Annotated in this window: 54 protein-coding genes (2 of these 54 only partly in view); 25 read left to right on the top strand and 29 right to left on the bottom strand. The window is 60.4% G+C overall.

The genetic code is table 11. From position 1 onward, the window contains the following. Both ACIOTL_RS12040 and dapA read right to left on the bottom strand, forming a co-directional pair. On the bottom strand, positions 1-778 hold the beginning of the coding sequence (locus ACIOTL_RS12040; RefSeq protein WP_105658187.1) for a ribonuclease J. 929 nt of this gene lie to the left of the window's left edge; only the first 778 of its 1707 coding nucleotides appear in the window; it begins with the start codon at positions 776-778; the stop codon falls past the left edge of the window. Between the two features lie 19 nt (positions 779-797). Further along, positions 798-1709: a 4-hydroxy-tetrahydrodipicolinate synthase gene (gene dapA / locus ACIOTL_RS12035; RefSeq protein WP_400342829.1), complete on the bottom strand. Its 912-nt coding sequence runs from the start codon at positions 1707-1709 to the stop codon at positions 798-800. Positions 1710-1776: 67 nt separating this feature from the next. Between dapA and ACIOTL_RS12030 the strand changes: the two genes are divergently transcribed. After that, entirely contained in the window at positions 1777-2949 is a 1173-nt protein-coding gene (locus ACIOTL_RS12030; RefSeq protein WP_400342828.1) for a heparan-alpha-glucosaminide N-acetyltransferase domain-containing protein, read from the top strand. Positions 2950-3005: 56 nt separating this feature from the next. Here ACIOTL_RS12030 and ACIOTL_RS12025 read toward each other — a convergent pair whose 3' ends face one another. Both ACIOTL_RS12025 and dapB read right to left on the bottom strand, forming a co-directional pair. Next, the gene (locus ACIOTL_RS12025) at positions 3006-3458 is read right to left on the bottom strand and encodes a tetratricopeptide repeat protein (protein WP_400342827.1); all 453 of its coding nucleotides are present in this window, start codon (positions 3456-3458) and stop codon (positions 3006-3008) included. Then, positions 3455-4213 (bottom strand): 4-hydroxy-tetrahydrodipicolinate reductase, encoded by a 759-nt coding sequence (gene dapB / locus ACIOTL_RS12020; RefSeq protein ID WP_400342826.1) that lies wholly within the window; start codon positions 4211-4213, stop codon positions 3455-3457. Before dapB ends, ACIOTL_RS12025 begins: the two co-directional genes overlap by 4 nt. A 195-nt stretch (positions 4214-4408) precedes the next feature. Between dapB and ACIOTL_RS12015 the strand changes: the two genes are divergently transcribed. Both ACIOTL_RS12015 and ACIOTL_RS12010 read left to right on the top strand, forming a co-directional pair. Continuing rightward, positions 4409-4819, top strand: a complete 411-nt coding sequence (locus ACIOTL_RS12015) for a hypothetical protein (protein WP_400342824.1) — start codon at positions 4409-4411, stop codon at positions 4817-4819. 115 nt (positions 4820-4934) lie between these two features. Beyond that, positions 4935-5645: an alpha/beta fold hydrolase gene (locus ACIOTL_RS12010; RefSeq protein ID WP_166650647.1), complete on the top strand. Its 711-nt coding sequence runs from the start codon at positions 4935-4937 to the stop codon at positions 5643-5645. Positions 5646-5715: 70 nt separating this feature from the next. Here ACIOTL_RS12010 and ACIOTL_RS12005 read toward each other — a convergent pair whose 3' ends face one another. Both ACIOTL_RS12005 and ACIOTL_RS12000 read right to left on the bottom strand, forming a co-directional pair. Beyond that, complete coding sequence (locus ACIOTL_RS12005; RefSeq protein WP_286134282.1) at positions 5716-7086, bottom strand: pitrilysin family protein; 1371 nt, start codon at positions 7084-7086, stop codon at positions 5716-5718. A gap of 493 nt (positions 7087-7579) precedes the next feature. After that, a complete protein-coding gene (locus ACIOTL_RS12000; protein WP_105658194.1) occupies positions 7580-8071 on the bottom strand; it encodes an S-ribosylhomocysteine lyase in 492 nt (163 codons plus the stop codon). Positions 8072-8192: 121 nt separating this feature from the next. Here ACIOTL_RS12000 and ACIOTL_RS11995 point away from each other — a divergent pair, with 121 nt between their 5' ends. Continuing rightward, positions 8193-8753 carry a purine-nucleoside phosphorylase gene (locus ACIOTL_RS11995; protein WP_400342822.1) on the top strand — a complete coding sequence of 187 codons (561 nt, stop codon included), beginning with the start codon at positions 8193-8195 and terminating at the stop codon, positions 8751-8753. 286 nt (positions 8754-9039) lie between these two features. Here the strand turns inward: ACIOTL_RS11995 and ACIOTL_RS11990 are convergent, their stop codons facing one another. Beyond that, positions 9040-11271, bottom strand: a complete 2232-nt coding sequence (locus tag ACIOTL_RS11990; RefSeq protein ID WP_332731277.1) for a polyribonucleotide nucleotidyltransferase — start codon at positions 11269-11271, stop codon at positions 9040-9042. A gap of 558 nt (positions 11272-11829) precedes the next feature. Here ACIOTL_RS11990 and ACIOTL_RS11985 point away from each other — a divergent pair. Next, positions 11830-12873 carry an NAD(P)-dependent alcohol dehydrogenase gene (locus ACIOTL_RS11985; protein ID WP_332486506.1) on the top strand — a complete coding sequence of 348 codons (1044 nt, stop codon included), beginning with the start codon at positions 11830-11832 and terminating at the stop codon, positions 12871-12873. 95 nt (positions 12874-12968) lie between these two features. Here the strand turns inward: ACIOTL_RS11985 and ACIOTL_RS11980 are convergent, their stop codons facing one another. Further along, a complete protein-coding gene (locus tag ACIOTL_RS11980) occupies positions 12969-13571 on the bottom strand; it encodes a hypothetical protein (protein ID WP_133832980.1) in 603 nt (200 codons plus the stop codon). Positions 13572-14044: 473 nt separating this feature from the next. Between ACIOTL_RS11980 and ACIOTL_RS11975 the strand changes: the two genes are divergently transcribed. Continuing rightward, entirely contained in the window at positions 14045-14356 is a 312-nt protein-coding gene (locus ACIOTL_RS11975) for a DUF1883 domain-containing protein (protein WP_166650648.1), read from the top strand. 22 nt (positions 14357-14378) lie between these two features. Here the strand turns inward: ACIOTL_RS11975 and ACIOTL_RS11970 are convergent, their stop codons facing one another. Continuing rightward, entirely contained in the window at positions 14379-15353 is a 975-nt protein-coding gene (locus ACIOTL_RS11970) for an ADP-ribosylglycohydrolase family protein (protein ID WP_388023932.1), read from the bottom strand. 825 nt (positions 15354-16178) lie between these two features. Then, entirely contained in the window at positions 16179-17498 is a 1320-nt protein-coding gene (locus ACIOTL_RS11965; RefSeq protein ID WP_400342820.1) for a YjiH family protein, read from the bottom strand. A gap of 417 nt (positions 17499-17915) precedes the next feature. Here ACIOTL_RS11965 and ACIOTL_RS11960 point away from each other — a divergent pair, with 417 nt between their 5' ends. The 3 genes from ACIOTL_RS11960 to ACIOTL_RS11950 are packed head-to-tail and all read left to right on the top strand — an operon-like array spanning position 17916 to position 22530. Continuing rightward, positions 17916-18941, top strand: a complete 1026-nt coding sequence (locus tag ACIOTL_RS11960) for a 3-oxoacyl-ACP synthase III (protein WP_013348415.1) — start codon at positions 17916-17918, stop codon at positions 18939-18941. After that, positions 18938-21526 carry an alpha/beta fold hydrolase gene (locus tag ACIOTL_RS11955; RefSeq protein WP_400342819.1) on the top strand — a complete coding sequence of 863 codons (2589 nt, stop codon included), beginning with the start codon at positions 18938-18940 and terminating at the stop codon, positions 21524-21526. Before ACIOTL_RS11960 ends, ACIOTL_RS11955 begins: the two co-directional genes overlap by 4 nt. Next, complete coding sequence (locus ACIOTL_RS11950) at positions 21523-22530, top strand: NAD-dependent epimerase/dehydratase family protein (protein WP_400342817.1); 1008 nt, start codon at positions 21523-21525, stop codon at positions 22528-22530. The genes ACIOTL_RS11955 and ACIOTL_RS11950 overlap by 4 nt, the downstream gene beginning before the upstream one ends. A 32-nt stretch (positions 22531-22562) precedes the next feature. Here the strand turns inward: ACIOTL_RS11950 and ACIOTL_RS11945 are convergent, their stop codons facing one another. Next, the gene (locus tag ACIOTL_RS11945; RefSeq protein WP_400342815.1) at positions 22563-23657 is read right to left on the bottom strand and encodes a hypothetical protein; all 1095 of its coding nucleotides are present in this window, start codon (positions 23655-23657) and stop codon (positions 22563-22565) included. A gap of 256 nt (positions 23658-23913) precedes the next feature. On the opposite strand from ACIOTL_RS11945, the gene ACIOTL_RS11940 reads away from it, so the two are divergent. Both ACIOTL_RS11940 and ACIOTL_RS11935 read left to right on the top strand, forming a co-directional pair. Continuing rightward, entirely contained in the window at positions 23914-24774 is an 861-nt protein-coding gene (locus ACIOTL_RS11940) for a prephenate dehydratase (RefSeq protein WP_400342814.1), read from the top strand. A 516-nt stretch (positions 24775-25290) separates the two neighbouring features. After that, complete coding sequence (locus ACIOTL_RS11935; protein ID WP_400342812.1) at positions 25291-26685, top strand: NAD(P)-binding domain-containing protein; 1395 nt, start codon at positions 25291-25293, stop codon at positions 26683-26685. Between the two features lie 84 nt (positions 26686-26769). On the opposite strand, the gene ACIOTL_RS11930 is transcribed toward ACIOTL_RS11935, so the two are convergent. Next, entirely contained in the window at positions 26770-27444 is a 675-nt protein-coding gene (locus ACIOTL_RS11930; RefSeq protein ID WP_400342810.1) for a response regulator, read from the bottom strand. Between the two features lie 10 nt (positions 27445-27454). Then, the gene (locus ACIOTL_RS11925) at positions 27455-29065 is read right to left on the bottom strand and encodes an ATP-binding protein (protein ID WP_400342808.1); all 1611 of its coding nucleotides are present in this window, start codon (positions 29063-29065) and stop codon (positions 27455-27457) included. Between the two features lie 229 nt (positions 29066-29294). Between ACIOTL_RS11925 and ACIOTL_RS11920 the strand changes: the two genes are divergently transcribed. Genes ACIOTL_RS11920 through ACIOTL_RS11905 form a run of 4 tightly spaced genes read left to right on the top strand, consistent with a single transcriptional unit; the run spans position 29295 to position 32814 of the window. Beyond that, complete coding sequence (locus ACIOTL_RS11920; protein WP_400342806.1) at positions 29295-30308, top strand: Bug family tripartite tricarboxylate transporter substrate binding protein; 1014 nt, start codon at positions 29295-29297, stop codon at positions 30306-30308. Further along, positions 30305-30808, top strand: coding sequence for a tripartite tricarboxylate transporter TctB family protein (locus ACIOTL_RS11915; RefSeq protein ID WP_332594928.1), 504 nt, complete (start codon positions 30305-30307; stop codon positions 30806-30808). The genes ACIOTL_RS11920 and ACIOTL_RS11915 overlap by 4 nt, the downstream gene beginning before the upstream one ends. Before the next feature lie 21 nt (positions 30809-30829). Further along, entirely contained in the window at positions 30830-32416 is a 1587-nt protein-coding gene (locus ACIOTL_RS11910) for a tripartite tricarboxylate transporter permease (RefSeq protein WP_286134293.1), read from the top strand. Continuing rightward, a complete protein-coding gene (locus tag ACIOTL_RS11905) occupies positions 32413-32814 on the top strand; it encodes a universal stress protein (protein ID WP_105658224.1) in 402 nt (133 codons plus the stop codon). The genes ACIOTL_RS11910 and ACIOTL_RS11905 overlap by 4 nt, the downstream gene beginning before the upstream one ends. Positions 32815-32883: 69 nt before the next feature. Here the strand turns inward: ACIOTL_RS11905 and ACIOTL_RS11900 are convergent, their stop codons facing one another. Further along, positions 32884-33282: a DUF4282 domain-containing protein gene (locus ACIOTL_RS11900; protein ID WP_105661845.1), complete on the bottom strand. Its 399-nt coding sequence runs from the start codon at positions 33280-33282 to the stop codon at positions 32884-32886. A gap of 179 nt (positions 33283-33461) precedes the next feature. Here ACIOTL_RS11900 and ACIOTL_RS11895 point away from each other — a divergent pair, with 179 nt between their 5' ends. Beyond that, complete coding sequence (locus ACIOTL_RS11895; protein WP_400342804.1) at positions 33462-34478, top strand: S66 peptidase family protein; 1017 nt, start codon at positions 33462-33464, stop codon at positions 34476-34478. 89 nt (positions 34479-34567) lie between these two features. Here the strand turns inward: ACIOTL_RS11895 and ACIOTL_RS11890 are convergent, their stop codons facing one another. The 3 genes from ACIOTL_RS11890 to ACIOTL_RS11880 all read right to left on the bottom strand — a co-directional run bounded on the left by ACIOTL_RS11890 (position 34568) and on the right by ACIOTL_RS11880 (position 37254). After that, positions 34568-35665 (bottom strand): alanine--glyoxylate aminotransferase family protein, encoded by a 1098-nt coding sequence (locus tag ACIOTL_RS11890; RefSeq protein ID WP_332730822.1) that lies wholly within the window; start codon positions 35663-35665, stop codon positions 34568-34570. 109 nt (positions 35666-35774) lie between these two features. Then, the gene (locus ACIOTL_RS11885; protein ID WP_400342802.1) at positions 35775-36482 is read right to left on the bottom strand and encodes a phosphonatase-like hydrolase; all 708 of its coding nucleotides are present in this window, start codon (positions 36480-36482) and stop codon (positions 35775-35777) included. Between the two features lie 13 nt (positions 36483-36495). Continuing rightward, on the bottom strand, positions 36496-37254 hold the full coding sequence (locus ACIOTL_RS11880; RefSeq protein ID WP_400342904.1) for a GntR family transcriptional regulator: 759 nt from the start codon (positions 37252-37254) through the stop codon (positions 36496-36498). Positions 37255-37422: 168 nt separating this feature from the next. Between ACIOTL_RS11880 and ACIOTL_RS11875 the strand changes: the two genes are divergently transcribed. Genes ACIOTL_RS11875 through phnE form a run of 4 tightly spaced genes read left to right on the top strand, consistent with a single transcriptional unit; the run spans position 37423 to position 41223 of the window. Further along, entirely contained in the window at positions 37423-38622 is a 1200-nt protein-coding gene (locus ACIOTL_RS11875) for a TIGR03364 family FAD-dependent oxidoreductase (RefSeq protein WP_400342800.1), read from the top strand. A 29-nt stretch (positions 38623-38651) separates the two neighbouring features. Next, positions 38652-39572, top strand: coding sequence for a phosphate/phosphite/phosphonate ABC transporter substrate-binding protein (locus ACIOTL_RS11870; RefSeq protein ID WP_400342798.1), 921 nt, complete (start codon positions 38652-38654; stop codon positions 39570-39572). Between the two features lie 2 nt (positions 39573-39574). Further along, entirely contained in the window at positions 39575-40351 is a 777-nt protein-coding gene (locus ACIOTL_RS11865; protein ID WP_388023941.1) for a phosphonate ABC transporter ATP-binding protein, read from the top strand. Continuing rightward, positions 40348-41223 (top strand): phosphonate ABC transporter, permease protein PhnE, encoded by an 876-nt coding sequence (gene phnE / locus ACIOTL_RS11860; protein WP_400342796.1) that lies wholly within the window; start codon positions 40348-40350, stop codon positions 41221-41223. The genes ACIOTL_RS11865 and phnE overlap by 4 nt, the downstream gene beginning before the upstream one ends. A gap of 206 nt (positions 41224-41429) precedes the next feature. On the opposite strand, the gene ACIOTL_RS11855 is transcribed toward phnE, so the two are convergent. After that, positions 41430-42650, bottom strand: coding sequence for an MFS transporter (locus ACIOTL_RS11855; protein ID WP_388023944.1), 1221 nt, complete (start codon positions 42648-42650; stop codon positions 41430-41432). A gap of 96 nt (positions 42651-42746) precedes the next feature. Then, positions 42747-44417, bottom strand: a complete 1671-nt coding sequence (locus ACIOTL_RS11850) for an amidohydrolase (protein ID WP_388023945.1) — start codon at positions 44415-44417, stop codon at positions 42747-42749. 304 nt (positions 44418-44721) lie between these two features. Between ACIOTL_RS11850 and ACIOTL_RS11845 the strand changes: the two genes are divergently transcribed. Then, a complete protein-coding gene (locus ACIOTL_RS11845; RefSeq protein ID WP_388023946.1) occupies positions 44722-45453 on the top strand; it encodes a type 1 glutamine amidotransferase domain-containing protein in 732 nt (243 codons plus the stop codon). A gap of 190 nt (positions 45454-45643) precedes the next feature. Here the strand turns inward: ACIOTL_RS11845 and ACIOTL_RS11840 are convergent, their stop codons facing one another. The 7 genes from ACIOTL_RS11840 to truB all read right to left on the bottom strand — a co-directional run bounded on the left by ACIOTL_RS11840 (position 45644) and on the right by truB (position 50552). Then, entirely contained in the window at positions 45644-46138 is a 495-nt protein-coding gene (locus ACIOTL_RS11840) for a hypothetical protein (protein ID WP_388023947.1), read from the bottom strand. Positions 46139-46584: 446 nt separating this feature from the next. Beyond that, positions 46585-46854 (bottom strand): 30S ribosomal protein S15, encoded by a 270-nt coding sequence (gene rpsO, locus ACIOTL_RS11835; RefSeq protein WP_013348393.1) that lies wholly within the window; start codon positions 46852-46854, stop codon positions 46585-46587. Positions 46855-46961: 107 nt separating this feature from the next. Further along, positions 46962-47747 (bottom strand): class I SAM-dependent methyltransferase, encoded by a 786-nt coding sequence (locus tag ACIOTL_RS11830; RefSeq protein ID WP_400342790.1) that lies wholly within the window; start codon positions 47745-47747, stop codon positions 46962-46964. A gap of 5 nt (positions 47748-47752) precedes the next feature. Then, on the bottom strand, positions 47753-48706 hold the full coding sequence (locus ACIOTL_RS11825; protein WP_105657289.1) for a bifunctional riboflavin kinase/FAD synthetase: 954 nt from the start codon (positions 48704-48706) through the stop codon (positions 47753-47755). Positions 48707-48770: 64 nt separating this feature from the next. Then, positions 48771-49238 carry a hypothetical protein gene (locus ACIOTL_RS11820; RefSeq protein WP_400342789.1) on the bottom strand — a complete coding sequence of 156 codons (468 nt, stop codon included), beginning with the start codon at positions 49236-49238 and terminating at the stop codon, positions 48771-48773. 10 nt (positions 49239-49248) lie between these two features. Then, positions 49249-49611: a hypothetical protein gene (locus tag ACIOTL_RS11815; RefSeq protein ID WP_105657288.1), complete on the bottom strand. Its 363-nt coding sequence runs from the start codon at positions 49609-49611 to the stop codon at positions 49249-49251. A gap of 17 nt (positions 49612-49628) precedes the next feature. After that, positions 49629-50552: a tRNA pseudouridine(55) synthase TruB gene (truB, locus tag ACIOTL_RS11810; protein WP_105661834.1), complete on the bottom strand. Its 924-nt coding sequence runs from the start codon at positions 50550-50552 to the stop codon at positions 49629-49631. A 280-nt stretch (positions 50553-50832) separates the two neighbouring features. Between truB and ACIOTL_RS11805 the strand changes: the two genes are divergently transcribed. The 4 genes from ACIOTL_RS11805 to ACIOTL_RS11790 all read left to right on the top strand — a co-directional run bounded on the left by ACIOTL_RS11805 (position 50833) and on the right by ACIOTL_RS11790 (position 54773). Next, on the top strand, positions 50833-51495 hold the full coding sequence (locus ACIOTL_RS11805; protein ID WP_105657286.1) for a fasciclin domain-containing protein: 663 nt from the start codon (positions 50833-50835) through the stop codon (positions 51493-51495). Between the two features lie 171 nt (positions 51496-51666). Beyond that, positions 51667-52248 (top strand): ECF RNA polymerase sigma factor SigK, encoded by a 582-nt coding sequence (sigK, locus tag ACIOTL_RS11800; protein WP_286134161.1) that lies wholly within the window; start codon positions 51667-51669, stop codon positions 52246-52248. After that, the gene (locus tag ACIOTL_RS11795) at positions 52248-53090 is read left to right on the top strand and encodes an anti-sigma factor domain-containing protein (protein WP_400342786.1); all 843 of its coding nucleotides are present in this window, start codon (positions 52248-52250) and stop codon (positions 53088-53090) included. The genes sigK and ACIOTL_RS11795 overlap by 1 nt, the downstream gene beginning before the upstream one ends. A gap of 198 nt (positions 53091-53288) precedes the next feature. Next, the gene (locus tag ACIOTL_RS11790; protein ID WP_400342902.1) at positions 53289-54773 is read left to right on the top strand and encodes a molybdopterin-dependent oxidoreductase; all 1485 of its coding nucleotides are present in this window, start codon (positions 53289-53291) and stop codon (positions 54771-54773) included. Positions 54774-54862: 89 nt separating this feature from the next. On the opposite strand, the gene ACIOTL_RS11785 is transcribed toward ACIOTL_RS11790, so the two are convergent. The 3 genes from ACIOTL_RS11785 to infB all read right to left on the bottom strand — a co-directional run. Then, positions 54863-55309 (bottom strand): YdeI/OmpD-associated family protein, encoded by a 447-nt coding sequence (locus ACIOTL_RS11785; protein ID WP_400342785.1) that lies wholly within the window; start codon positions 55307-55309, stop codon positions 54863-54865. A gap of 188 nt (positions 55310-55497) precedes the next feature. Further along, positions 55498-55932, bottom strand: coding sequence for a 30S ribosome-binding factor RbfA (gene rbfA / locus ACIOTL_RS11780; protein WP_105657282.1), 435 nt, complete (start codon positions 55930-55932; stop codon positions 55498-55500). Positions 55933-56033: 101 nt separating this feature from the next. Beyond that, positions 56034-57671 carry the 3' portion of a translation initiation factor IF-2 gene (infB, locus tag ACIOTL_RS11775; RefSeq protein ID WP_400342784.1) on the bottom strand. It continues 1329 nt past the right edge of the window, so the window shows 1638 of its 2967 coding nt (coding positions 1330-2967); the start codon falls outside the window, past its right edge; its stop codon occupies positions 56034-56036.

Raw genomic sequence — 57671 nt, 5'->3', positions numbered from 1 at the left:
CGTCCAGAACCTGCTGCACGCGGTGGACGTGCGAGGAGAACGAAGCGACGATGATGCGGCGTCGGGCGCGCGCGAACTTTGCCTCGAGTACCGGGCCGATTTCGCGTTCGGCAACGGTGAAGCCCGGAACTTCGGCGTTGGTGGAGTCCGGCAGGAACAAGTCCACGCCTTCCTCGCCCAGGCGCGCGAAGTGGCGCAGGTCGGTGATGCGGCCGTCAAGTGGCAGCTGGTCCATCTTGAAGTCGCCGGTGTGCAGCACGGTACCGGCTTCGGTGCGCAGGAATACAGCCAAGGCATCCGGGATCGAGTGGTTCACAGCTACGAACTCGCATTCGAAGTTGCCAACCTGCGCGATCTCGCCCTCCACCACGATATTGGTGTTGGCCTTGATGCGGTGTTCTGCCAGCTTTGCTTCGACGAAGGCCAGGGTCAGCTTCGACCCGTACAAAGGGATGTCTTCGCGCAGGCGCAACAGGTACGGAACAGCACCGATGTGGTCCTCGTGGCCGTGGGTCAGCACGAGGCCCACCACGTCGTCCAAGCGGTCCTTGATGTAGGAGAAGTCTGGCAGGATCAGATCCACGCCAGGCTGGTGCTCCTCGGGGAAGAGCACGCCGCAGTCGATGATCAACAGTTTCCCGTTGAGTTCGAAAACGGTCATGTTTCGGCCGACCTCGCCCAAGCCGCCGAGGGGAACAATTCGCATTGTTCCCTTCTTCAGCTTCGCCGGAGTCTGCATACGCGCAGCGTCAGCCTTGCCTACTGAACTCTCAGTCATATGTGGTTAGTCCCTTTCGTTACAGATCCCATCCACCTTCACGTAGGTCCGCGCGGATGGCATCGAGCTCTGCGTCCGACGGTGCCAACAGCGGCAGTCGGACGACGGTGTTCGGCAGGACACCCTGCCAGTGAAGTCCATATTTTGCGGCCACGGCGCCCTGAATGTGGCCCATGATGCCGCGCTGGATCGCGTCCAGCTCAAAGTGTGTGGTGCGTGCAGTCGCCAGATCTCCTGCATGCATTGCATTAACAAGCGTACGGTACTTAGCGGCCGCAACGTGAGCGGTGACCGAAACCACGCCGACAGCACCTGCTGCCATCAGCGGCAAAGTCAGCCCATCGTCGCCGGAGTACACGTGCAGATCGGTTGTGGCCAGCACGGTGGTGGTGGACTGGTAATCCGCCTTGGCATCCTTCAGCGCAATGACCTGAGGAATCCTGGACAGTTCAATGATGGTCTCGGGCGCCAGCGCGATGCCGGTGCGTCCCGGGATGTCGTAGAGCATGATGGGCAGTTCAACGGCTTCGGCGATGGCCTTGACGTGGGCGATGACGCCAGCCTGGCTTGGCTTGTTGTAGTAGGGGGTGGTCAACAGCACACCGTCTACGCCCGCTTCCTTGGCAGCCAGCGAGAGCTTGATGGAGTGGCGGGTGTCGTTGGTAGTGGAACCGGCCAGCACTGCGGCACGGTCCCCCACCGCCTCGGCGACGGTACGGAACATCTCGATGTTCTCTTCATCGGTCAGGGTCGAGGTCTCGCCGGTGGTGCCGGTGACGACCAGTCCGTCGCAGCCATCATCAACCAGCTTCGTTGCCAGTTTGGCAGCCATCGCGTAATCGACTTCACCCGCTTCATCGAAGGGCGTGACCATAGCGGTCAGCACGGTACCGAACGGGTATGCCTGATTATCAATTGCACTTGTAGCCATGGCATTAAATCTACACTCGCGCATGTTGCAATGGCATCCCCCGCGCAATTCGTGGTGCGATGATTCCATGAACGATTTGGGTAGTTCCCAGCGGTTGCTGGGGGTGGACGCGGCACGGCTTGCCGCCATCCTCGGGATGTTCGCCGCGCACGTTTTCGCGCTCTATGGAACCAGTGGCGCACCCGCCTACTCCCCAACATTTACCGGGACTTTCGCCTCCGGCCGAGCATCTGTCCTGTTCATGGTGCTGGCGGGTTTATCCCTGGTCCTGCTCTCGAAATCCTTGGCTCGAAAGGGCTTTTCCCACCCTAAGGTTTACTCAGTCCTTGTGCTGAGAGCATTAATTATTGCCGTGCTCGGAATGGCCATTGGGTCAGTAAATGAAGCCATCGCGGTCATTCTTGTCCACTATGGGCTACTGTTTCTATTGCTTCCACTGGCGCTGAAGCTGTCGAGAATAACCATTTGGGTAGTCTCGGCCCTTTGGCTGCTGCTTATGCCGGTTCTTTGGCGACCGCTGGCCAGCAACTGGATTGCGGACTCGCTGGGCCATAATCCGAGCTTCGGCGACATTCTCACCCCGCAACTGCTCCTCAAGGATCTAACGGTCACCGGATACTACCCATTGATGGTCTGGTTCGGTTTCGGCCTTCTCGGAATAGCCATCGCAAGATGCAACCTGCACAGCACGAGAACTGCGAGCCTGCTTGCATTGGGCGGTTCGATTATCGCGGCGGCAACCCAATGGGTGGGCCATTCGGTGAGCATGCAAAATGCCGAGCTCATAGCCCGTGAACTGGGCCTGGAGTTATCCCTCGTTCCCACAATGATCACCACCGGGCGTTTGCCGGGCGCCAATCTGGATCCGTTCCTGGACAATCCAGCCTATCTCTGGCTGCCGACCGGTCACAGCAATTCTTCGCTCTCTACGCTGCACAACGCCGCCTGCGCTGTCGCTATCATCGGCCTGTTCCAGCTGATCATTGGTCGGCTGGGTGCGCTCGGCCGGATTCTGGCCGGCGCCGGCCGGGCCCCGCTGACCCTGTATGCAGGGCACATCATCTTGCTGCCGGCGCTGAAAGACCATCTGGACCCAATGGCCATTTGGTGGGTTCTCTGTGCAACGACGGCCATCTTCGGAATTTGGCTTGGCTTCAGCAAGGCCTCTGGCCCTTTGGAATATGGCGTCCGTGTGTTTAGCGGAGCTGACAGCACCCCCGAGACGAAGAGCAAATTCTAGAGCGATGGCCCGGACTCTCGTGAGTCCGGGCCATCATCATGATGCTGTTTTTGCAATTACTGGCTGACCTTCTGGTCTGCTCGCCAGAATTCGATCGCCGTACGCATGGATTTGCGGGCCCGCGGCTTGTCACCGCAGGCTTCATACGCCAGTGCCAGACGGTACCAGGATTTCCATGATTCCGGGTTCTCTTCCACATCCTGCTGATGGACGGGGAAATCAGCGTCGGCGGCCGAACGGAGGAAACGTCCCGACGGCATGCGGGGAAGATCCTCTGGCAGCTCACCTGAGGCGGCCAGGGACTTGCCCATTTTCTCGGTGCGCAGACCGAAGAGCACCTCGCGAATGAGGATCCAGACGCACAGTGCAGGAATAACCAGGATTGCAATGCCCATGACCTGCGCGACCAGTTCCCCGGTTTTCAGCAGACGGATCGCCTGGGTGAAGGTCATTCCAATGTACAGCGCGAACAGCAGCAGAATGCCGCCTACCCAAAGTTTCGTTTTCACTGGCCCAGCTCCAGGAAGCCATCAAGGCCATAGGTCAGGCCCGGGCGAGAGCCGACAGTACGCAGGCCCAGGAGGACGCCTGGCATGAACGAGGCACGGTCGAAGGAATCATGGCGCAAGGTGAACTGCTCCCCCGGGCCGCCAAAGAGCACTTCCTGGTGGGCTACGAGGCCGCGCAGGCGTACCGAATGAACGTTGATTCCATCGACGACTGCGCCACGGGCGCCATCGAGCTGGGTCTCGGTAGCGTCCGGGCTCGCGGGGACTCCAGCGGCTTCACGCGACTTCGCGATCAGTTCAGCGGTACGCACCGCGGTGCCGCTAGGCGCGTCCACCTTATTCGGGTGGTGCAGCTCAATGATCTCTACGGATTCGAAGTACTTGGCGGCCGTAGCCGCGAAAGCGCTGGCGAGCACCGAGCCCAGGGCGAAGTTGGGCGCAATCAGCACACCTGCCTGCGGATGCTTGCCCAGCAGCTCTTCCAACTTCGCTCGGCGATCGTCATCCCAGCCAGTGGTGCCAACAACTGCATGAAGCCCGTTCTCGACGGCAAAACGCACATTGGCCTCGGTGGATGCCGGCACAGAAAGGTCAACGATGTGCGTTGCTCCGGCTTCAAGGATCTGCGACAAATCGTCGCCTCTTCCCAAGCTTGCTACCAATTCCATGTCTGCAGCCTCAGTTACGGCCTTGACCGCTTCCGAGCCCATTCGTCCGGCCGCGCCGAGCACGGCCACCTTGATCTGTGCACTCATGGGCTTAAGCCTATCGCCCTGCAGGCACCTGCCTTGCCAACGATTACGTGATCCCACGCGAGTTTTGCAGCGAATACCCTGAGGCGAGTTCCCAGATATTTGCTTCTGCTTGCTCCCTACGGTCAGCCCAACTTGTTTTGCCTAGCAAATAGGGGAAAAATATGTGTCAGGAGTCTCCAAGTAGTAAGCAGAGCCATGGGTCAGAAAATTAAGCGCTTTGGTTTCGGCATCGGCGCAACGCTTGTCGCGGCCTTTGCAATCACTTCCTGCGGTTCAGGCGATGAACCGATTACCCTCTCCGATGACGAGCGAACAACTATTATTGATGTCGTCCAAGAACAGGGAACGGTCATCGATTCGCCGACTTGCCAGGTTGAGGTTTTCCGTATCGAGGACTCCACTACCTACGGCTGGGCTACTTGCGCACCCGATAGCCAGGACTCGGCGGACACCGCTGCCCAGGCAGATGCCTTCCCATTCCGCATTGACGGGCAGGAACTGCGCCGTCCAGATGACGGTTCCAAGTACGAGGAAGGCGTGAAGGAGCTCTTCCCCGAAGACCTTCGTTCCGCTATTACCCAGCATTCGACCGGGGCGGGCGGTTAATTCCTATTTGCCTGTCTCGCCATTTCAGGTGAGCGTGCCGATTTTCCCTACCGATAGTGTGTGCGCACTTTTCGCACGATGAAAGGCTGGCGTGCGCCACGATTATTTTGGGCAATTGCCCGAATCCCTCAGGACCAGGCTTTCGGTTCGTGTCGCGGGCCATGGCCCCGACGTGGTGCTGATTCATGGTCTCGGAGCATCCAGCCGCTATTTCACTCCGCTGGCCAACATCTTGGCTAAGAAGTATCGAGTGATCGTTCCCGAGCTTCCAGGCCACGGCAAGAATCTGGATGATGGCCGCCCGGTGACCGTACCGCGTTTCGCGCACGAAGTAGCATTGGCGTTGCGCGAGCTGAAGGTTGAGAACGCTATAGTCCTCGGGCATTCCATGGGCGCGCAGGTTTCCATTGAGCTAGCTCGCGCGTGGCCGGATCTGGTCAAGCACCTGGTCATTGCAGCTCCTGCGGTCAACGACCGTGAAGCGACGCTGTTCAGGCAGGCCCGTCGGCTCTTTGAAGATTTCCCGCACGAGTTGAACTCGGTGAAGGCAATATTGCTCGTCGATTACCTGCGCTGCGGCATCCCATGGTGGGCCAAAAGCTGCGCCCAGATGCTGGACTACTCCACCGTTGAATTGCTTCGTACGGTCCAGTGCCCGATTGATGTCGTGTGCGGCACCCGGGATCCGCTGTCTCCACCGGAGTTCGGTCTTCGCCTGGTCGCAAGAACACCGCAAGCCAAGCTCACCGTCATGCATCAGGGTGCGCATGGGTTCAATTTCTCTCATGCGCCCGAGCTTGCCGCGCTAGTAGATGCCGCGGCATGACCAAGAGAAAACGGTTATGCCCCTGGAATCGAAATCCTCGGATTCGATTCCAGGGGCACGGCACCCAGCTCTAGAGGCCCAAGTCGGCTTCACTTTCGAACGGTCCCACCACGGTGATCACTCGATCCTTGGAGGCCAGTTCCTGGGCCAGATCCTGAACCTCCTGGGCCGTGACGGCATTGACGCGAGACAGTGCTTCATCGATGTCCTGGAATTCTCCGGTAATCATTTCTGCCCGGCCCAAACGGGACATGCGGCTTCCTGGATCCTCCAGAGCCAGCACCGTTCCACCAGATAGCTGGCCCTTGGCCTGCGCCAATTCAGTTTCGGTGATGCCGTCCTTGGCCAACCGATCAAGCTCGGCCCCCAGCAGCCCGATAACCTGAGCGGCCTTAGCCGGGGCGCAGCCCGCGTACATGCCAAAGTAGCCGGCATCGGTGTAGGCGGCGGAGAAGGAGTAGGTCGAGTACACCAGCCCACGCTTCTCGCGAATTTCCTGGAATAACCTTGAGCTCATGCCGCCGCCGAGAACAGCGTTCAGCACTGCGAGAACCTGACGGCGGTCATCATGGCCGGTGATGCCGGAGCATCCCATGATGATGTTGGCTTGCTCGCCCGGACGGTTGATTACTTCCAGCCCGGCCTTCGAAGTGATCTGTGCTGGTTCACCCATGCGGCGTGGTTCTGGCACAGCCATCGGGTCCAGTTCCCAGCCTGCTTCGGTCAGCGCCTTGAGAAGCAGCTCGCACAGCTTGTCGTGCTCCAGGGATCCGGCGGCAGTAACAATCAGCTCGCTTGGGCGGTAGTGCGCACGATAGTGCTCCATGACTGCCTCGCGGGAGATCTCCATGATCTCTTCAGGAGTTCCTCCAATGGGACGTCCCAATGGGTGATCGCCCAAGACATTGGCAACGAACCGCTCGTGGGCGACATCCATCGCGTCATCTGCATCCATGGCCAGCTCTTCGATGATCACCCCACGTTCCTGTTCCAATTCCTGCGGGTCGATAACTGCAGAGGTAACCATGTCGGCGATGACCTCAAGGGCCATTGGCAGCTCCGTGTCCAGGACGCGGGCGTAATAGCAGGTCGATTCCTTGGCGGTGGCTGCGTTTGATTCGCCGCCCACGGCATCGAAGGACTGGGCGATTTCCAAGGCAGTGCGCTTGGCAGTGCCCTTGAACAGCAGGTGCTCCAGGAAGTGCGTGGAGCCGAAGTGCCCTGATTCCTCGTCGCGGGAACCGACCGGTACCCAGAAGCCCACTGTGGTGGACCGCTGTCCGGGCATCGCTTCTGTCAGGACTCGTACGCCACCGGGCAGGATGCTGCGCCGGACTTCAGAGCCGCCTTCGCCTCGGTGGACCAACGTCGGGTCCGCCGGGTCAATCGGAGAAAACTGCGCGGTCTCCACCGAATGCAACGGCAATGGAATCATGGCCACGAATATACGTCCTTAAGTCGTCGAGAATAGCCATTTCAAGCTAAGTACACTGTCTTTCATTCTCCCATAGAACCGCGGTTTGAAAGCAATAGCCCAGTGGTGACGGAGCCATCACATTCTAGGAAAATACGCGCTCGGACCGGGCCTGCGCAAATACGCTCCAGCTAGGTCAGCGGACTACGTTGTGTCAAGATATCCGCGCTGCTCTGCGTCAGCGCGCACTGGGGTTTGCAGCTCCGGGTCGCTAGATGCGCCGGCAAGATAAACAGTGCTCGCCGCATCGGAATTCACGCATCCACTGATAGCTAGTGTCCTGGCGCCTAGTGCTGCGGCCATGAAGCAAACTTTGCGCATAGCGTCCATTCTGCCGACAGGACGCTGCGAGTCTGCGTTTCGAGGGCCAGCGCTTCCACGTGACAAAGGGACGGCTAAGCAAGAAAATCCCGCACGTTCCAAATGGAACACGCGGGATTTTCAGATCTCAAGCTATAGCCTAGGCAAGCTTGGAACGATCGAATGCATCAAGGCTGATGCCCTGCTCCAGGACGACCTTGGCCCACTCGCGAGCCGAGTGCAGGGAATGGTCGCGGTAGTTGCCACAGCTGACGGCTTCGGTTCCGGGTACGTCTTCCCAAGTAACCTTCTGCGCGATATCTTCCAGCGAACTCTTGATGGCGGCGGCGACTACCTCTGGGGTTGGCTCGCCCCACAAGATCATGTGGAAGCCGGTACGGCAGCCAAATGGCGAGAAATCGATCAGGCCATCGATGCGGGTACGCAGCAGACCAGCCATGGTGTGCTCGATGGTGTGCAAACCTGCCGTGGGAATCTCACCGTGGTTTGGCTGTACTAATCGGATGTCATAGTTGGAGATGGCGTCTCCCTTGGGACCGTGCTCAACCCCGATCTTGCGCACATACGGCGCCTTGACCTTGGTGTGGTCCAGTGCAAAGCTTTCAACTTCAGCAAGTTCAATATCACTCATAGGCAAAGTCTATCTGCTCACCGTCTGGCGAATCGAGAGCATATCGCGGGAGGTAACCGATAGACTTCTTAGGACGTTCGGGGCAGCAATCCCCGAACTGATTTCTTTAGAGGGGAAGTTCATGTCGGACCAGAAGTCCTTGCTCGTCTTTGCGCATGCAGACGAAGCCGTAGCCTTTGCAGATGTCGAGCACCTGATTTCCGGTGTTGGCAAGGTCAATGCGTCGGTAGCCTTGGCTGGCGCGCTTGCTGAAGGCAACATCGAAAACGTCGTCGTGCTTGGCACCGCTGGCGTTGTTGGCCATGCCGGTGAAGACCGTCCGAGCTTGGACACCATTTACCAGATCACCAAACTGATCCAGCATGATTTCCCGCTGCCCTCGGCAGATGTGGACCCTACCGGTCCAATCCTGCTTCCTGATTTCCAGGTCACCATGGCTACCGGCGATGTGTTCGTCTCGAATGACGAGCAGCGTATCCACATCAACTCCTTGGGCGCCTCGTTGGTCGATATGGAGGGCTACGCCTACGCAAGCATTTGCCAGCGCTTCAACGTGCCGCTGCAGATCTTCAAGATCCCTTCCGATTACGCGGATGATTCGGCGTCGATCGACGAATGGGATGACATCGCCAAGCAGAAGAGCGTCCAGCTGCGCGAGTTCTACGACAAGCACCTTAGCTAGCCAGGGCAGCGTGGCGCAGTGGAAATGCCTGGCGCACAATTTCTCGCGAGGCACTGCCGATGATTCTTGAATCGGAAGCGTGAGCCCCCCGCGATAGGTTCTCTCCGCCAAGCGGCACGCGCTTTGGAATATGAAGAAGATCTGCGAGAGTCCAATGGGCTGTGTCATCAGGCCTTGCCTCCAACCAGGACCGCCAAAGACTTTGGCAGGAACCAGCTCCCGGGCAAGAATAAGCAAAAACCCCGATTCGCCAAGCGAATCGGGGTTTTCAGCAAGAATCTAAAGGCTACTCAGCAGCAACTGCTTCTTCAGCTTCTTCCTCGACGACTGGAGCCAGCGACAGCTTGCCGCGGTCATCAATCTTGGTGATCTCCACCTGCAGCTTCTGGCCAACGCCGACGACGTCTTCGACGTCCTCGACACGCTTGCCATCGTTGATCTTGCGCAGCTCGGAGATGTGCAGCAGTCCGTCCTTGCCCGGGGTCAGCGAAACGAACGCACCGAAGGTGGTCAGCTTCACGACGGTACCCAGGTAACGCTCGCCGACCTCAGGAACCTGAGGGTTGGCAATTGCGTTAATGGCCGAACGGGCAGCTTCAGCGGACTCGCCGTTGGTTGCGCCGATCAGCACGGTGCCGTCATCTTCGATCGAGATGTCAGCGCCGGTGTCTTCCTGGATCTGGTTGATCATCTTGCCCTTAGGGCCGATGACCTCGCCGATCTTGTCCACTGGAATCTTCACGGAGATGATTCGTGGAGCGTTGACGTTCAGTTCATCCGGAGCGTCGATAGCCTGGTTCAGAACGTTCAGGATGTGCAGGCGTGCTTCGCGAGCCTGGGTCAGCGCGGCGGCCAGAACCGATGCCGGAATACCATCCAGCTTGGTGTCCAGCTGGATCGCGGTAACGAACTCGGAGGTACCTGCAACCTTGAAGTCCATGTCGCCCATGGCATCTTCGGCACCGAGGATATCGGTCAGGGCAGCGTAACGGGTTTCGCCGTCTACGGTGTCCGAAACCAGGCCCATGGCGATGCCTGCAACGGCAGCCTTCAGTGGCACGCCAGCGTTCAGCAGCGACAGGGTCGATGCGCAAACCGAGCCCATGGAGGTCGAGCCGTTGGAGCCCAATGCCTCGGAGACCTGGCGGATTGCGTATGGGAATTCCTCGCGGCTAGGCAGCACTGGAACCAGTGCGCGCTCAGCCAGTGCGCCATGGCCGATTTCGCGGCGCTTAGGCGAACCAACACGGCCGGTTTCACCGGTCGAGTATGGAGGGAAGTTGTAGTTGTGCATGTAGCGCTTGGTCTTCACCGGCGACAGCGAGTCGATCTGCTGTTCCATCTTCAGCATGTTCAAGGTGGTGACGCCCATGATCTGGGTTTCGCCACGCTCGAAGATTGCCGAACCGTGAACGCGAGGCAGAACCTCGACCTCGGCGGAGAGCTGGCGGATGTCAGCAAGGCCGCGGCCGTCGATGCGGATCTGGTCGGTCAGGATGCGCTGGCGCACGATGTGCTTGGTAACAGCGCCGAATGCCTTGGAGATTTCACCCTCGCGGCCTGCGAAAGCGTTGCCTTCGCCAGCCAGCGATGCAACGATCTCTTCCTTGTATGCGCTGGCAGCGTTGTCGCGCTCCTGCTTGTCAGCGATGGTGTAGATCTCCGTCAAGCGGGTCGAAGCAGCAGCCTCGACAGCGGCGAAGGCATCTTCTTCGTAATCGCGGAAGACCGGGAATTCAACGGTTTCCTTGGCAGCGCGAGCAGCCAGGTCGGCCTGGGCCTCGCACAGGACCTTGATGAATGGCTTCGCAGCCTCAAGGCCCTCAGCGACAACCTCTTCGGTTGGAGCCTGGACGCCGCGTTCCTTGATCAGTTCCCAAGCGTTGTCGGTAGCTTCAGCTTCCACCATCATGATGGCAACGTCGTCGCCAGCGATACGGCCGGCAACAACCATGTTGAAGACAGCGTTCTTCAGCTCGGAGTGGCGTGGGAAGGCAACCCACTGTGCGCCGTTTCCGTCATCAACCAGTGCAACGCGAACGCCGCCGATTGGGCCGGAGAATGGCAGACCCGAAAGCTGGGTGGACATCGACGAAGCGTTGATCGCTACGACGTCGTACAGCTCATCTGGCTCGATGGACAGCACGGTGACGACAACCTGGACCTCGTTGCGCAGGCCCTTGACGAAGGCTGGGCGCAGTGGGCGGTCCATCAGGCGGCAAGCCAGGATGGCTTCGGTCGATGGGCGGCCTTCGCGGCGGAAGAAGCTGCCTGGGATGCGGCCGGCTGCGTACATGCGCTCTTCAACGTCCACGGTCAGTGGGAAGAAGTCGAAGCCTTCGCGTGGGTGCTTGCCAGCGGTAGTTGCCGAGAGCAGTGCGGTCTCGTCATCGATGTAGACCATTGCCGAACCTGCAGCCTGCTTGGCAATGCGGCCGGTTTCGAAGCGAATGGTGCGGGTGCCGTAGCGACCGTTGTCGATCTGTGCTTCGGCGAATTGGATTTCTGGACCCTCCATTAAGGGGGTGCTCCTTTCGATCGCTCCCACGTGGTGGATGAGCGAACCGTGTGGCCCTACCCAGATCTGGTCTTCGATCGAGACCCGCGCTGAGGCGCATATTTGCCCTAGCGAAAGTCACTACCGAGGACCGCGAAACTGGCGGTCGGGACCAACGGTCAGTCAGCCCTGGGAGTTATTTTCTTTCGGGGCCCGCATAGAACATGCAGACCCAGGTACTAGCCTACCGGGAATTGGCAAAAGACGCAGTTCTTGGGCGATAGGCGCGTGCCAGCCACTTGCGTCGCTGCCATTCATCGTTTGAGAGCGGCCTTGCAGCCTGGGCAACCAGCGAAGATCATGCGGCGCTGCTGCCCTGGCGATCCCCGGGCGCAACCAGCACGGTGCGCGTTGATCCTCATTTAGGCAGGGAAACCTGCGGAAGGAAATTTTCTCCAGCCGGGATTATTCATAGCCTGTCGATTGTTGTTCTCCATGGGCTTTGCCCTGACGGACCGCGGCAATCGCCGCAGTCCAGAACATTTCCAGTCGCAACCCGCAAGACAAAGGAAAAACCTGATGGCAACTATGGTCAATGCATACGCAGCGCACTCTGCGACTGATGGACTCATTCCGACGCAGATTGAACGTCGTGCAGTAGGTCCGCACGATGTCTTGATTGATATCAAGTTCTCCGGCATCTGCCACTCCGACATCCACACGGTGCGCGGAGAATGGGGAAACCAGACCTACCCGCTAGTGCCGGGCCACGAAATTGCCGGCATCGTTGCCGAAGTCGGGCCAGAGGTAACCAAGCACAAGGTGGGCGACCGCGTTGGCGTGGGCTGCATGGTCAATTCCTGCATGGAATGCGAGAACTGCCTTGCCGGAGACCAGCAATTCTGCGAGCAGAGTGTTGGTACCTACGGTGCTCTTGACCGTGATGGCAGCATGACCCAAGGTGGCTACGCCACGCATGTCGTGGTTACCGAGAACTTCGCCCTGAACATTCCTGAAGGCATCGATCTGGATGTTGCCGCGCCCCTGCTTTGCGCCGGCATCACCACCTTCTCCCCGCTGAGGCACTGGGGTGCAGGGCCGGGCAAGAAGATTGCCGTCGTGGGACTCGGCGGCCTGGGCCACATGGCGGTCAAGATCGCCAGTGCCATGGGCGCTGAGGTCACCGTTCTGTCGCAGTCGCTGAAGAAGAAGGATGATGGACTGAAGCTGGGCGCAACCGACTACCGGGCCACCAGCGATGAGAACACCTTCAAGGATCTGCAGAAGAAGTTCGACCTGATCATCAACACCGTCAGCGCTTCCATCGACGTCAGTGCCTACCTCGGACTGCTGCGCGTGAACGGCACCATGGTCAACGTTGGTGCTCCGGCAGAACCGTTGCCTGTCAATGCCTTCGCACTGATCGGGGGACGCCGTTCCTTCGCAGGTTCGCAGATCGGCGGCATCGAGGAAACCCAGGAGATGCTGGATTTCTGTGCCCAGCATGGCATTGGCGCAGAGATCGAGGTCATCGGTGCCACGCAGATCAATGAGGCTTACGAGCGCGTGCTGGCATCCGATGTCCGCTACCGCTTCGTAATCGATACCGCGACGTTGGCCTAGTTACCCCAGCTCACTCGGGTCGCAGAGAACGGTGCCGGTCTTGTCCAGCAGTGCAGGACAGATCCGGCGCCGTTTCGCGTCTGGCTAATTAACGTTCATTCGCCCCGGCGCGATCTACGAGTGCCTGCGTTCTCCCGTTGGCTGCCCTGTTCTGGAGCCTCGGCCGCAGTGCCCTGCTCAGACAAATTCCCCTTGATCGCGGCAAGCTCGGATTGGAGTTGCGCCACGGCACCACTGAGGTTCTTCAGTTCCTGCCTGCGGCGGCTGGCAGCCCTGAAAGTCTTGATCATCATGGCGATGATCAGCGGAATGGCCGCGAGCAGGGCCCAGCCGCTGCGTTCAAAGAAGTCGAGGGCCACCGGCAGGGCCTGATTGAATTCCCAGAAGGAATTCACTCCCCCGGCAATCGATTCCAATGCAGATTCCACGGGAGCCAGTTGCTTGCCCACAACTGGTATTCCGGAAAGATCAGGGGCATTCACCGGAGGCTCGCCCATGGTCCATCGCGGATCACCTGGCCGCTTCAGGATATAGATCCCGGCACCGGCGCTGGCAGCGGCGAACAAGAGCACCGAGGCCAGGGCGACCGCCACTAGCTGGTGCCGCCGCCATAGCCCCGCCGCCACGGCAAAACCAATCACCAGAATCCAAATCCACATTCGCAGTTGTTCCAGGCCAATGCCCGTCAGTAAATCCATGAACTTTGCCTCATTGCTCTGGGCCGCCATGACCCAAGTTGTGCGTTGCTTCATCCCACTTAGGTACGCTATCGCGAGCAGCGGATTAATTGCCGCCTAGCACGTCAATCCGGTTGAGATCGAATCGTTCGAGTCGTCATATTGCTTCCTTGCCCCGGTATCCGGGACCCAATAGCCGATGGCTTCCGGCTCGTCCAATGCAGCGATCGGCTCATGCCACCTGCCGGCAGCTCGAATGGTAATTGCCACTAGCCCTCTTGCGATCGCGGATCTGGCATCGGTTGAGGTGGCAACGCGACGCACCCCAAAGACCAGAAGGCCTCGTTCTCCAGACTCCTGCAGCTTTGCCGTTGCAAATGCCCGAACCGGTACAGTGCTCTTGCCTTGGGTGCGTTGGCGACACTGGCCTGAATTTGAGTTAATGGGTCTGGGTCCGCTGCTCGGCGGATCACCTGGGATCGAGGAGGCTGGCATTGGCGGAGCCTAATTTTGCTGAACATTATTGGGATTTCATTGAGCGGGGAAGCATCTTGGTAGTGACTCTCAGTGGACCGGCTCATCTGCGGTTGATGGATCCGGAAAATTTCGCGGCATTCCAGGACGGAGAAGAATTCGAAGCATACGGTGGACTGGCACGCCGTGCTCCATACCGAATCAAGGTGCCCCATTCCGGACCCTGGTTTCTAGCGATTGATCTGACTGGCCTCGGTGCGCGTGGGGTGCGCCACGAAGTCAGCATCGTGCTGCCACAGAAGCTGGAAGCTCGACGACCAGCCCGGGACTAGAAGCAAGATCCCGCAGGAGAACTTAGCCCGCGAGCTCACTCGAAATATCGACAAGCTGTTGCATCCTCATTCCGGGCCAACCGTGGACCATATCCACCCACTGCGCCGGAACACTCGAGAACCCGGAAGCTGCGCCAATGAGCGATCCGGCGATGGCTGCCACGGTGTCGGTATCCACGCCTCCGCGAACAGCCGCTTCCAGCACCGGAACCAAGCGAGCGTTCCCGTCTTCCGGTTCGGCGGTGGCGATCGCGCTCCATGCACCTTGGAACGCTTCAACGACCCAACCGTTATTTGTGAAGTCCCGAGGTCGATGGTTTTCGGCCTGGTGGATGCGCTGCTCCCATGCTTGTGCGCGTTCTGGTTCAAGCATCGCAAGACCACTGCGAATATCTAGTGCGCCGGTGCGCACAGCGTGGTGAATGGCTACTGTCCAAAGCCCGCAGGCCTCAGCGGCTTCATCATCAAAATGGGTTAGCTTGCTGATAGCTGCCGCAGCTTCGAATGCGGCAGCAGGCGGTTCAGACAGATAAGCCAGCGCCACGGGCGCTGTGCGCATGAGACTGCCGTTCCCGCCGGAGCGGCCAGTTCTCCGGTGAATCTGTTCAGAACCAGCTAGCGCATCATCAGCGGTCGGCTCGGCTCTTCCGTCAGCAGACGCAACATGCTGGGCGTGGGCAAGGACTGCCCGCGTCTGGTTGCCGACGTCCGGTGCGTTCGTGGCCCATTTGGCCCATTCCCGAACCATGTAGTTGCTCGCGGCACCATCAAGCTTGCCGTTGGAATCCAGCAGGCCCTGGGCAACGACTATGGCCATTGAGGTGTCGTCGGTCCACTCCCCGGGCGCAAAATCGCCCAACCCGCCACCAATCATCGAGATTTTGGCGGATTCGGGCAACGGTGCGTTGAATTCGTAGCCCGCGCCCAGGGCATCTCCGGCAGCCATCCCGGTCAGGACTCCACGAATTCGATCTTTCACCTGTACTGAATGTGCCATTTGCGCCTTTCACAGGGTGGTCGCCAATGCAGAGTAATACTGCTTGGATCCACTGTAACGATGCGCGGCGACAGTAGAGCTACCTGAGCGGCCCCGGTAGCGTTCCCACGGTTGATTTGCGTCCTTGCGTCGTCGCCCGGAATAGCGAACGAGGACATTGATGCAGTCACGATAACCGTTCCGCTTCTACCTGCGATCCCGACTTCGGTAAATAGCTCACCCGGTTGGCTTCGTCGCTGTCCCGGCTTGCTGCAAGCGCGCTCACGGGCATCGCCGAGCGGAGGCAGATCTCCTTGATCTCGATAGGCGTTTGACCCAACTTCTTGCAGTTATGGCCAATGCCTGCAGGAACCAGGTTCCTGCAGGGCATTGGATGTCGCCAGCCTCGGTCGTTGCGCCTAGGCGAATGCAGGCGGTGGCGGAGTCGTGGGGTCAGTTGGGTGCCCCGGCACCGGCTCAGTGGGATCCTGCGGGCCCGGGGGCGGGATCGGCCCATCCGGATGCGAAGGGCTTGGTGGTACGTCCGGCTGCGCCGGGCTTGGCGGAGCATCTGGTGTCGGCGGTTGCGCTGGCGGTTCTGGCTGGTCGGGAATACTCGGATCACCCTGCATCGGAGCACCTGATTCGTGTAAGTGATTCATTGGAACCTGCTTTCCGTCGTATCGGTTCGACCATTCAACGACGGATCGTCTCCGCCTTGCAACGGCATTCAGGAATCGCAAAGCTGCAACAGTGCCGCGACATGGCGTGGTCGCGTCGAATCGGAAAGCATCACTCGGTTCAACCCATTGGTTTCGCAAGCTGCCGTGCGCCAGCGCAGCCGGCCTATAGCAGCATGCGCACGATTGGTGTCGCGATGAGGATGGTCAGGACAACGCGCACGAACCAGATAGCTACCATCTGCGGGATGTTCAGCGGAATCTGCGTCGCCAGGACGCATGGCACCAATGCTGAAAAGAAGATGATTGCAGAGACGCAAACGATGGCGATCACCATGCGCAGCTCGATGGATTCGTGTCCCGCAATGAGGGTTGCGGGAAGGAACATTTCAGCAATGCCGGTAGCCGAAGCCTTGCCAGCCAGCAACGGGTCATCCAGCCCGACGATCCAGGCAAATGGGACAAACAGGTAGCCTAGCCAGTCGAAAACTGGAGTGAAGCGGGCAACCACCAGTCCGAGCAATCCGACAGAGAGAATGGACGGCAAAATTGCCATGGCCATTTTCAGCCCATCCCATACGTTGGCGCCGACATTCTTGAGCAGCGATGGCGCTCGCCGCGAGGCTCCCATGGCTTCGCTCCAGGCAACGCGTGCACGATTGCCCGTGACCAGTTTTTCCTTGTCATGTTCCATGCCCAGATACGTCGTGTCTGGAATCCGGCTCAAAGGCGGAATGCGCACCGAAATGGCGGTCACCGCAAAGGTGACTACCAGCGACAGCCAGAAGTACAGGCTCCAGTGGTCCATCAGGTCCAGTGCCTTGGCAACAATAACCATGAAGCTGGCTGATACCGTGGAAAAACCGGTAGCGATGATGGCAGCTTCGCGACCCGTATAGCGGCCGCCACGGTACATGCGGTCGGTGATCAGCAGGCCCAGCGAGTAGCTTCCCACGAAGGACGCCACGGCATCCACGGCCGAACGTCCTGGGGTGCGCCAAATTGGTCGCATGACCGGTTGGCAGAAGACACCAAGGAACTCCATCAGCCCGTAGCCAACTAGCAAGGCCAAGAAGATGGCACCTACTGGAACGATCAAGCCAACGGGAATGACCAATTTGTCCAGCAGAAAAGGACCCATGTCCGGATCGCTGAGCCATGCCGGGGCAAAGTTGAAGAGCAGCGAGCAGCCGACAGCCAGCCCGAAGATGTTCAGGAATGCGAATATGCCACGTACCTTGGATGCCTTCCATCCTCCGGTAATGAAGGGAATAACTGTCCCGCAGATGAGCATCAGCAAGATAATGTACGGAACGACCGGTGCCGCGGCAGTTTGAATCCACGTCACCAAGTGATCCAGCGGGATGGTGCTCTTGCCGTTGATGGTGGTGGGGAGGAAGAAGAACAAGATACCGGTAAGGCTATAGATCACGAATCGCAGAACGACCGGAAACGTGCTTTGCGCTTCAACGCTTGAAGTTGTCATTGGATACCGCCTTGTCGATGAGGGCGAGGGCATTAGCGTGATTTGATGCGATATCCATATAACGCGACTCGGGCCCAGCAATGTGACGGGGATCGCTTTTCTTGTCCGGAGTTTCAGACTTCGCGCAGATGAGTGTTACTGCGAGCTTCCTGTGGCTGCGCAGATGAAAGCAGGCCCACAGAACGATCGCCCCCACTTGCCATGATTCTCATAGGACTAGTCTGTAGGATCGATATAGTCTGCATAGGTACTAATTCCAGCTTTCGGCTGAAAACACGCGCTCAAATAGGTCTTGGCGTCATGCAGGGAATAACCTAGGGAGAACACATACGCAACCGATGGCGCACACCCATCGGCCACGACGTTTCAATGCAGCACGCAGCACATAGATAGTCCAGCAGAAACGAAGGCACCATTTTGAACGGCAATGCCACCTTTAAGCACCACAACGTTGCGCTTTTATCAGTGAACAGCGTCCTCGCACCCGAGGTGGTGAGCTCTGCAGAATTCGACGAGCGCCTTGCTCCTAGCCTGAAACGCCTTCGCCTGTCCAAGAAGCTTCTGGAACGAGTTTCCGGGGTCAAGGAACGCCGCTGGTGGTCCGATGGCGTTGAATTCGACGACGCTGCAATTCTTGCCGGCAAGAAGGCGCTGGCCCAGGCCGGTGTCGATGCCAGCGAAATCGGCCTGCTGATCAACACTTCGGTCACCCGCCGCAACTTGGAGCCGTCGGTGGCCTCCAAGGTGCACAACGGCTTGGGCTTGCCATCCTCCGCCATGAATTTCGACGTGGCCAACGCCTGCCTCGGCTTCGTCAACGGCATGAGCCTGGCAGCGAACATGATCGACTCCGGCCAGATCAAGTACGCCCTGATTGTTGCGGGCGAAGACGCCAAGCCAACCCAGGAAACCACTTTCCAGCGGCTGAACGCTGAAACTTCCACGCGCGATGACTACATGCGTGAATTCGCCACGCTGACCCTGGGTTCCGGCGCCGCCGCTGCGGTCATTGGCCCCGCGGATGCGCACCCGGAAGCGCACCGCATCGTCGGCGGCGTATCGCGTGCCGGCACCGAGCACCACGAGCTGTGTGTCGGCGGACCCTCGGGCATGTACACGGACACGAAGGGCTTGCTGGATAACGGCCTCGAACTGGTCGTGGATGCCTGGGATGAAGCCCACCAATCCGGATGGAACTGGAAGTCCATGGACCGCTACGTGACCCATCAGGTTTCCAAGTCCTACACCAATGCCATTATCAAGGCCGTCGGCCTGGTCAAGGACCGCGTGCCAATCACTTTCTCCAAGTGGGGCAACGTCGGACCCGCTTCCCTGCCCATGACCTTGTCCCAAGAAGCCGACTCGCTGAAGAAGGGCGACCGGGTGCTGTGCATGGGTGTGGGTTCCGGCCTGAACACCGCGATGATGGAGATTGCCTGGTGACCGAGCTTTTCCCCGGTGTAGATGCCATTTATTCGAAGTATCTGGAAGTACCGTCCACTTCGCAGGTGGACACCCCGGGCACTAGGCACCGGTGGCACGTCCTGGATAACAACGACGAACTGCAGCAACGCGGAATTGAGCCGGCCGGCACCTTGCTCTGCGTGCACGGCAACCCCACCTGGTCCTACCTCTGGCGCAGCCTGCTGAACCACGTGTCCGAGCACGGGCTGCCGTGGCGAGTGGTGGCAGTGGACCAGCTGGACATGGGCTTCTCCGAGCGCAGCGGCAAGTTCCGCCGCCTGGCCGACCGCGTCAACGATCTCGGTGATCTGACTGGCGCGTTGGGGCTAACCGGCAAAATCACCACCGTGGGCCATGACTGGGGCGGCATCATCTCCCTGGGCTGGGCCGTTTCCCACCCGGACCAGCTGGAGAACGTGGTGTTGACCAACACCGCAATCCACCCTGCAGGCTTCGAGCTTCCCGCCGCGCTGAAACTCGCGTCCCATCCCGCGGTGCACGGTTGGGGCACCAAGACTTCCCCTGCCTTCTTGCAGGTAACCCACTCGTTGGCGCAGCCGGCCTTGGCCCCGGATATCCGCAAGGCCTTCATGGCCCCGTACACCAACGCTGAAAAGCGCGAGGGCGTAGCCAACTTTGTCGCCGATATCCCGTTCTCCCAGGATCACCCAAGTCGTCCGGCCTTGGACGAGATCTCGGAAGCAGTGCGCTCCTTGAAGGTCCCGGCCCTGATGCTCTGGGGACCCAAGGACCCGGTCTTCTCCGACCGCTACCTGCGCGATTTGATGTCGCGCCTGCCCCACGCTCAGGTTCACCGCTTTGAAGGCTCCAGCCATTTGGTGGGCGAAGACAACGATATTGCCACCCCGATCTTCCAGTGGCTTGCCGGCGAGAAGAGTTCCAAGAACACCTCGCGTGCCCAATCCCTGGGCGAATACCGTCCGATGCTTGCCGAACTCGATTCGCGCACCGAGGACCAATCGGCCGCGGTGGTGGACATCAATCCTGCGCGATCGCTGTCCTGGGCCGAACTCGGCCAGCGCGTGAATGCCCTGGCCGCAGGGTTGCGGCAGATCGGAGTGGAGGCCGGCGACCGGGTGAACCTGCTGGTTCCACCGGGAATTGAACTGACCACCCTGATCTACGCCTGCCTGCGTCTGGGGGCGGTCATTGTGGTGGCCGATGCCGGCCTTGGCACCAAGGGCATGGGCCGAGCCATCAAGGGTGCTGGCCCGAGCTACCTGATTGGCATCGACCGTGCGCTCACCGGTGCGCGGCTGTTCGGCTGGCCGGGAACCAGGATTGCCGCTGGAGACCTGCCTGCTGCGAAGCGCAAGCTGCTGGGGGTAGCCCATACCCTGCCCGAGCTCTATGAAGCCGGCAGCCAGGCCGCTTCCGGGTCCCGGGTTTTCGAGCCATCCGATCCGGATGCCGATGCGGCGGTCCTGTTCACCTCCGGCTCCACCGGTCCGGCCAAGGGAGTGGTGTACACGCATCGCGAACTGGCCGCCATGCGCGATACCCTGCGTGAAACCTACAACCTCAAGGCCGGCTCTGCGCTGGTGGCAGGCTTCGCGCCGTTCGCGCTGCTGGGCCCTGCTTTGGGTGCCACGTCGGTCACCCCGGACATGGACGTCACCGCACCGCGGACCTTGACTGCCGCTGCGTTGGCAGATGCCGCCCTCGCGGTGGATGCAACCACCGTCTTCGCCTCCCCCGCCGCGCTGGCTAATGCCCTGGAAACCCAGGATGCGCTGAACCAGGCTCAGCGGGAAACCTTGGAAGGCGTCTCGCTGATGCTGTCCGCCGGCGCCCCGATTCCCGAGCATCTGCTGGCCAAGGTGCAGGACCTGGTTCCCAATGCCCGGGTCCACACCCCGTACGGCATGACCGAGGCCTTGCCGGTCACCGATATCGACTTGGCCGGCATCCGCGCTGCCGGAGCGGGCAATGGCGTGTGCGTGGGCACCGCTGTCGCCGGAGCCACCGTTGCCATCGCACCGATTGACGCCCTGGGCGTGGCCGGAGACAAGCCGGAATACACCCCGAATGCCACCGGCGAAATCCTGGTCCGCGCCCCGCACGTCAAGGACCGCTACGACCGGCTGTGGATCACCGAACAGCTCAGCGTTTCCATCCCCGGCTGGCATCGCACCGGCGATGTCGGGCACCTGGATGAGGCCGGACGCCTGTGGGTCGAGGGGCGCCTTGGCCACGTACTGCGCACCGCCAAGGGCGCGATTACCCCGGTAGCCGCCGAGCACGCTGTCGAGTCGGTTGCTGGCGCTGGCCGTGCCGCGCTGGTCGGCGTGGGACCTGACGGAACCCAGGCCGCGGTGGTCGTCATGGAAACGGTGCCCGCGGCCCGAAAATCCGGTCCGGCCGCCAGGGATCTGGCCCGCCAGGTTCGCGCCGCGGTCGCGGCCACCGGCACCGAGGTGGCAGCGGTCCTGGTAGTCCCAAGCCTGCCCACCGATATCCGGCACAACTCCAAGATTGACCGGGCCGCGCTCGCCCACTGGGCTGCCGCGACCCTCGCAGGTGGAAGGATCCGCAATCCGTGAGCCCATCGAAAAATGAAGACGCTGCCCGTCGCGTTCTGGTCACCGGAGCCAGTGGCATGCTGGGTGGCGCTGTAGCCCAGCTATTGCGCGACAGGGGCCACCATGTGCGCACCTTCCAGCGCGGCAGCTCGGCATCAGCCACTGATGAAGTCCGCGGCTCGCTCACGGATCCGCAGGCTGTCGCCGCGGCCGTGGAGTCCATGGACGCGGTCATCCACCTGGCAGCCAAGGTCTCCTTCACCGGTGCATGGGAAGACTTCGCCGCCACCAATATCGCGGGAACCAGCAATCTGCTCGAAGCATCCAAGCGCGCAGGAATCAAGGATTTCGTGTTCGTCTCGTCCCCTTCCGTGGCGCACTTCGGCGATTCGCTGGCGGGCGCCGGTGCGGGCGAGGCCGATCCGGCCAAGGCGCATGGATTCTATGCACGCTCCAAGGCAGCGGCCGAGCTCAATGCCCTGGGCGCCGATTCGCCAGCACTTCGCGTCACCGCCATCCGCCCGCACGTTGTGTGGGGACCCGGCGATACCCAGCTGGTGGAACGCGTCATCCAGCGGGCCAAGGCCGGACGGCTGCCCTTGCTGGACCAGGGCGCAGCACTGATCGACACCACCTATATCGACAATGCCGCTGCGGCGATTGTCCGAGGCCTGGAACGCATGGACCACGCCCACGGGCGAGCCCTGGTGGTCACCAATGGCGAACCTCGGCCGGTGGGCGAGCTGATCGCCGGCATCTGCAAGGCGGGCGGCGCCCCGGCTCCGAAGCTCAACGTTCCGGGCTGGCTGGCCCGTGCGGCCGGTTCGGTGATCGAGAAGTTGTGGTTGGCAGCCGGTTCGCGCAACTTGGTTCATGATGAGCCGCCGATGACCCGTTTCCTGGCCGAGCAGCTGTCTACCGCGCATTGGTTCGACCAGCGCGAAACCCATGAAGTCCTGGACTGGAAACCTACGGTGGGCATTGACGAGGGTCTGGAGAAGCTGGCGGAGCACTACCGGCGGTGAGCAAGCTTTTCCTCCAGAGGAAAAGCTCCAGCTCAATAGGATTGCTGCGATCCAAAGCTTGTAAAAATCCTTAGCGCATTGACGACGCGTTGCACCGAATCCGGGGGAATCTGCGAGAGCGGAACGTTAGGCTTTCGACTGGCAAAGCTGCTGCGCCGCAGGCTCCTTCCGACCTCTTCCAGTCCTGGGATTCCAATCAGCTCATTCAAGAAGAATTCTCTGGCCTCAGATTCAGGCGCTTCTTCGAGTGGCAACTGGGAAACAGGCTTGAAATTGAATTCCAGGGACAGCCCTTGCACACTGAAATAGAATATCGATACGGTGCCAAGCCGAGTTCCCATTGAATCGAAAATGGGAATCGTGCCCGCGGGGTATTTTGACCTCGACCCTAGGAATGGCAATTCCGACTTGAGCGCAGAATTAATCAGTTCGTCGAACGCTTCCAGGCTTTGCCTGTCACTCTCAAGAAGCCAGGAGCGGATGCTGCTTGCTTCCCACCGGGTGGTCTGGCGATTCTCCGGTGTTGATTTCGCATTGGCCAATTCTTCGCCGAATACGTGAGGCAACAGGAGTTCAAGCTCCCCATGCCGCCTCCGGGCATATTCGACTGCAACGATCGATGTCCCTGGGCCGGCCATCATATTCAAGTATTCAACCATGAGTCTCAACTGGGCATTGATTGCATCGACCGCTAGCACGATTCGAAAATTTCCCTGCGTCAGGTTCAGCGCAAGGGACTCTTTCAGTGTCGTCGCCGTCTCAGTATTTTCATCCCAAAGCGGCGTGGAAGAACGGTCTCTCCAGCGCTGCGCAAATTCGTCGACGTCCATCTTCCATAGACGCGAGGCATAGTCGAACATCTGGCCAACGATTTCACGCCTGATCTGCGGATTAGACGCCAACTTGCATTCGACGAGGGTGACTTCCCCTCCGGCATCCACCACGACAATATCTGCGGGGCCGACCTCGGACTGGAATTCGCGACAGGCTTTCGCTTCGGAACTCACGCCTGGAATCAGTTCCGGGTGGTTCGCAAGGATCTCCTGTAATTCTGATTCCAAGGCATACCCAATTTTTTGGGGTTCAAACCATGCCCCGTCATCTTGCCGAACCAATATGCTCGCCATGGTTGATGCTCCTTTGCACTGTGGTCTACAGCATAACGACCGCAATTGGCCCAGGAGCAGAGGAACGGAACTATGTTCGCGTGAAAATTCGTCGCCGATCCGCATACCTTGCCGTAATTCATCAGCACTCCAAGCTCCGTTCGGCAAGGGGCGCAAGCATCGTCAGGTGTCGCGCCCTCGACGTCCAGAAGCCCCGTCCCCGCAACCTTGACACAAGTTTTTCATCAGGAAAGGGGCACTGGGTTATGTTGATTCAATGCGCAACAAGATTTCCTATCAGGGCGAAGCCGGTTCCAATTCCAATATGGCTTGCACAGAACTTTTTCCCGATATGGAAGCCGTGCCCTGCGCCAGCTTCGAGGATGCTTTCGCCCTGGTGGAAAACGGCGAAGCTGAGTTGGCCATGATCCCCATCGAGAATTCGCTGGCCGGACGCGTTGCCGATATCCACGTCCTGCTGCCCGAATCGCAGCTGCAGATCGTGGCCGAGCACTACCTGCGAATCCGATTCGATCTGCTGGGGCTGCCAGGCAGCACCATTTCGGGCGCTACTGAAGTGCACAGCCACATCCATGCGCTGGGCCAGTGCCGCAAGATCATTCGCGAGCATCAGCTCACTCCGATCATTGCTGGGGATACCGCAGGTTCCGCGCGCGAGGTGCGCGATTGGAATGATCCCACCAAGCTGTCCTTGGCGCCACCTCTGGCAGCAGAACTCTATGGCTTGGAAGCGCTGGCTACAGGGGTGGAGGATGACCAGACCAATACAACTCGTTTCGTTGTCCTTGCACGCCGGCAGGATCTCCCGAGTCGCTCCACCATGCCAGAATCCGTGATCACCACATTGGTCTTCCAGGCTCGCAACGTTCCTAGTGCGCTGTACAAGGCCCTGGGCGGTTTCGCTACCAACGGCGTGAACCTCACCCGCTTGGAAAGCTACATGGTGGGTTCCGGCTTCGCGGCCACAACTTTCATGGTTGATATCGAAGGACACCCCGACGATCTTCCGGTACGCCGAGCCCTGGAGGAGCTGGACTTCTTCACCTGGGAAATCAAGATCCTCGGCTCCTATCCGGCCAGCGAGCACCGACAGAATACTGTAGCGTCCTTCGTTTGATCCCTGGAGCTAATTCCTCCGGACAGGTCCCGGCACCGCGACGAAGCTGCTGGACCCTTCAGCCCTGCCACAGCTCCCCTTTCAACGACATGATTACGCGCGGTTTTCAACGTTGCGCCCCTGTATTTTCAGACTCTCGCAAAAGTTCCAGCACCCGCATTCCGCTGTGCAGCTGATCCGGGTTCCATCAGGGCTGCACCACAGCGTTCCCTTCTGCTCTGTACCAACTCCTGACCACCCTCTTTGGCATTCGATTGCACGCTATTCTTCCGGCTGACTCATTCCGAAAATACCCACTGACCTCTGCATTCAAGATCCATATAATTGACGGCTGGTAGAATGGGGATTTATAGCCTGTGCCTATGGAAGGTTTTCATATAGAAATCTGCACCTCCCGTCCACACGGCTAGAGAACTGGTTTAGAGCACATTTGTTGTAACGCGCGGCCAAATATCCCGGATTCCGGTACTGCGGCCTGCGCGAGATTTTCAAGGCTTACAGGCCGGAGAGGAACGCTTGACTCAACGCGTCGCAATCATTGGAGCAGGACCCAGCGGCATCGCCCAGCTGCGGGCTTTCGATTCTGCCAAGAAAACAGGGCAAGATATCCCAGAAATCGTCTGCTTCGAAAAGCAGGATGATTGGGGAGGCCAGTGGAACTACAACTGGCGCTCCGGGATCGACAAATACGGCGAACCAGTGCACTCGAGCATGTACCGCAATCTCTGGTCCAATGGCCCGAAGGAAGCCCTGGAATTCGCCGAGTACACCTTCGATGAGCATTTCGGCGGGCCGATTTCGTCTTATCCGCCACGAGCCGTGCTCTGGGATTACATCAATGGCCGCGCAGAGAAATCCGATATAAAGAAGTACGTGCGCTGTGCCACCGTGGTCCGCTGGGTAGATTACAACGAAAGCACCGAGCTCTTCACCGTCACCACTGAAGATCTGAAAACCGGCAAGACTGCGTCCAGCGACTTCACCCATGTCGTGGTCGGAACCGGCCACTTCAGTTTCCCTAACGTTCCTGAATTCGCAGGAATAGGCACTTTCCCCGGCGAGCTCATGCATGCCCACGATTTCCGTGGAGCCGAGCGCTTCGCCGGCAAGGACATCCTGCTCATCGGCGCCAGCTACTCTGCCGAGGACATCGGCGTCCAGTCCTTCAAGATGGGTGCGCGCTCGGTCACCTACAGCTACCGCACCGCTCCGATGGGCTTCGACTGGCCCCAGGGCATTGAGGAGCTTCCGCTCATCGATCGCTTCGAAGGGTCCACGGCCCATTTCAGCAATGGCGTATCACGCAAGTTCGATGCGGTAATCCTGTGCACCGGCTACCTCCACCATTACCCGTTCTTGCCCTCCGGGTTGGCTCTGGACTCGCCGAACAATGTCTATCCGGATACCTTGTACCGTGGTGTCGCATCCGAGAACAACAACAAGCTGTACTATCTGGGCGCCCAGGACCAGTGGTTTACCTTCAACATGTTCGATGCCCAAGCATGGTACGTCCGTGATCTGATTACCGGGAAGGCCTCGATCCCCGCAGCGGGCGACCAGCGGATGAGCATCGATGCGTGGCTGAGGCGTTTCAATGCCATTGAAACTGCTGAAGACGAAGTGAAGTTCCAGGCCGACTACATTCGCGATCTCATCGAGCAGACCGATTACCCCATGTTCGACCTGGATGAGGTCACCCGTACCTTCATGGCATGGAAGAACGACAAGAAGAAAAACATCATGACCTACCGGGACAAGGTTTATCCTTCGGTCATGACCGGTACCATGGCAGCCACGCACCATACGCCGTGGCTCAGCGAATTGGACGACAGCTTGGAACGCTACATGGCTCCCGTTCCGTCCGAAAGCGTGGAAGACTTGGCCGCGACTGAAAAGGCCACGTCAAAGTAGCGCTGAGCGGAACCGCGCACTGTGGCTGCGTGCTTTTGGACGCAGCCACAGTGCTTCCTGATCTGCAAAACCCAGGTTCCGGGGCTAGCTCCTCCATGAGTAGCGGCGTTCGGGCCTGCCGACTCCCCCGTAGCGCAGGTTCACCTGAGCCAGGTTTTCCTCTGCCAGGTATTCCAGATACCGGCGAGCGCTCACCCGGGACGTGCCCAGCTTCTGCGCGGTTTCGGTGGCCGAGATGGGTTCGGCAGCTTCCTTGACGATGCTCTCAACCAGTTCCATGGTTTCGGCGCTGCAGCCTTTGGGAAGAGGCCGGCGCTTTTGTCCGCCGAGCCCGAAGAGCATGTTCACATCGGCCTGCTGCAATTCCTGGTCCGCTGCTTCGCCCAGTGGCTGGTAGGCCTTCGCGTAGTGCTCCAGCCGTTCGCGCAGGTCATCCCGCGAGAAGGGCTTCATCAGATAGTGGACGATGCCGCCACGAAGCGCGCGGCGCACGGTATCCATTTCCCGCGCCGCGCTGATCACCAGGACATCGAGCTCCGGCTGGACTTCGCGCAGGCGCTGCAAGAGGTCCAGGCCGTTCATGTCCGGCAAATGGATATCGAGCAAGATGAGATCCGGCGAGAGCGCGCCGGCGGCCTTGATCGCGTCACCGGCGGAGTGCGCCACGCCGACCACGGTGAACCCCGGTTCGCTGTTGACGAATCCAGCGTGCACCTTGGCGACCATGAAGTCATCGTCGATCACCAGTACTTTGATCACTTCTTGCTTCCTACTTCCTGAGCGTGGCGGTAAACCGGGCACCTTGGACATTGGCCGCGGCCAGCTCTCCACCGCGGCGGCGGCAAACCAGGCGGCTGATGGCAAGGCCGAAGCCCCTGCCGCCGGAAACCGCGCTGTCCTTGGTGGAGAAACCTTGGGTGAAGATCTCGTCCATGGCATCTTCCGCGATGCCTTCTCCATTGTCCCTCACGGTGATTCGCACCAGCTCGCTGGTTTCCTCGATCCCGACCTGGATTTCCGGATTGGCAGCCGCAGCGGCCGCGTCCATCGCGTTATCGACGAGATTGCCGATCACGGTGGTCAGATCTCGCGCCAGCTGGTCCTCGCACCTGCCCAAGGTTGAGCTAGGCGCCATCTTCAGATGCACCCCGCGCTCGGCGGCCACGCTGGACTTGGCAATCAGCAACGCGGCAATCGTGGGTTCGGCGATGCACGCGGAGACGTCCTCGAAGATCTTGCTCCGGCTGAAGCTCACGCCATCGATGAAGCCCACGACCTCGTCGTATTCCCCGAGCTGGATCAACCCGGAAATTGCGTGCAGCTGGTTGGCGAATTCATGGGTCTGCGCCCTGAGCATGTCGGCGGTGGCCTTGCTGTCTCCAAGTTCTTGTTCCAGCAGGGTCAGTTCGGTCTTGTCGCGGAAGGTGGTGACCGATCCCAAATCCCGCCTGGCGGTCTTGACCGGCATCCGGTTGAAGACCAATACCCGCTCGCCGACAAGGAATTGCCGGTCGGGCAGCTCTTGGCTGGTGGTCAGTGCATGGCGCACCTGCGGAACAACATCCAATTCGTCCAGGGTCTTGCCCACGCAGTGGCTGGGCAGCTGGAGCAGCTCGATGGCGACATCATTGGCCAGCATCACCCGGCTATCCGGCGACACCGAGATGATTCCCTCTTTGACTCCGTGCAGCAGGGCTTCGCGATGCTCGAAAAGCTCTGCAATTTCCCGCGGTTCAAGCCCACGGGTCTGGTGCTTGACCCGGCGGGCCAGCAAGACTGAGCCGGCGGTGCCCAGCAGCAGGGAAATGACCAGGGTGAACAAGGCGTTGGGAGCGATCTCCTGGATCATCTCGCCGGTGCTGGGATAGCTTTGGCCGGCGCTGACGATGCCGACCATCTTCCCCTCGTCGTCCAGCACCGGAACCTGCGCAATCAATACGTGGTTGCCATTGCGCCAGATTTCCCCGGTCCATCCGCGGCCTCCGGTGACGGCGGATTCAGGGTGCAGTATCGAGGTTCCGACTTCATCCGGGTAGCTGGAGGTGACGACCGTTCCCCGGGGATCGGCAATGGTCACGAATTGGAGACCCGAGGTGCTGCGCACCGATTCGCCCATGGCAGGCAACGCCGAACCCATTTCCGGCTCCGCCTCGGGCAGGAGCACGCGCAGCAGGGGGTTTGCAGCCAGCGATTCGGCGGCCGAGAGGCTGCGGCGCCCCTCGATTTTTTCGAAGTTATTGGTGGCCTGGGTCAGCGATACCGTGATGACCCCGGCCAGCACCACCGCGATAATGAGCAGTTGCAGTATCAGGTACTGCCCTGCAAGGGTCAGCTTGCGGCGCGTGTACAGATTAGCGAGCCAGAAACGCATGGCACTCATTGCCTCGCCCCCAATATTCCAGAAATCCACGTTGCACCCGGCAGGTCCTTGCTGGCACCTGCATCCGGGCACTGTGCTACCTTACCGAAGATTCGAATGGTTCAGATCACAATTTCCGGTTACACAATGAACAGTATTTTCTTTGAGTACGCAAGAGTGACCCGACTCACGATGGCACGTAAGTTGGTATCACTCGCAACCCCGATGAAATCAAAGAGGCTGAATCCCCATGAAACCCTTCAAGTCGTTCCGTGCGCTGAGCGCGCTGGCAGCTGCCGCTGCACTGGCCCTGACCGCCACTGGCTGCGGCGTGACATCAGAGTCTTCCAGCACTGACGCCGCAGAGTCCAAGGGCCCCATCGCGAACCTCCGCATCATGGTGCCAAACACCCCAGGCGGCGGCTACGACACCACTGCCCGTGTTGCCGCCAAGGTGATGGATGACGCATCGCTGGCCAGCAACCCGGAAGTCTTCAACCTTGCCGGTGCCGGAGGCACCGTCGGCTTGGCCCGCATTGTCAATGAGAAGGGCAATGGCGATCTGGGCATGCTCATGGGCCTGGGCGTGGTGGGTGCAAGCTACACCAACGAAACCGACTCCAAGCTGACCGATACCACCCCGATTGCCAAGCTCATCGAAGAGCCCGGGGCGATCATGGTTTCCAAGGATTCTCCGTACAAGACCATTGACGACTTGGTCAAGGCCTGGAAGGACGACCCAAGCAAGCTCTCGGTCGGTGGCGGCTCCTCCCCTGGCGGCCCGGACCATCTGCTGCCAATGCAGCTGGCCGAAGCCGTGGGCATTGATCCCAAGGACGTGAACTTCGTATCCTACGATGGCGGCGGCGACTTGCTGCCGGCCATCCTGGGCAACAAGCTGGCCTTCGCTGCCTCCGGTGCCGGCGAGTACATGCAGCAGATCGAAGAGGGCTCTGTTCGCGTACTGGCCACCAGCGGCGAAGAGCGCCTGGAAGGCGTAGATGCCCCGACCCTGAAGGAATCGGATATCGATCTGGTGTTCTCCAACTGGCGCGGCCTGGTGGCTCCACCTGAGATTTCCGAAGAGGACAAGGCCAAGTGGGTCAACCTGGTCACCGAAATGCATGATTCGGCCGAGTGGAAGGAAGCCCTGGCGACCAACGGCTGGAGCGACGCCTTCATGACCGGTGACGAATTCTCCGCCTTCCTCACCGACCAGGACGAGCGCGTTGCCAGCGTCCTGAAGACCCTGGGCCTGGCGTGAGCGAAGTAGGCACCGCAAAGAAGAAACGCGTCGAACTCCTGTTCGCCGCGTTTCTTCTTATCGTCGGAATCATCGTGTTTGTTGACGCGTCGCAGCTTCATGTGACGTACTCCCAGGCAGACGTTGTAGGTCCCAAGGCCCTGCCTTACGTCGTCTCGGGCATTCTCATTCTTTCGTCCATTGCCTTGGCCATCACCGTCATGCGTGGCAACCTTGCTGCGGGCGAAGAAGGCGAAGACGTGGACCTGAGCCAGCCTTCGGATTGGAAGGTCCTGCTCCCGCTGATCGGCATCTTCGTGCTGAACCTGCTGATCGTGAATTGGGCTGGCTGGGTCATCTCGGGAACCATCATGTTCTTCGGCGCGGCTACCTGCCTGGGTGCGCGGCGCTGGGTATTGACCTTGGTTATTTCACTTGCCTTGGCGCTTGGTTCGTTCTACGGCTTCTATCTGGGCCTGGGCATCAAGCTTCCGGCCGGAATCCTCTCGGGGGTGCTCTAATTGGAAACTCTGGACTTATTGATGGGCGGCTTCGCCGCGGCGCTGACCCCGATTAACCTGCTCTTCGCTTTCGCCGGTGTCATCCTGGGAACCGCTGTAGGAGTGCTCCCGGGCATCGGCCCGGCCATGGCTGTGGCACTGCTGCTGCCATTGACCTTCGGCATGGAAACTTCCAGCGCACTGATCATGTTCGCCGGCATCTACTACGGCGGGATGTATGGCGGGTCAACCACCTCGATCCTGCTCAACACCCCGGGGGAATCGGCAACAGTCATCACAGCCATCGAAGGCCACAAGATGGCCAAGGCCGGCCGTGCGGCACAGGCCTTGGCCACCGCGGCCATTGGATCCTTCGTTGCAGGAACCATCGGTACCGCGCTGCTGGTGACCGTCGCCCCGATCGTCGTGAAGTTCGCGGTGAGCCTTGGCGCACCGAGCTACTTCGCCATCATGGTCCTCGCTTTGGTAACTGTCACCGCAGTCTTGGGCTCTTCCAAGATCCGCGGGTTCGCTTCCCTGGGCTTGGGCTTGGCCATTGGCTTGGTCGGCATGGACCCGGTCTCCGGGCAGCAGCGACTGACTTTCGGCTTCGCGCCCCTGGTGGACGGCATGGACATCGTGGTGGTCGCCGTGGCGATCTTCGCCATTGGCGAGGCGCTGTGGATTGCCGCGCACTTGCGCACCAGCCCGGCCCGCACCATTCCGGTGGGTGCCCCGTGGATGGGCAAGGAAGATTGGAAGCGTTCGTGGAAGCCCTGGCTTCGCGGTACCGCCTTTGGGTTCCCCTTCGGCGCGCTGCCTGCCGGCGGTGCCGAAGTTCCGACCTTCCTGTCCTACGTCACGGAAAAGAAGCTGTCCAAGCATCCTGAGGAGTTCGGCCACGGCGCCATTGAGGGCGTTGCCGGCCCGGAGGCCGCGAACAATGCCTCTGCCGCTGGCACCCTGACTCCAATGCTCGCCTTGGGCTTGCCCACCAATGCCACCGCTGCGGTGATGCTGGCGTTCTTGACCATGAAGGGCATCCAGCCCGGTCCGCTGCTCTTCGAGAATGAACCAGACCTGGTGTGGGCCCTGATTGCCAGCTTGTTCATTGGCAACACGTTGCTGCTGCTGATCAACCTGCCGTTAGCGCCGCTGTGGGCGAAGCTGCTGAAGATCCCGCGCCCCTACCTGTACGCAGGCATCTTGTTCTTCGCAACGCTGGGCGCCTTCTCGGTGAACATGCAGGTAGCTGATCTCTGGCTGCTGCTGCTGATCGGTTTGCTGGGCTTTGCCTTGCGCCGCTTCGGCCTGCCAGTGCTTCCGCTGATCCTTGGTGTCATCATCGGCCCCATGGCCGAAGAACAGCTGCGCAAGACCTTCCAGCTTTCTGCTGGTGAAGTCTCAGGTCTCTGGAGCGAGCCGCTGGCCGTGGGCATCTACGTGCTCATCGCCGTCCTGCTCCTGCTGCCAGTGCTGATCTCCGTTATTCGGCGCAAACGCGGGACAGCGTCTGCCGCCGCCGAGGCCCTGCTGGGCGACGATGCAGCTGGCGGCCCCGAGCCGGAACAGGCGAAGCCTGGCCACGGAAATGAGAACAGCAAGGCTGCTGAAAGGAATGAATCATGACGATCGTAGTGGGCTATATTCCCTCGCCAGAAGGCGAAGCCGCCTTGGAACGAGCCATTCTCGAAGCCAGGCGCAGCGAGGTGCGATTGATCGTAGTGAACTCTTCGAAGGGCGATCAGCTCGTTGACGACAGGCTCATTGACGCGAAGCAGTACCACGAGCTGGAAGCCCGCCTTTCTGATGCCGGCATCGATTTCTGGATTGAGCGCCACACCCAGGGTGCCGATGCGGCAGACCAGATCCTGCATATAGCCCAGGCCCAACGAGCCGAGCTGATCGTGATCGGCCTGCGCAAGCGGACGGCAATGGGCAAGTTCCTCATGGGGAGCAACGCGCAAAGGATTCTGCTCCAGGCCTCCTGCCCGGTGCTGTCGCTCAAAGCGTCCAGCGACTGGTAGTTCTGCACGCTGTTCGCTCAACAACGGCCGATGGCCCGCACCACGGGTGCGGGCCATTGGCCGTTGGACTTACTTCTGGTAAGGGTTGGCTGGCGGAGTGCCGCCGCCATTGGCGGTTGGATCCTGCGGCTGCTGGGGAGCAGGAGGATTACCCGGGTGCGGGCGGTAGCCGCCTTCTGCCGGCGGGATGCCACCGGCCAGACGAACGAGTTCAGTGGTGTTCTCTGCCGTGCGGATCTGTGCCAGCAAGGATTCGAGTCCTGCACGGACCAGTACCAAATAGACTAGGGACACCAAAGGACCCACGATCAGGAGCATGAGGAAGCCGAGCATTGCATCAGCCATGAACCCGGAAATCACGATTCCGAGGTAGCCGATCGCCAACAGGACCATGATCAGGATGTAAACGATCTTGATGATCGATGGCGTGATGAATTGTTTGAATTCCAAGTCGAAGAGGGACTTCACCTTATTTGCTTCTTTCTTTAGAGAAATTGCGCTGTCCCGCCCGCGTTATCGAATTTCGCAGTATTCTCCCAGTAGCTGGAGCGGAATATCTTCATTTGTTGCGAAAATTTCGCCAACTAGTCGCCTGCGACTGCGTGCGGGTTATTATCCCCTGCCAAGCCAGACCCTAGACTGATTGCATGACAAGCCATGAGAAGCCGACGATTGTCCCAGCCCGATTGCAATCCGGAGACACCATCAGGGCCATTGCGCCATCGTGCTCCCGCGCCTTCGTGATGGAATACGACAATACGAAGTGGATCACTGAACGCTTCGAGGCCATGGGGCTCAAGCAGGAATTCGGCGATCACGTAGACGAGAACGATGACTTCGACAGCTCGCCGATCCCGTCGCGCGTGGCCGATCTGCACGCCGCATTTGCCGATCCATCTGTCGCCGGAATCATCTCGGTCATTGGCGGCTTCAATTCAAACGAGCTGCTCCCCTACCTCGATTGGGATCTCATTGCCGCCAATCCCAAGGTCTTTTGCGGCTATTCGGATTTCACCGCCCTGGCTAACGCCGTGCATGCCAAGACCGGCCTCGTTACCTATGTCGGCGCGCATTGGTCCAGCTTCGGCATGCGTGATCATTTTGAACCAACCGGACAGTGGTTCCGGACCGCAACCCACGAGCACGCGTGGACCATCGAGCACGCCAGCGAATTCACCGACGATTTGTGGTTCATGGATCAAGACAACAGGTCCGTCCAGGCATCCGGCGGACCGTGGATCCTGAATCAGGGAGCGGCCACGGGCACGGTGATTGGAGGGAATCTGGGCACGCTGCATTTGTTGCAGGGCGGCGAATTCATGCCATCCTTGCACGGGGCGATGCTCTTCATCGAGGAAGACTCCTCCGAAGACATCCACGAAATCGCCCGGAAGCTCGCCTCTTTCCTGCAGTCCCCTAGCGCCGCTGGCCTGACCGGGCTGGCCATTGGGCGTTTCCAGCGGCAATCCGGCATCACCCGTAGCCTGCTGGAGCAAGTCATCGCAAAGCACCCGATCCTGCAGCGCATCCCGGTTGTGGCCAACCTCGATTTCGGCCACACTTCCCCGATGTTCACCTTGCCGATTGGCGGCTACGCCAGGCTTTCGACCGGTGACGATTCGGTGCAGCTGCACTTTGCGCATTCACAAGACCAGCTGGGCTAGCCCAAGGGCCACAGCAAAAAGCGGGACCATTCCATCTCCTGGTTGGCCCCGCCTTGCTTTCCGCTCAGTAGGCCACGGCCCTCACGGGCTTAGGCCTTGTCGATCGCTTCCTTCAGCGCAGCCAGCAGCAGCGCCACCGAACCCGGATTAGCGTTGGGGCCCATCATGCCGACGCGCCATACGGTGCTCGCGTACTTGCCGACACCGCCGCCGATTTCAATATTGAAGCGGTCGAGCAGGTATCCACGGACCTTCGCCGAATCAACGCCTTCAGGAACGTAGACCGTCGTCAGCTGCGGCAGGCGGTACCCCTCCTGGGCGAATAGCTCCAGGCCCATTTCCTGCAAGCCATCTTGCAGCAAGCCTCCCGCTTCCTGATGGCGGGCGGTGACCGCGTCCAGGCCCTCAGCCAGGATGCGGTCGATGCCGGCTTCCAGCGATGCGACCATCGAGACCGGTGCGGTGTGGTGGTAGGTGCGTTGGCCCCCGGTGGAACCTGTGGCGTAGCCGCCGAGCAAGCCCAGATCCAGATACCAGGATTGGGGCTTCTGGACGCGGCGCTCGAAAGCACGGTCTGAAATGGTAAATGGTGCCAATCCCGGAGCCACGCCGAGGCATTTCTGCGTGCCGGCATAGCCAACGTCAATCCCCCATTCATCAGCCAGCACCGGCATGCCGCCAATGGAGGTCACCGCATCGGTGATCAGCAGTGCATCGCCCTTGATTGCGCCCAGCGCGGCTATATCGGAAACAACTCCGGTACTGGTTTCAGCATGCACGCCGGCAATGACGGTTGGGTTCGGGTGCGCCGCGGCAACGCGTTCGGCATCGATCGGCGTGCCGTATTCATGCTCGACGCGGACTACTTCAGCGCCAGCGCGCGCGGCAACTTCGCACATGCGCTCGCCGAATAAGCCGTTGATCGCGATGACCGCTACGTCACCTGGGTTGATGGTGTTGACGAAAGCGGCTTCCATGCCAGCTGAGCCCGTGGCGCTCAAAGGCAAGGTACGGGAGTTTCCGGTTCCCCAGAGAGTACGCAAGCCATCAGCAACGCGATCCATGCGTGCAATGAACTCCGGATCCAGATGGCCCAGCAGCGGAAGGCCGAGCGCTGCCGTTGCCTCGGGATACGGGTTGCATGGACCCGGTCCGAACAGGTGGCGCTGAAGAACAGTCTTGCTCATGACGACTCTCTTTCATCTCAATGGGATGTTCCAACTAGAGCTCAGCATATCCCGCATCCCAACCCGAAACGAAACATATCTTCCGCATTGCAAAATTACTCGGGTCGAACTACACGGCCGCGGGCTCGATCGCCTTGAGATAATCCGGCAGCTCCGCCACGGATTCGAGGATGGCGGCATGAGGGAACCGGTCCAGCTCTTCGCGGCCCAGCTTCCCGGTCAGCACACCGATCCCATGCACTCCCGCGTGATGCGCGGCCAGCAGGTCGTTGGCGGTGTCGCCTGCGGCAACAACCTTGGCTACATCGCGAATTCCCGTCAACTCCATGGCTCGATGAATCATGTACGGCGCAGGGCGTCCCGCTGCGGCTTCATCACCGGCAACCACTGCGTCGAGAAGTTCGCCAGGACCGACCTTCCAGCCCAAGCCATCGAGGATAATATCGGCAACATCGCGCGAGAACCCCGTTGTCAACGCGATCTTCTTGCCGCTGGCAGCCAAGCGTTCCAGCGCTTCCACGACACCTGACAAAGCGACGGGCGGATTCTCCCGGTAGTACCCCAGCAGCAAATGGCGGAAACGATCAAACTGCACTTGCACCTGCTCATCGCTGGCAACAGCTCCGCCAAGTTCAATCAGCGCTTTGATCGCTTCCTTCTTCTCGGCGCCCATCCAATGCTGCAGATCCTCCTCCTTGACCTCAACACCGAATTCGCACACCGCATTCTCCAGAGCCCGGTACACATCGGCATGTTCGTCAATGGTCGTTCCAGCCATATCGCAGGCAATGAGTTCAAACATGTCTTCTCGTTTCATCGTGTTTTCCTGTTCAGACAGCAATGCTTCGCACACGGCTCAATGAGGCGCGATGCTCGCTGGTGTTTTCAATGGTGAAGTTGGCCAGATCCGGCAAATACCGATCATCGGAGTACTCAAGTTTCTGCCCCGATTTGGCGGAAGTCACGCGCCGTTCGCGCAGGAGCGGGGCGCCGAGCCGGACACCCAGCAGCTGCGCGTCCAGTTCATCGGCCGCCACCGCGTCGATGGTGTGCTTGCCTCGGTAGAGGTCTACGCCTTGCTCCCGCAAGTACTCGAAAATCGAACCGTCATCCGCATCGAATTCGAAGAGCAGCCGGCCGACTTCTTGGGTAAAGCTAGTCCGCTCCAGCATCGCCGGGCTCCCATCGAGAAAGCGCAGGCGCAGGATCTGCACCACCTTGGCACCTTCTTCGAGTTCGAGCTGCTCGGCCACGAGGGCATCGGCCGGGCGCTGCGCCAATTCCCGCGTTTCCTGGCCAGCCTCCAATCCGATGGAGCGCGCCCAATCGGTAAAGGACATGAAGGTGGTAAACGATTGGGATTGCACCTGTTGCGCCACGATTGGCGGCTTGCCTTGTCCCCCCGCAATGAGGCCCTCCGAACGCAACTGGGCGAGCGCATGCCGGACCGTGCCACGCGAGGCACTGGTGCGGGCACAGAGCTCTGCCTCGCTGGGCAGGACATCTCCTTCGTGCCATGTGCCAGCCGCTATTTCCTGCCGCAACCAGGTGGTGAGGGCTTGGTACTTGGGTTGCTTCTTGTTCTCCATCACCTCTTGATCATACAAGTGGTTTTATCGCGAAATCAGCGATTCACAAGACGTTCCAGTGAACTGAAAGTGAATAGTCGGACCCCATTCTGAACTCTAGGCGAACTTGTTCAAACAAGTGCCATTTCGGGTTGAATCCGCTCATCCCAAGCATGGATGATCACTGTCGTGAGCAACGAAAAAAATTTCCCACAGACCCAGCCAGTCGCCAACCACGCAGATGTGCTGGTGATCGGAGCCGGCATTGTCGGCATGGCCCATGCCGCGCGAGCCCTGGACGCCGGCTTCTCGGTAATCGTCATTGATCGTGACCATGAGGCCATCGGCGCATCGGTCCGCAACTTCGGCCACTGCTGCATCACCGCGCAGTCCGGCGAACTCTACGATCTGGCGCAGTCAGGACGTCCCTTGTGGCTTGACTACGCTGAACGCGCTGGCTTCTGGGCCGTTGAATCGGGAGCTGTCGTGGTGGCCTCGACAGAAACGGAATTGCAGGTCCTGCGCGAACTGTCTGCGCGCCGCGAAACCGGGCAGGTCGAGATGCTCAACGCGCAGGACATCGCAGAACAGCTTGGACGCGAAAGCACCGAAGGATTTCTCGGCGGCGCGTTCCTGCGTGATGACCTGCGTGTCGACCCGCGAACCACGGTGGCCAAGCTGGCCCAGTGGGTCAACGCCCATGTTGCTGGCAGCGTCCAGTTCAGCACCAGCGCCTTGGGATTCGGTGCCGGCCGGCATCGCCGGGCCAGCGTGCAAACTAATCGCGGCGCCTTCGAGGCCGACCAGGTTTTCGTTTGCGTCGGACACGACGTGGACTACCTCTTCCCGCAGATCGCGCAGGAGCACCAGATCAGCCGGTGCGCGCTGCAGATGCTCCGCGCAGAAGCTTCCGAAGACCTGGAATTGAAGCCGGCCGTCCTCACCGCCACTTCCATGCTGCGCTACGAGGCCTTCACCGAAGTGCCAGCAGCCAAGGCCCTGCAGGCTGAAGTTCTCGCCGAGCACCCGGAGCTGCTGGATATCCAGGCGAATGTCATGTTCACCCAAAGGCCTGACGGCACCCTGCTCATGGGAGATTCGCACAGCTACGCCGCAACCCAACCCCCCTTCCTCAAGGAAGCGACCTCGCAAACATTGCTCTCGGCTATCGGGGGCTACATGAGTGGCATCGAGCTGAAAGTCATTGAACGCTGGCAAGGAATCTATGCCTCCAGCGCTATCGGCCCCTTGCTCATCCGCAATGCCGCCAACGCCATTACCGTAGTCTCCGTTACCGCCGGAGTCGGAATGACCCTGTCCTTCGGCCTGGCCGACAAGAACATCAAAGACCTCGCCAAGCCGGCCATGGCTTCGTCGATCACCGCCTAGCTTAACTACACCACGCATTGGAGCAAACCATGAAGATCGCCCAGGCACTTAAATTCTCTGCCGTCTCGCTGGGGCTGCTGGCCCTCACCGCTTGCGGGTCCGCCCAGGCAGATGAGCAAGCTAACTCCGCGGCCCCCGCGTTCTGCGCCGATGGGCCCATCAATTTCGGCATCGAGCCCTACGAGGCACCAGCCAAGCTCGAACCGGCGTACGGCGTGCTCGCCGACGCATTGGAGCGCGAGCTCGGATGCGAAGTCGAGGTCCAAGTTGTCGAGGACTACGCCGCAGAGGTACTGGCAATGCGCAATGGAAAACTGGATCTTGGCCAGTTCGGTCCCGTGGGATACGTGTTCGCCAGCCAGCAGGCCGGCGCTGAACCGCTAGTGTCCTTCGGGACCGCCCGAGGCGAGCTCAGCACCTACACCGGTGGCATCTGGGTTGCGAAGGATTCAGAAATCAAGACCCTCGAAGACCTGCGCGGAAAGGACTTCGCACTGGGCGGCGTGGGCTCGACCTCCGGAGATGTCCTGCCGCGCTACGCGCTGAAGACTGCCGGCATTGCCGAGTCGGAAGTCAACTTGAACTACGCAGGCGGGCATCCTGAAGCACTGCTGGCCCTGGCTAACGGAACTGTCGACGCCGCCCAGCTCAACTCGCAGACCCAGGCAGTTGCCGAAGAAGAAGGTACCTTCAACCCGGAAGACTACCGCCAGATCTGGACCTCGGAACCCATCCCGAATGACCCGATCACCATCAGCGCCGATGCCGACCCGGAATTGAAGAAAGCCGTTAAGCACGCGCTGCTGAACCTGCCGGAGGAAGATATCGCCCAGGTAGGAGCTTTCCTGGATGTGACCCCTCCGGGCCCATTGCTGGAAGTCACCAAGGAAACCTACGGCCCGCTGTTCGACCTGGCTTCCGAAATGGGCCTCACCGAGGACGATATCTAACCATGGACACCACGCAATTGGCCCGTCCGGCCCTCTCAGTGAAGTCCCTGGCCAAGTCCTTCAACCAGCGCCGCGTGCTTGATGATGTCGATTTCACCGTCAACCGCGGCGAGCTCGTGGCCTTTCTGGGTGCCAACGGTTCCGGAAAATCCACCACCCTCAAGTGCGTCGCGGGACTGACAACGCCGGATTCGGGAAGCATCGAATTGGATGGCATCCACCTGGCCGATCTCCAAGGCCGCGCTCTAGCCCGTGCGCGATCCCGGGCAGCCATGGTGTTCCAGAAGATCCATCTGGTGCCCCGCCGCACAGCACTGGACAATGTCTGCGCAGGCGCCCTGGCCCGTGTCACCGGCTTGGCCTCATTCTCCCCCGCTTTCTTCTCCCGCGAACTGCGGGAAGAAGCAATGGCCTGCCTGGACCGGGTTGGCATGGCCGATCGCGCCCTGGACAAGGTCGGGCGCCTTTCTGGCGGACAGCAGCAGCGCGTAGCCGTCGCCAGGGCCCTGTGCCAGCGCGCGTCGGTGCTGCTTGCCGATGAGCCGGTTTCCGCCCTGGACCCGCATGCGGCCGAGAACATCATGGAATTGCTCGCTACCTTGGCGCACGACGAAAACCTTGCAGTCGCCGCGGTTCTGCACCAGCCAGAGCTTGCGCAACGCTACGCAGACCGGGCGATCGGGTTGCTGCATGGACGTATCGCCTTCAACGGTCCGGTCCAGAATCTCGGCGACGACTTCCTGGACGTTCTCTACTCTCCCGAGAGGATTGCAGCATGAGCCTCCATACCCGGACTCGCATCAAGGAGCAGGCAGTGGAAAGCACTTCGCAAATGATCGCTGGAAAATCCGCCCCTGCACTGCCCAGGGACCCGCACAAGGCCGCCCGGCGTACCCTTTGGATTACCGCAGTTGCAGTGATTGCCGCCCTTCATCTGCTGGCCATCGCGGGAACTGATTTTGATCCGGCGCTGCTCGTGGATGGCTGGCGCGGGATGGCACGATTCATCAGCGACGCATTCCCGCCGGATCTGAGCTGGGACAAAGTCATACTTCCTGGCTTGGAGGCAACGCTGGTCACCTTGTGGATCGGCTTGCTGGGTACGACCTTCTCCATTCCTACGGCCTTGGTGCTCGCTGTGCTCGCATGCCGCACCACGACGCCGCATCCGCTGGCCTACCAAGCAGCACGCAGCATCTTGTCCTTCTTCCGCGCGGTACCGGATATCGTCTTTGCGCTCATCTTCGTCACCGCCGTGGGCTTGGGTCCCTTCGCAGGTGTGCTGGCGCTGATCTGCCACAACACGGGAGTGATGGGAAAGCTCTGGGCCGAGTCCCTGGAAGAAACCGATCAGGGCCCGCAAGAAGCGCTGTCCACCACCGGCGCATCACGGGTTCAGCAACTTACCCATGGCGCCCTGCCGCTGGTGATCCCGCAGTTCGTTGGCTTGCTCTTGTACCGCTTCGACGTCAACGTCCGTTCGTCACTGGTCCTGGGCCTGGTCGGTGCTGGCGGCATCGGCTTGCTCATCAACCAGGCGATCAAGTCGTTCCAGTTCGATACGATGCTTACGCACATCATCATCGTGCTGATTCTGATCATCGTCGTTGACCAGGCTTCCGGATTCATCCGCCGCAAGCTGGCAGTCTAGCGCCTCGCCAATCGGAAAAGCGCGCCTGGGCCCCAGCGGGTGTCCGTGATCCTCGCAGGATCGAGGACACCGGCTGGGGCTTCATGGCGACCTGGGCGAATCGTTGTGGTCCCTGAAGATGCCTCGGCACCTTTACCCGCGGCGCAGGTCCTGGAAAGTCGTTGATTTCCACTGGTTGGTATGTGCCGGTGGCGGGCCGTGCACTGCTATTCAGGAATTCCCATTGGAACGACGCGCTGGGGCAAGCCGTGCTGGTTGCGGCCCTGGACGAGAACCACGCAGGTCATGGACAGCAGCACTCCGACACTGCAGGCGGCGAGAAGCACCCCAAAGCCGCTGGCAGCCTCGATGAGCATGCCGCCCAGAACTGGTCCAAGCGCGAACCCGATGCCGATCATCAAGTTCGTGGAATTCATCAGGTGGCCGCTGGAGTCCAGGTCGGAGACCGTGGACAGCAAGTAGGGCAGGATGAAGGTCCAGGAGAATTTGAAGATGATCGCCGCGGCCGCGAACTGCACGGCTCCGCTCAACCCGAACAGCAAACCGATGGACAGCAGCATCGCCAGATAACCGAGAATGAGGAACAGCGGGCGGCGCGGATGGTCGCCCAGGAATGTGGCCAGCAAGGACGAAGCAATTCCCGGGACTGTCGCAACAGCGAGAATCAGGCTCGTCGTACCCAAATTGATCTGCGCGGCCGCCGCGAATTGCCCCATGAACGACCACACCCCGCTCAACGCTACGTAGAAAAGCATTACCGCCGCCAGGGCCAGAAACGCCTTGGATCTCGGGGCTGGCCGGTGCCCATAGTTGGCACTATCGGCAGCCGGGTCAGCGGCGCTTCCCAACAGCACGTTGCCATCGATGCGGTGCGCAACCGCCATGCAGCACAGGGCTAGCCCAGCCATGGTCCAGTAGATCGCAGACACCGCGGAATCCGCGAAGAGCACAGGGAAGAGCGCCAGAATCACGGCGCCCATGACCAGCTGGGCCGCAACGAATAAGCCGTAGGCCCGTCCTGGGTTCGCGCTCCTGCCGCTCAAGCTCAGGATCACCACGGTGATCGAGCCAGCAGCCAGGGACGTCACAATGCGGCACACCGCCAAGAGCGCGTAGTTGTCGGCAAAGCCCGAGACCACATTTCCGGCCACGGCAACCAGCGTGAAGACACGAGTTGCCGTCACGAGGTTGACGCGCTTGAGCCACAGATAGGCTGGGATAGTCGCCAAGCTGAAGGCCCCGAGCTCCATGGACAGCAGCCCGCCTACTTGGGTGGCCGTCAGGTCGAATTGCGCCACCAGCTTGGAGGCGATCACCGGTGCGGTCAGCAGCACCATGTACAGCACCGCGCTGTAGGCACCGATGTAGAAGTAGGTTCCGCGCTCGCCGCCCGTTTTTGTGTGCGCGCCAGCCAGTATCGAGTCCATGGCTTTCCTTCGAGACAGCGGCGAGTTGCCGCGGGTAAATAATGGATGCTCCGGCCGATACCCTGGCCGGCTGAGAACAACGTGCCGGGCACGCGATTAGCGCACCGGCACGCTCGAGGATCCGAGTCGGTCGTAGACCTTTTGTCCGCTGAACCAGGTCTGCTGCGCAGTGATCTGCGGCAGCTCTTCGAGTTGCACCTCAAATGGGTCTGCCGAGAGCATGATGAAGTCGGCGGACTTGCCGATTTCCAGCGACCCGGTCAGGTCACCCAGTCCCATCGCCTTGGCGCAATTGATCGTGTAGATGCGCAAGGCATCAGCCAAGGTCACGGCTTCTTCTTCCCAGAGCGTTCCGGGGAAAGCTCCGGTAGGATCCTTGCGGGTGACCAGACCGTAGATTCCCTCCCAGGCGTTCGGGGAAACGCTCACCGGCCAGTCCGAGCCGCCGGCAACCAGCGCCCCGGTGGCCAGCAAGGTCTTGTTCGGGTGCATCTTGGATGCCCGCTCGGCGGGAAGGACGAGTTTCATGGCTTCGGTAATCACCCCGGGGAACCACAATGACGGCGAGATATCCGCGGTGACTCCCAGTTCTGCAAAGCGCGGCAGGTCGTCCGGGTGAATGAACTGGCCGTGGGCGATATGGTATTTCGGCTCGCCCAGACCTGCCTCGCGCACCTTCTGGACTGTGTCCAGGACCAGGCGCACCGAGGCATCGCCGGTGCAGTGGATCTTCGCGGAAATGCCCCGCCGCGCCGTGCTCATCAGCCAGCCCGCGAGTTCTTCTGGAGGCATGGTGGTGTTGCCGCAATGGCATTCAGGGAATCCCGCACCCTCCAGATACGGTTCGATGAAGGCTCCGGTCCCTGCCGGCGGAACGCCATCAAGGAAGATCTTGATGAAATCCGGGCGGTGATGAGTTGACCTGGTTTGCTCGCGCTCGGCAATGATCCCCTCGCCCAGCGGATGGGTCCCGAAAATGAAGTCATTGGCCTGCATGCTGGAAACCACCCAGGCGTGCAGATTCCCGGATTCATCGAGTTCTTTCAAGGCCTGCATGAGTTGCAAGGAGGCGGCAGCGTCCTGGAAACCGGTGATGCCGTAAGAATGCAGTATTTCCATGCCCCGCGATGCCGCTTCGGCCAACTGCCAAGTCGGCGTGGGGCTCATTGATTCGCGGACCTGTTCGACAATGACCCCGCCGGCTTCCAGCAGCACGCCGGTGGCTCGGCCTTCGGCATCCCGCATGATTTCCCCGCCTTCGGGGTGAGGGGTCGCGCCGGTGATGCCCGCAAGCTCCAAAGCACGGCTGTTCACCCATCGGTTGTGCTTGGCATCATCCTTGAGCAATGCCGGCCGGCCGCCGGTGGCCTGGTCCAGCCGCGCCAGTGCCTGGGGCGTATTGATTTCGCTCAACAGGCCCGAACCCCAGCTGCCACCGATGACCCACTGGTCCGCAGCCAGCTTATCCGACCAGACTGCGACTGCCTCCAGGAACTCGTCCAGGTTGAGGGTTGGCGGAACGTTGAGCTCGAACAGGTCCATCTGCCCGGCAAGCATGTGATGATTGTGCACGTCCATCAGCCCGGGCATGATCGTGGCCCCGTCCAGATCGATAATTTCCATTTCCGGCCCACGCAGCGCCAGCGCATCCTCTCCGAGCGCGACAATCTTTCCTGCGCGGACGGCCATCGCATTGACTATGCGTTCATGCGGATCCAGCGTATGGATGGTGCCGTTGACCAAGAGCAGGCTAGGGGCGGTGTTCACGAGTGCAATCCTTTCGAAAGATACCAATCCGGGATGACTCTCCAAGGTCCAAGAAGTGATGCACGGCATATCCCGGCCGGTGCATTCATTCTCGCAAAGTCCGCCCCGAGGGTGTTGGCTTTAAGCGCATGCTTAGTTGGCAACGCACGCCAAACTCGCTCCGGGGCTAGAAATAGGAGCCACGTCCCATTTGTTCTCCTTCTGGAGCACGATTCCGGAAAGCAAACTGGCAACTTGCGCATCGCCCTTGCGGCAGCCTGCCTGTTGTACAAGGGTGGAAGGACGAATGCGAAAGGAGCACACCTTGAAGAAAATCCTCATGGTCCTGACCAGCGTTTCCGAAATCGGTGATGACAGGGAACCTACCGGATACAACGTCGCCGAGGCAGCACATCCATGGAAGGTGTTCCGGGATTCCGGGCACTTCGTCGACTTCGCTTCCATTAAGGGCGGACAGCCCCCGCGCGACACAGTGGATCAGGACGACCCGGTCCAGGTCCAGTTCACCCAGGACGAAACGACCCGTGCCGGCCTGTACAACACTGCAAGGGTTGAAGTCGTCGATCCCGAACAGTACGACGCGGTGTACCTCGTGGGAGGCCACGGCACCATGTGGGACTTCCCCAATAATGAGGGTCTGCAAAAGCTGGTCGGCGCTATCTACAACAAGGGCGGCGTTGTCGGTGCAGTCTGCCACGGCCCGGCCGGTCTGCTCGATGTCGAGCTGCATCATGGTTTGAAACTCTTAAGTGGCAAAACCGTTGCAGCATTCACCAACGATGAAGAAGTGGCCGTAGGCAAGGACAAGATCATTCCGTTCTTCCTGGCCGACAAGCTCACCGAGCAAGGCGCCACGCATATCGCCGCCGATAACTTCGAAGAGAATGTACAAGTCTCCGAACGCCTGGTCACCGGACAGAACCCAGCTTCCGCCGCAGGTGTCGCCAAGGAAATGGAAAAACTCTTGGCCGAAGTGATCCACCAGGAGAAGGCCGCTGAAGCCGCAGCCGCCGAGTCCGAGGCCGAGGCACAATGAGCTAAGTCGTAACCCAGCCCGAAATCTCATAAAGGACGCTTGGATCCGTGTAGCTTCGCGGATCCAAGCGTTTTTGACTTCTACTGGCCTTTATATGACGCAGTCCGTACTCCGACCAACGCAATGCACCCCTTGCCGAAGTCGTGGCTGGTGATGAGTGCAGCCCGAAAGGTGTCTCGGAGTGAACGCGTCATCGGCTGAGCGGGTTTGGTTCGCATCCTGGTCGCCCGTCCAAAGCGAAAGCCATCTCGTACAGAGTGGCTCTCGGGTCTGGTCCTCCAGGATCCCTTGGGACCACTCCTATAGCGGCCCAGAGGGTTTCACGAAGCCACTGGGCGAATCCCACTACACGGAAGTTGCCTACTGCTTCTGGGTTTCCTTCAGCATGCTCTAGTAATACGATTGCTCGTCTCATGCCGCTGAGTTCTTCCTGAATCGTGTTCCACTGTGACTCTTCTTCAGTGAACTCGCAGTCGTAGCAGTCTTCGTCGTCCTCGGGAGGCCATTCCATCATTTCGCGTTCAACAGGCAAGGACCGGGAAGCGAGGAGCTCTGGGTCGGAAATGTCGTAGGCTGCAACTACGTGCGTTGGGTCCACGTATTCATCGATGAGATCGTCGGCAAATCTGGCGTAATCGAATGTTTTGCCACCCAACGTGGTGATCAGTGCTGCAGCTTCTGACACGCGTGGAGCAGCGCAAACCCCGTAGTGCGCACGAGCAGCTTGCAGGAGTTCTTGGTAGTCAGCCATAGTTCCTCAATTCAAACACGATTGGTGCCGCCAACAGTAGCTGGCGGCACCAATGCTTCGTGCAGGTTCTTCCCTGGGTCGGGTTTCCGTAGAAGAGTTGAACGTTAGGGGTCCGCTTGTTGGGGTGGTAGTGCCACATGTACCCCTTCTTGCCTCCGCCACTGATTTCGAGTCCAACGGCCGCCTTACCGCTTATGGGGCTTTGGCCAACGTCGAACCCGTGAATGAGAGAACTGAAACTACAGCATTCCATTGCCGCAACGCATTTTTACGTAGGCACGAGGCCTCGCTGAAGCCGAGGAGCCCTGAGCGGTAAGAGAATAGAAAAATCCCCGTCTCCTGAAGCGGAGACGGGGATTTTCTTGCTCTGAAGCAGAGGACTACTTGCGCAGGCCCAGACGCTCGATCAGCGAACGGTAACGCTCGATGTCGGTGTTCTTCAGGTAGCCGAGCATACGACGACGACGACCAACCAGAGCCATCAGGCCACGGCGGGTGTGGTGATCATGCTTGTGCATCTTCAGGTGCTCGGTCAGGTCCGAAATACGGCGGGACATGACGGCAATCTGAACCTCAGGCGAACCGGTGTCACCCTCGTGGGTAGCGTAAGCCTTGATGATTTCGTTCTTGATAGTGGCATCCAATGCCATAACAAACTCCTAGAGTTGGACCGCGTTCATAAGTCGGTGCGAACGTCGAGACGCTCACGGCGGAAACTCGCAACCGCGGACTGCAGCGAGAACCACCGTCAATCATATCACCGACGGGTGCGCCGGCGGGACCTCCAGGCATGGGTGAGATAGGGCACCTGCACCTTTGCGTCCTGCTCGTGCCCCAGATGCTCCTGCCAATACCAGGCCAAATTCGCTTCCACCTTGGCGCGGGTAGTCTCTGAAGACTTGCGGTAGTAGCTGCGGGATTTGGTCAGCTCGACGATCTCGTGGAAATCCAGTTCCATGGACCAATGCCAGATGCCATGCTCCGGCTTCTGGAACTGCGGTCCCAACGGCGGCTCCAGCTCCGGCCGGTGCACATCGCCGGCATGCATGATGCGTGCCAAGCGGTGAACCCAGGGAAGGGCGACATCCAGCTGATTCCACAGCAGGGTGAGCCAACCGCCATCATGGAGCAATCGGGCCGCTTCGGCACTGGCTTGAGGGTGGTCCACCCAGTGCCATGCCTGGGCATAGGTCACCAGGCCAGCGCTATCGGCCTCCAAGCCGGTCGCTTCACCTGCGGCGCAGGTTACCTCGACCGCCGGCAGCCTCTTGGACAGGACCGCGAGCATTTCTGCCGATGGGTCTACGGCCCTGACTTCCAGGCCTGCACGGATGAGCTGTTCGGTGAAGATCCCCGAACCGCAACCGATGTCAATGGCACTCACCGGTCGGTGCTGCAGCGTGAATTCCAAGGCTTCCTGCGGATAGGAAGGACGGATCTTGTCGTAGCTTTCAGCGTCGGCTTGGAAAGCAGAAGCTAATTCATCGCGGCGCTGGGCGCCCACGACGAAAGCCCTCTGCGGCAATGATGGTATCTCAGCCATGATTCCTAGTGGCGTTCTATGGCCAGCACCGCACGGGCCTGGTCAACGTCCTCGGTCATCTGTTCAATGAGGGCTTCGATGCCGCGGTAGGCAACCATCGGACGCAGGTGGGAAATGAACTCAACGACAATCTGCTGTCCGTACAGATCGAAATCTTCCACGCCTTCTTCGGGGCGGTCAATCACGTGGGCTTCAACCACTCGGGAGACGCCATCGAAGGTGGGGTTCGACCCGACGGAGATTGCCGCTGGCCAACGCACCTCGGCCTCGTCGATCACCCAGCCGGCATAGACCCCATCGGCGGGGATGATCCCAGTGGCTTCGGTGTCCAGATTCGCGGTGGGAAATCCCAGCTCGCGCCCACGGGCATGGCCATGGACTACTTCTCCGCGCATGCGGTGCGGCCGGCCGAGGATCGCGGCGGCAGCTTCGACATTGCCGGCGGCTAGTTCTTCACGGACCCAGGTCGAGGACAAACGGCGCTTGTCCCCTACGTCTTCGACACCTATGACTTCAAAACCGTACTTGGTGCCCAGTTCCTGCATGTAGCTGAAGTCCCCGGAATTGCCGCGGCCAAAACGCACATCATGCCCGACCACAACGGCCACGGCATTCAGCTTCTCTACGATGATGGAGCGAACGAACTCTTCAGCGCTCTGGTCCGCGAATTCCAGGGTGTAGTGGATCATCAGCGTGGCATCCAGGCCAACGCTGGCCAAGGTGTCCACGCGGTCAGCCAGACCCATGATCAATTCAGGAGCATCATCGGGACGGTGTACCAGCGCCGGGTGCGGGTCGAAAGTGATCGCTACCGATTGTGCCGAGCGTGCTTTGGCCTGCGCGACAGCTGCATCCAGCACCTCGCAATGGCCCAGGTGGACACCATCAAAGTTGCCAATGGTCACGACAGTGGGAGCCATATCCGCGGGGACGGCATCCAAGCCCTTCCAATAGTGCACTTTGCTCCTTCAGAAATTCTGCTGCGGTGGATGGAAAACCCACCGTGGTAATTCTTGCACGTCTTTAGGCGTGACGCTCATTACGGTTACGGTACAGCCACCACAAGCCGACAATCGGCAGCACCAGTGGAACGTAGCCGTATCCTTCGCCGAAACCGCTCCACACCGATGGATGGGCGAAGTCTTCGGGGTGGGTCAGCGACAAGATGCCGACCACGATCACGCCTGCCAATTCGACGGCTACCGCCCAGAGCGAAACCAGCCAGGCACCCCGCTTGGCTGAAGACAGCGAGATTGTGGCAAGGAAATAGACCAGTCCAGAAAACAGCGACAGGCTGTAGGCGATCGGCGCTTCGTCGAATTTGCTCATGATCTGGTACACCGCGCGCACGCTCGCCGCCAGGGCGAGGATGCCGTACACGGCAATGATCACGCGGCCCAGTCCGGTGGACCGGCTTGGCTTGGGGGCCTTATTGGTGCTGCGCGCCTGAGCGGCCTGCATGATTCGCGAATTACGCGGCTTTTCACCCATGTGAGTACTCCTACTGCCAGATCTGTTCCATGCGGAACACCATTACGAAGGTGACGGCGGCCGACGCGGCCAGCACGGCGTTGGACCAACGGCTCTTCTCGCTAATCGCCCAGAAGAAGGCCACCGGCGGCATGATCAGCGCTGTGATGAAGTAGCCCCAGAATTCCACCGGGTCGCCTTGCACCGCATTTCCCCCGACCTGGCGGATCGCGGCCGCGATGCCGTAGGCAATCAGGAAAAGCTCGGTAGCCACCGCACCGATCAGCGCCCAGTCATCCGGGTGCTTGCGGATAGCGGTTGCGATAACTGCCACCAGCAATGCCAGCGCGCAGACCACCGCTCCGGCGATGAAGAATCCATTGACGGCAATCAAGCCAGTTCCTTTCGGGATTACTTAGCGGTGAAGACCAAGGCGGTACGCGCCTTGTCGCCCTTGTCTTCCAGCAGTGCGACCAGCACGCCATTGGGAGCGAAAGCCGCAACGGTCTGGCCTTCGGCAATGTCCATGCCCAGATGCGAGGCGGGGATGGTGCGGCCGAAAGACAATTCCACGGCTTCGTCGACGCTGACCGTGCGGTTGGGGAACAGCGCGGCAGCAGCCTTTTCGATTGGGAGAATCTCGAATTCCCCGGCCAGCTGCTCCAGGGTGCGGGTGAGCTCGATCTTGTATGGGCCCACCTCGGTACGGCGCAGCGCGGTCAAGTGCCCGCCAACGTTCAATGCTTCGCCCAGGTCGCGGGCCAAGGCACGGATGTAGGTTCCAGAAGAGCACGATACCGTGACGTCGACGTCGAGGATCTTGCCGCCGTTTTCGCGGCGCACTTCATGGATCTCGAACCGCGAAATGGTGACCGGGCGGGCCTTGAGCTCTACCTGTTCGCCAGCGCGCACGCGAGCGTAGGAACGCTTGCCATCGACCTTGATGGCCGAGACCGAGCTCGGAATCTGCTCGATGTCTCCGCGCAGCTGGGCGATCTCGCGCTCGATGTCTTCGTCGCTGACCGCTGCGGCGATGCGCTCGGAAATGATTTCGCCTTCGGCATCGTCCGTGACGGTGTTCTGCCCCAGCCGGATGGTGGCGGTGTAGGTCTTGTCGTGGCCGACGATGTAGGTCAGTAGCCGGGTTGCCTTGTTCACGCCGATAACCAGCACGCCGGTGGCCATGGGGTCCAGGGTGCCTGCGTGGCCGACTTTTCGAGTCCCTGCAAGTCTGCGGATGCGACCGACCACATCGTGGGAGGTCATTCCCTGCTCTTTGTCGACTAATACGAGGCCTGAGGCCTGCTCTTGCGTGTTCTGCCCGGCTTTACTCACGCCTTCCAGTATATGGCTTGTGCAGAGAATAAGGCTGTCGCTGGTTCCAAGCGTGGCAGATCCCACTTGCAGCCTATTTCCATGAGCCGGCAATGCTCCGGGACCGGGCCCGCCAGCCCGCGGATCCGGCAGCTTCACGGCCTGCCAGCAAAACGCAAAAAAAATTTCCAAGAGAATCCAATCCGTCGGGCAACCTGCCCCGAATGCTCATTGACAACCTGATCCGCACGGACAGGAAAAGGACCGACGACATCAGTCGCGGCGAAGCAAGGAGAAAATCATGAAGCGCACATACAGCAAAGTCGCTGGAGCATTCGGGCTCATCGCAGTCGCCGCCATGGGACTGAGCGCCTGCTCGACCGGTTCGGAAACCATGGAATCGCCCACGGCGTCCGCCTCGGAAAGCAGCTCGCCCATGGCCAGCGAATCGGCAATGGATCCAGCAAGCAATCTTGTGGGCAAGGGTTGCGCGGCCTACGCCGAAGCAGTCCCGACCGGTGATGGCTCGGTAGCCGGAATGGCCCAGGATCCAGTGGCCGTCGCTGCCTCGAACAACCCGCTGCTGACCACCCTGACTTCTGCAGTCTCCGGTGAGCTGAATCCTGATGTCGATCTCGTCGATACCCTCAATGGCGGCGAATTCACCGTCTTCGCACCGGTTGACGACGCCTTCGCGGCAATCCCGAAGGATGACCTGTCCGCAGTTGCCAAGGATGCCGACACCCTGACCAGCATCCTGACCTACCACGTCGTTTCCGGCCAGATTGCACCAGATGATCTTCCCGGAACCCACGCAACGGTCCAGGGCGAAGAGGTGGAAGTCACCGGTAGCGGCGACGATCTGGAAGTCAACGGGGCTTCGGTCATCTGCGGCGGCGTGCAGACCGCCAACGCAACCGTGTACCTGGTGGACACCGTCCTGATGCCACCGGCAAAGAAGTAGTATCGCCAGAATCATCAAGGCCGCTGGCATGAAGGTGGTGCATGGAATACCTTCCAGGCATCACCTTAGCCGGTGCAACGGGAACCTGGTTCCCTTGGACGGATCTTTTCGCAAAACGCCACGCCACAGCAGATAGCCGCTTAGCCACAGATGCATGAGACCCTAGGATTCATGAGTTCCAATAGACTCGATGCCATGGAAGACGATTCCGTGAAAACGCCAGACGTCCTGCTGCAACAGGTCGCGCTGGGAGATGAATCTGCCTTCGAATCGCTCTATGATGCCATGGCTTCACGGGTCTTCGGACTCGTGCTGCGGGTGCTTCGCGATAATGCACAGAGCGAAGAAGTCACCCAGGAAGTGTTTGTCGAAGCGTGGCAACAGGCAAGGCGCTTTGATCCGGCGCGTGGCACGGCAGCATCATGGCTGCTGACTATTGCCCACCGCCGGGCCGTCGACCGGGTGCGAGCAAGCCAAGCGAGCCAGGACCGGGATTTGCGCGTTGGAATCAAGGAATTCCAGGACAGCTACGACGACGTGGAAGAGAATGCCATCTTGCACGACGAGACCATGCGCGTAGCCCAAGCCCTGCAGCGGCTCACCGCCCCGCAACGCGAGGCGATACACCTGGCCTACTTCGGCGGATACACCCACACGGAAGTCGCAGAGCTGCTGAAAATACCGGTGGGAACCGCGAAAACGCGAATACGCGATGGAATGGGCAAACTTCGAGAACTGATGGGAGCGGCGTAATGGACAAGCACGAGAACGAGCTGACCGACAGCTTCGCCCTGGATGCTCTGGAAGACAAGGAACGCGAAGCCCTCCAGCATGGGGGTCCCGACTCTGCCCAGGCACGCCGGGAACTGGATGCCCTGCAGGAAACTGCTGGACTGCTCGGCTTGTCAGCGCAACCGGTCAATCCTCCGGCCCGGCTGAAGAACAACATCATGGCCGCTATCCGCACTACCGAGCAATTGGCACCTGTGCAGGAGACGGCCCTCGATCACGACGGCGCCCAGGCACAGGACCCAATAGCTCCTGCTGAACCAGCTGCGCCCGCTGAACGGGAAACTGAAACCGCTGCAGCGGATCCAGCACCGCAACCTGGCGCAGAACGCGGCCCGCAGCGCTTCTTCGCCTTGGCCGCCGGCGTCCTGCTGCTCGCAGCGGTGGCTCTGGGCGGCTTGGCCATCAACCAGAATTCCCAGCAGCGCGAGCTGGAAAGCCAGATGGCCGCCATGGCCTCGCATCAAGAAGAGCTCAGCCGGATCCTGGCTGCCCCAGATGCCAAGTCGAAAACGCAGACACTGGACGACGGCGCGCGAATCACGCTGTCCTATTCTGCCGACGAAGGCCTGATGGCGGTGTCCACCTCGGGCATGCCAGCCCTGTCCAGCGACAAGGGCTACGAGCTGTGGCTGATCTCGGCAGAAGGGGCGGTTCCTGCGGGAATGCTCACCGGCGGCGATGCCAACGGCATGATCATGGTTTCGGATCCAATGAAGGGCATCACGCACTTCGGGATCACGGTCGAGCCGGCCACAGGCTCCCCTGCCCCTACAACAGACCCCATCATGGTCCAATCGCTGTGAGCGTGCGGAAGTTCTTGTAGCCTGTTCCAATCCGCAATGCTGCCCGTTCCGAAAACACTGTGAGAAGTTGTTCCCCTGCATTCTGCAGGGGAACATGGACCGCAACGCATGAGGTGAGTGGCAGTGGGCATTTGGCAGAAGCGCAGCAGCAGTAAACTCGTATTCCACGCGGTGGCTGGAATTTGCTCGGCCGCAATCATGTTTGCCGTGGCCCAATTCGCCTCGGCATTTTTCAACAATGCATCCTCGCCGTTTTTCGCGCTGGGTTCAGCCATTATCGACCTGACTCCCCCATGGCTCAAGGACTTCGCCATCGCGACCTTCGGGACCAATGACAAGTTGGCGTTATTCATTTCCATCGGTGCAGCCGCCGCAGTCCTGGCGGCGATGATCGGCCTGATCGCCAAGCGAAGTTTTGCGCTGGCCTGCACGGCCATCATCGGCTTGGCCGTACTGCTCTCCAGTGCCGTGGCCGCTCGTGCTTCCACCAGCCTGCTGGATATCATCCCGACGGTACTGGGCGCGATCGCCGGTATCGGGCTTCTGCAGTGGCTGACCCGGCTGGCTGTGGCCGCGGCCCCAAGGCAGGACGAGGGCGCCAACGCGACGGGTCCAAGCCGCAGGAAGTTCTTGATAGGCGCAGCCCTGTCCCTGGCCGCCGCGGCCGTCTCCACCGGTGTTTCCACCTCGCTGTCGGCATCGCGGAATATGGCCGCCGCCGCACGCAAAGCCTTGCGCCTGCCTGCGGCCCGGACCAAGGCGGAACCCCTGCCCGTAGGTGTGCAGGTAGAAGTAGCGGACATGCCCCGCTTCGTGACTCCCAACCAGGATTTCTACCGCATCGATACCGCGCTTTCGGTGCCGCAGATCGACCCGAACCAGTGGTCGCTGCGCGTGCACGGCATGGTGGAGAAGGAATTCACCGTGAACTTCGACGAACTGCTGGGCGAAGAACTCGTGGAAACCTATCTGACGCTCACTTGCGTGTCCAATCCCGTCGGCGGCGATCTGGTAGGCAACGCGAAATGGCTGGGCTACCCGCTGCGTAAGCTGCTGGAGCGCGCGGTTCCGCAGGCCGGCGCGGATATGGTGCTTTCGACTTCGCACGACGGTTTCAGTGCCTCCACCCCGCTCCAAGCGCTCACCGACGACCGGATGGCTTTGCTGGCCATCGGCATGAACGGCGAGCCGCTGCCTTTCGAGCATGGTTTCCCGGTGCGCATGGTGGTTCCAGGTCTCTACGGCTACGTGTCGGCCACCAAATGGGTGGTCGATTTGGAAGTGACGCGGTTCCAGGACAAGGCGGCCTACTGGACTACTCGCGGCTGGTCCGAACGCGGTCCAATCAAGATGTCTTCCCGCATCGATACCCCTCGCCCGTTCGCCCAGGTGCCTGCCGGAGAAGTCGTCTTGGGCGGAACTGCATGGGCGCAGACCCGGGGCATTTCGCGTGTGCAGGTGCAGATCGATGACGGACCGTGGGCAGATGCCCAACTGGCGACCGAAGCCTCGTTGGATACCTGGCGGCAGTGGCGCTTCGTATGGAAGGACGCAGCACCCGGAACGCACTCGGCAACCGTCCGCGCCTATGATGCACAGGGCAAGCTGCAGACCAGCGAGAAAGCCAACCCGGTGCCCAATGGCGCCAGCGGCTGGCAGCGCCTACAATTCACCGTGCAGTAGCTCCGGGGCACCGGTGGGTTGTTCACACTGCTGCCGACTGCGACCGGGGCTGGCTGGCCTGCTGGCTCAGCGGGCATGGCCCCGGCAGGCTAGTGGCTGCGCAGCGTCTTGATGACCTTCTCGACCCGGCGCGTCCTGGTGTCCTCGCCGCGGGCAGCCACGATGGGGTCCACGTGGCCGCGCTGCTTGCTGTAGGACAGCTTGTTCCAGGCGTCCAGCAGCTCGGGCTCGGCGGAGAGCAGCACGGCCAGCGGTTCGGGGATTTCGACGGTGCGCGGTTCCTCGTCCACTTCGAGTTTCACGCTGATTTCATCGCCCGCACCCTTGCCCGTGGCAGCACGGGTCTCGGAGCTGAAGGAAATGAGGAACTGCCCGTGCATGGAAGAAATGCTGTTCCGGTACGTGTAGTCCCCGTCAATGCACACGATGACCGGCACGCGCTTGCCGCGGCCGAATCCGAGCACGATGCCATCGGGAACCACGATGCCCACGTTGTTCCCGCCGGTTGCGCTCAATGTTGTGGTGAATTCTGGCATGTGCTGCACCTTTGGTCGGATCCGGCGGTTTCTGATCACGCTATCCCACCACCTTCCCGGCGACCAGCCTTCGGCAGGGATTCGCGCTTCGCTGTGAGGGTAATCGAGGCCAACGCACAACGCCCCGGCCAGCACGCAATGCGTGCTGGCCGGGGCGTTGGTCCAGTCAGGATGAAGCCCAGAAGCCCTTAGGCTTCTTCGGCGTCCTCGTCCTTCTTGTACGGGTCCTGGTCTCCGGCGAAGTCCTTGCCTTCGCGCAGAGCTGCAACCTCGGCGTCCTTCTCGCGGGCCTTGGCCAGCAATTCCTCCAGGTGCGAGGCACCCTCGGGGATTTCGTCGGCGACGAATGCCAGCGTCGGGGTCAGGCGGATGGTCAGATTGCGGCCCAATTCCTTGCGCAGGGCACCGCCACGCTTTTCCAGCATGGTAGCGATGTCCTTCTTCATCTCGTCATCGCCAAAGACGGTGTAGTACACCGTAGCGTGCTGCAGGTCGTTGGTGACGCGAGCGTCGGTCACGGTGACGTTGTCAATGCGCTCGTCCTTGATGACGTTGCGCAGCGACTGGGCCATGAGGACCTGTACGCGCTTAGCCAGGCGTGCGGCGCGGGCTGAATCAGCCATGGTTTTCTCCTAATGGTTCAAAACTCGTGGGCGCTTGACCAAAGCTTATCGGTCAAACGCCCACGAATCAGTGAGTCACACTGCTAATTGCTTGTCGGCAATTAGTCGCGTGGCTTTTCGCGCATCTCGAAGGTCTCGATGATGTCGCCTTCCTTGATGTCGTTGAACGACCCCAGGCCGATACCGCATTCGAAGCCCTCGCGGACCTCGGTGACATCGTCCTTTTCGCGGCGCAGCGAATCGATGTTCAGGTTGTCGCCCACGACGTTGCCGTCGCGTACCAGGCGAGCCTTGGTGTTGCGCTTGATGGTGCCCGAGCGGATGATCGAACCGGCAATGTTGCCGAACTTCGAGGAGCGGAAGACCATGCGGATCTCGGCGGTGCCGAGGGCCACTTCTTCGAACTCCGGCTTGAGCATGCCCTTGAGCGCATTCTCGATGTCGTCGATAGCGGAGTAGATGACCGAGTAGAAGCGCATGTCGACGCCCTCCTTGTCGGCCAGTTCTGCCACGCGCTCGGCTGGGCGGACGTTGAAGCCAATGATGATGGCGTTGTCCACGGTTGCCAAGTTGACGTCGTTCTGGGTGATCGCACCGACACCGCGGTGGATCACGCGCAGCTGCACATCGTCGCCGACCTCGATCTTCATCAGCGAGTCTTCCAGTGCTTCAACAGCACCGGAAGCGTCACCCTTGAGGATCAGGTTCAGGGTATCGATCTTGCCATCGGCAACAGCCTTGTCGAAGTCTTCCAAGGTGATGCGCTTGCGGCGCTTGGCCAGCATTGCGTTGCGCTCTGCGGTTTCGCGCTTGTCAGCGATCTGGCGGGCGGTGCGCTCGTCTTCGGTGATCAGGAAGCCGTCGCCAGCACGCGGGACCGAGGACATGCCCAGGACCTGTACCGGACGCGATGGCAGTGCCACGTCGAGGTTTTCGCCGTTCTCGTTGAACATTGCACGCACGCGGCCGTGGGCGGTGCCCACCACCATGGTGTCGCCAACGCAGAGGGTACCGGACTGGACCAGGACGGTAACAACCGAACCGCGGCCCTTATCCAGGTTCGCTTCAATGGCCACGCCACGAGCGGACTTGTCCGGGTTGGCCTTGAGCTCAAGCACGTCCGAGGTCAGCAGGACAGCGTCCAGCAGCTCGTCGATGCCCTGCTTCTGCAATGCCGAAACCTTCACGAACATGGTGTCGCCACCGTATTCTTCTGGAACCAAACCGTATTCGGTCAGCTGGCCCATGACCTTGTCAGGGTTGGCGCCTTCCTTATCGATCTTGTTCACAGCGACGATGATCGGCACGCCGGCAGCCTGTGCGTGGTTCAGTGCTTCCACGGTCTGCGGCATGACGCCGTCATCCGCGGCGACAACCAGCACGGCCACGTCAGTGACCTCGGCACCACGGGCACGCATGGCGGTGAACGCCTCGTGGCCCGGGGTATCGATGAAGGTCATTGCGCGATCGCGGCCCTCATGGATGTGGTTGATCTGGTACGCACCGATGTGCTGGGTGATGCCGCCATGCTCGCCCTCGATAACGTTCGACTTGCGGATAGCATCCAGCAGTCGGGTCTTACCGTGGTCGACGTGGCCCATGATGGTGATGACTGGGGCGCGCTCTTCAAGCACGTCTTCGCCTTCAGCCTCAAGTTCGGCATCCAGGTCCAGGCCGAAGCCTTCGAGCAGTTCCTTGTCTTCGTCCTCAGGGGAGACGACAAGCACCTTGTAGCCCAG

The sequence above is a fragment of the Glutamicibacter sp. NPDC087673 genome (genome assembly GCF_044743255.1).
GTDB lineage: Bacteria > Actinomycetota > Actinomycetes > Actinomycetales > Micrococcaceae > Glutamicibacter.
The sequence above is the reverse complement of the archived record's forward strand: the minus strand, read 5'-3'. Positions and strand labels throughout refer to the sequence as shown.

Excerpts from the sequence above, each read along its gene's own strand:
- ACIOTL_RS11995 (WP_400342822.1), top strand. The coding sequence starts at position 8,193 with ATGTCGGACCAGAAGTCCTTGCTCGTCTTTGCGCATGCAGACGAAGCC.
- ACIOTL_RS11785 (WP_400342785.1), bottom strand. The coding sequence starts at position 55,309 with ATGCCAGAATTCACCACAACATTGAGCGCAACCGGCGGGAACAACGTG.
- ACIOTL_RS11790 (WP_400342902.1), top strand. The coding sequence starts at position 53,289 with ATGTTTGCCGTGGCCCAATTCGCCTCGGCATTTTTCAACAATGCATCC.
- ACIOTL_RS11910 (WP_286134293.1), top strand. The coding sequence starts at position 30,830 with ATGGGCGGCTTCGCCGCGGCGCTGACCCCGATTAACCTGCTCTTCGCT.
- ACIOTL_RS12015 (WP_400342824.1), top strand. The coding sequence starts at position 4,409 with ATGGGTCAGAAAATTAAGCGCTTTGGTTTCGGCATCGGCGCAACGCTT.
- ACIOTL_RS11920 (WP_400342806.1), top strand. The coding sequence starts at position 29,295 with ATGAAACCCTTCAAGTCGTTCCGTGCGCTGAGCGCGCTGGCAGCTGCC.
- rpsO (WP_013348393.1), bottom strand. The coding sequence starts at position 46,854 with ATGGCATTGGATGCCACTATCAAGAACGAAATCATCAAGGCTTACGCT.
- ACIOTL_RS11805 (WP_105657286.1), top strand. The coding sequence starts at position 50,833 with ATGAAGCGCACATACAGCAAAGTCGCTGGAGCATTCGGGCTCATCGCA.
- sigK (WP_286134161.1), top strand. The coding sequence starts at position 51,667 with ATGAGTTCCAATAGACTCGATGCCATGGAAGACGATTCCGTGAAAACG.
- ACIOTL_RS11885 (WP_400342802.1), bottom strand. The coding sequence starts at position 36,482 with ATGAAACGAGAAGACATGTTTGAACTCATTGCCTGCGATATGGCTGGA.
- phnE (WP_400342796.1), top strand. The coding sequence starts at position 40,348 with ATGAGCCTCCATACCCGGACTCGCATCAAGGAGCAGGCAGTGGAAAGC.
- ACIOTL_RS11980 (WP_133832980.1), bottom strand. The coding sequence starts at position 13,571 with ATGGATTTACTGACGGGCATTGGCCTGGAACAACTGCGAATGTGGATT.
- rbfA (WP_105657282.1), bottom strand. The coding sequence starts at position 55,932 with ATGGCTGATTCAGCCCGCGCCGCACGCCTGGCTAAGCGCGTACAGGTC.
- ACIOTL_RS11965 (WP_400342820.1), bottom strand. The coding sequence starts at position 17,498 with ATGACAACTTCAAGCGTTGAAGCGCAAAGCACGTTTCCGGTCGTTCTG.
- ACIOTL_RS11940 (WP_400342814.1), top strand. The coding sequence starts at position 23,914 with ATGCGCAACAAGATTTCCTATCAGGGCGAAGCCGGTTCCAATTCCAAT.
- dapB (WP_400342826.1), bottom strand. The coding sequence starts at position 4,213 with ATGAGTGCACAGATCAAGGTGGCCGTGCTCGGCGCGGCCGGACGAATG.
- ACIOTL_RS11890 (WP_332730822.1), bottom strand. The coding sequence starts at position 35,665 with ATGAGCAAGACTGTTCTTCAGCGCCACCTGTTCGGACCGGGTCCATGC.
- ACIOTL_RS12030 (WP_400342828.1), top strand. The coding sequence starts at position 1,777 with ATGAACGATTTGGGTAGTTCCCAGCGGTTGCTGGGGGTGGACGCGGCA.
- ACIOTL_RS11865 (WP_388023941.1), top strand. The coding sequence starts at position 39,575 with ATGGACACCACGCAATTGGCCCGTCCGGCCCTCTCAGTGAAGTCCCTG.
- ACIOTL_RS11855 (WP_388023944.1), bottom strand. The coding sequence starts at position 42,650 with ATGGACTCGATACTGGCTGGCGCGCACACAAAAACGGGCGGCGAGCGC.
- ACIOTL_RS11820 (WP_400342789.1), bottom strand. The coding sequence starts at position 49,238 with ATGGGTGAAAAGCCGCGTAATTCGCGAATCATGCAGGCCGCTCAGGCG.
- ACIOTL_RS11895 (WP_400342804.1), top strand. The coding sequence starts at position 33,462 with ATGACAAGCCATGAGAAGCCGACGATTGTCCCAGCCCGATTGCAATCC.
- ACIOTL_RS11905 (WP_105658224.1), top strand. The coding sequence starts at position 32,413 with ATGACGATCGTAGTGGGCTATATTCCCTCGCCAGAAGGCGAAGCCGCC.
- ACIOTL_RS11880 (WP_400342904.1), bottom strand. The coding sequence starts at position 37,254 with ATGGAGAACAAGAAGCAACCCAAGTACCAAGCCCTCACCACCTGGTTG.
- ACIOTL_RS11795 (WP_400342786.1), top strand. The coding sequence starts at position 52,248 with ATGGACAAGCACGAGAACGAGCTGACCGACAGCTTCGCCCTGGATGCT.
- ACIOTL_RS11925 (WP_400342808.1), bottom strand. The coding sequence starts at position 29,065 with ATGAGTGCCATGCGTTTCTGGCTCGCTAATCTGTACACGCGCCGCAAG.
- ACIOTL_RS11870 (WP_400342798.1), top strand. The coding sequence starts at position 38,652 with ATGAAGATCGCCCAGGCACTTAAATTCTCTGCCGTCTCGCTGGGGCTG.
- dapA (WP_400342829.1), bottom strand. The coding sequence starts at position 1,709 with ATGGCTACAAGTGCAATTGATAATCAGGCATACCCGTTCGGTACCGTG.
- ACIOTL_RS11985 (WP_332486506.1), top strand. The coding sequence starts at position 11,830 with ATGGCAACTATGGTCAATGCATACGCAGCGCACTCTGCGACTGATGGA.
- ACIOTL_RS12000 (WP_105658194.1), bottom strand. The coding sequence starts at position 8,071 with ATGAGTGATATTGAACTTGCTGAAGTTGAAAGCTTTGCACTGGACCAC.
- ACIOTL_RS11830 (WP_400342790.1), bottom strand. The coding sequence starts at position 47,747 with ATGGCTGAGATACCATCATTGCCGCAGAGGGCTTTCGTCGTGGGCGCC.
- ACIOTL_RS11990 (WP_332731277.1), bottom strand. The coding sequence starts at position 11,271 with ATGGAGGGTCCAGAAATCCAATTCGCCGAAGCACAGATCGACAACGGT.
- ACIOTL_RS11970 (WP_388023932.1), bottom strand. The coding sequence starts at position 15,353 with ATGGCACATTCAGTACAGGTGAAAGATCGAATTCGTGGAGTCCTGACC.
- ACIOTL_RS11945 (WP_400342815.1), bottom strand. The coding sequence starts at position 23,657 with ATGGCGAGCATATTGGTTCGGCAAGATGACGGGGCATGGTTTGAACCC.